The organism is Pseudoalteromonas sp. SG41-2, assembly GCF_014164535.1.
GTDB lineage: Bacteria > Pseudomonadota > Gammaproteobacteria > Enterobacterales > Alteromonadaceae > Pseudoalteromonas > Pseudoalteromonas rhizosphaerae.
Map to the genome: position 1 here is coordinate 1 of NZ_JACJFK010000019.1, position 57,671 is coordinate 57,671.

Genomic DNA, 57,671 nt, shown 5'->3' on the forward strand with positions numbered 1-57,671 from the left:
TGAATTCTGAATTTATTTAATATCTTTCGATATTGAATTGACTGTGCCGAAGCAACTTATAAATAAGTTACTTCTGTTGGTCACTCAGTTTCAATTGAGACTCTAAATTTTTTGCCTTGCTTAGCGAACTAAGCTTGGCTGTTAGAACTCAATCTGTACGAGTGCCCACACAGATGATTGCTTTATATTGTTAAAGAACGTTGCGATTAAAGTTAAACTTTATCTCGCTAGGGCTGCGCATATTACGCTTTCCTATTTTTTTGTCAACACTTAATTTTAAACTTTATTAAAAATCTAAACTTAAGTTTTACTCGACTAACTGATTAACTCTTGCAGCTTAAGCGTTGCTGTCTGCCGTCTCAGTGGGGTCGCATTATAGGGAGATCCAAAAACAGATCAACCTTTTTTTGAAGAAAACTTAAAATAAAACACTGTTCGCTGAGTATTTAAGCTAAACGCTCAAAAACAACACTAAACTAGACTGTTTTTAACTATATAAGTGCAAGTTAAATGAAGAAACCCAGATTCAATCTTTAATCGAAAAAACGATCCACTACTGAAATGATCAATATTTTGATCAAATGACCTAAGTTTATAATCTTTACCTATGTATATTGTTAATAACTTATGAGGGTCAAACACTGACAGTCGCAGTTATCACGCATTTAAATCATAGGTAAAAGTAGACTCTATAGATTTATACAGCTACATATTCAGTAGCAAGATAACTTTCAAAGCTATAAATGTTATTACCGACCATGAAATTTAAATTAACAAGCTAGTTGAATAACAAATGGTTATTAAGGGAAGTAGATTCTAGTGACGCTTAGTGGGCTTACAAAGATGTTGGTTTGATAATGGTATAGTTGAAATGTTGCGCTATATACAGGGATACTGATAGCGATATTATTTTTTGCCAAATTTTAGATATTAAAAAGCCGAGCTTATGCTCGGCTTTTTGGTGTCTTTAAGACTTACTCAGCAGACTGCGCGTCTTCTTGAACTTCTTCGTTCGCAGATGTGCGACCTACTAGTTCAATATAAGCCATTGGTGCATTGTCACCAGCACGGAAGCCACACTTAATAATACGAGTGTAACCACCTGGACGGTCTGTATTGCGAGGACCGATTTCACTGAACAACTTACCAACTACTTCTTTATCACGCGTGCGAGCAAACGCTAAACGGCGATTTGCTACACTGTCAGTCTTAGCCAGTGTGATTAAAGGTTCAATTACACGACGTAACTCTTTCGCTTTTGGCAAAGTAGTTTTGATGATTTCATGTTTCACCAAAGAACCTGCCATATTGCTGAACATCGCTTTACGATGGCTGCTGTTACGGTTTAATTGACGACCACTCTTACGATGGCGCATGACCCTATCCTTCTAACTAAACTAATATAGTGATTTAGATTATTCAGCTAGGCTTGCAGGTGGCCAATTTTCTAGGCGCATACCTAGAGATAGACCACGTGAAGCTAGCACGTCTTTAATTTCAGTCAGAGACTTCTTGCCTAAGTTAGGCGTTTTAAGAAGCTCGACTTCTGTGCGCTGAACTAAATCACCGATATATTGAATTTGCTCGGCTTTCAAACAGTTTGCTGAACGCACTGTTAGTTCAAGATCATCAACTGGACGAAGTAGAATAGGATCGAATTCTGGCTTCTCTTCTTTCTCTTCTGGCTCAGTAACATCACGTAAGTCTACGAATGCTTCTAGCTGCTCAGCTAAGATAGTTGACGCACGGCGGATCGCTTCTTCTGGATCTATAGTGCCGTTTGTTTCCATATCAATGATTAACTTGTCTAAGTCTGTACGTTGTTCAACACGTGCTGATTCAACCGAGTACGCAATACGTTCAACTGGGCTAAATGATGCATCAAGCAACAATCTACCAATTGGACGCTCATCGTCATCAGAGGATAAACGGCTAGATGCCGGCACATACCCACGACCACGTTCAACACGAATTCGCATGCTGATCGCACTATTATCTGCCGTTAAATGACAAATAATATGATCTGGGTTGGCAATGGTTACATCGCCGTCGTGCTGAATATCAGCCGCAGTCACAGGGCCTACACCAGACTTAGTCAGGGTAAGAAAAACTTCATCTTTACCTTCCAAAGTAACTGCTAGACCTTTAAGATTTAACAGAATTTCAATGATGTCTTCTTGTACGCCTTCTTTCGCGCTGTATTCGTGCAACACACCGTCGATTTCAACTTCGGTTACTGCACATCCTGGCATTGACGAAAGAAGTATACGGCGTAAGGCATTCCCAAGAGTATGACCGAAGCCACGCTCTAATGGCTCTAAAACTACTTTAGAACGAGTTGGGTTAATAGCGTCGATATCGACTAACCTTGGTTTTAGAAATTCTGTAACAGAACCCTGCATTTTATCCTCTCTTAACTCTTAACTTTACTTAGAGTAAAGTTCGACGATTAGTTGTTCATTGATGTCCGCAGACAGGTCTGAACGCTCTGGTAGGCGTTTGAAATTACCTTCCATTTTCTTACCGTCAACTTCAACCCAAGTCGGTTTTTCACGTTGCTCGGCTAGTTCTAGAGCAGCGATGATACGAGCTTGTGTCTTAGACTTTTCACGGATAACTACTACATCTTCTGGAGTAATTACGAATGAAGGAATGTTCACTACACGACCATTAACTAAAACCGCTTTGTGGCTTACTAACTGACGTGCTTCAGCACGTGTGCTTGCAAAACCCATGCGGTATACAACATTGTCTAAACGTTGCTCTAAAAGCTGTAACAAGTTTTCACCTGTGTTGCCCTTAAGGCGAGCAGCTTCTTTGTAGTAGTTACGGAATTGCTTTTCTAATACACCGTAGATACGACGTACTTTTTGCTTTTCACGTAATTGTAAACCGTAATCAGATAAGCGACCTTTACGAGCGCCGTGCTGACCAGGTGCAGTCTCAAGTTTACACTTAGAGTCGATAGCTCTTACGCCGCTCTTAAGGAACAGGTCAGTACCTTCACGACGACTCAGCTTGAGCTTAGGGCCCAAATATCTTGCCATGTTATTTCTCCTAACCTATTGTTAAACGCGACGTTTCTTCGGTGGACGACAACCATTGTGTGGTATTGGCGTCACGTCAGTAATGTTGGTGATACGGTAACCAGCAGCATTCAAAGCACGTACAGCAGATTCACGACCTGGACCTGGACCTTTGATGAAAACTTCTAGATTTTTTAAACCGTATTCTTGAGCAGCAGTACCTGCACGCTCTGCAGCAACCTGAGCAGCGAATGGTGTAGATTTACGTGAACCACGGAAACCTGAACCACCGGCAGTAGCCCATGATAGTGCATTACCTTGACGGTCGGTAATTGTAACAATAGTGTTGTTGAAAGAAGCATGAACATGAGCCATACCATCAGCAACTTGCTTTTTAACCTTTTTACGACGAATTGGTGTCTTAGCCATAATACTATCCCCTTATCGCTTAATAGGCTTACGAGGACCCTTACGGGTACGCGCGTTAGTCTTTGTTCTTTGACCACGTAGTGGTAAAGAGCGACGGTGACGTAGGCCACGGTAACAACCAAGGTCCATAAGGCGCTTGATATTCAAAGTAACTTCACGACGAAGATCACCTTCTACAGTGTACTTGCCAACTGCTTCACGCAATACGTCAAGTGTTTCGTCTGAAAGTTCACCGATTTTTGTGGTTTCGGCGATACCAGTCGCTACTAAGATAGCCTTAGAGCGAGTCTTACCTATGCCATAAATAGCTGTTAAACCAATAACTGCATGTTTATGATCAGGGACGTTAATGCCAGCGATACGGGCCACTAACACATCTCCTATATTTGAATTCGGTTATCATCTGTTTGAAGAGCCCGTAAGGATACTCAAACGAAGACCAAATCACAACTGAAAACACAGGCCGAGAAACCTCAGCCTGCACGACTTATAAATTAACCTTGCCTTTGCTTATGCTTAGGCTCACTGCAAATTACACGTACAACACCGGCACGTTTAATAACTTTACAGTTACGGCATATTTTCTTAACGGAAGCACGTACTTTCATTGCTCAACTCCGTAAACTGACCTTATCGACCGTAGCCTTTAAGGTTCGCTTTTTTCAGCACAGAATCATATTGATGAGACATCATATGAGTCTGTACTTGTGCCATAAAGTCCATGATCACAACAACGATAATCAAAATTGATGTACCGCCGAAGTAGAATGGCGTTTGCCATGCCATGGTCATGAATTCGGGCACCAGACAGATAAAGGTTATATACAAAGCACCTGCCAATGTCAGGCGTGTCATCACTTTATCAATGTATTTCGATGTCTGCTCGCCTGGACGAATACCTGGGATAAATGCGCCAGATTTTTTCAGGTTATCTGCTGTTTCACGTGGGTTAAAAACCAACGCTGTGTAGAAAAAGCAGAAGAAGATAATAGCCGCAGCTAAAACTATTGCATACAAAGGCTGACCTGGAGTCAACGTTGTAGCAATCGCTTGTAGCACATCAGCGACAGGACCTTCACCCTGGCCGAACCAGCTGGCAATAGTACCAGGGAACAGAATTATACTGCTAGCAAAGATTGGTGGAATAACACCCGCCATGTTTACTTTTAGTGGTAAATGCGTGCTTTGGGCAGCAAATACTTGACGACCTTGTTGGCGCTTTGCGTAGTTAACGACGATACGACGTTGTCCACGTTCAAAGAACACTACAAGATAAGTAACAGCGAATACGATTACCGCAATCAATAACAGTGCTAAAACATGTAAATCACCTTGGCGCGCCATTTCGGCTGTCGAACCAATAGCAGACGGCAGGTTAGCTACAATACCAACAAATATTAGAACTGAGATACCGTTACCGATACCACGTTCAGTTATTTGCTCGCCCAACCACATCAGGAACATAGTACCAGTTACTAAACTCACCACTGCGGTGAAGTAGAAACCGAGACCTGGGTTAACAACTAACCCGTCCATCATACCCGGTAAGCTTGTGGCAATACCGATCGATTGGATAGTAGCAAGCAAGAGCGTGCCGTAGCGTGTGTACTGGCTAATTTTCTTACGACCTTGTTCACCTTCTTTCTTAAGCTCTATAAACGGAGGATACATATGCGTTAATAGTTGCGTAATAATTGAAGCTGTGATGTAAGGCATTATACCCAGTGCTAACACCGAAGCGCGCTCAAGCGCACCACCGCTGAACATGTTGAACATTTCAACAATGGTGCCCTTTTGTTGCTCGAAGAAATCGGCAAGTACAGCGGCGTCAATCCCAGGGATTGGCACAAATGAACCTAGACGGTAAATAATGATAGCGCCCAATACGAATAGTAATCGACGTTTCAATTCCGAAAGCCCACTTTGTGCACTTTGTGTATCTTGACCTGGTTTAGCCATTAGTACTTCCTTAGTCTTCTACCTTGCCTCCGGCGGCTTCGATAGCTTCGCGAGCACCTTTAGAGGCTTTAAGGCCTTTAACGGTAACAGCGCGTGAAACTTCGCCAGATTTAACAACTTTAACGAACAGAACGTTCTTTTTAACTAGACCAGCTGCCTGTAGCGTACCTAGGTCTACCACATCGCCTTCAACTTTAGCGATCTCGTATAGGTTTATTTCTGCAGATACTAAAGATTTGCGAGAAGTGAAACCAAACTTAGGTAGACGACGTTGCATAGGCATTTGACCGCCTTCAAAACCAACGCGTACTTTACCGCCAGAACGTGACTTTTGACCTTTGTGACCACGGCCACCAGTCTTACCTAGACCAGAACCGATACCACGACCAACACGTTTACCAGCAGATTTAGAACCTGCAGCAGGAGAAAGTGTATTCAAATGCATTCGAATTACCCCTCAACCTTAACCATGTATGAAACTTGGTTGATCATACCACGTACACATGCTGTGTCTTCTAACTCAACAGTGTGATTGATACGACGTAAACCAAGACCGCGTAATGTAGCTTTATGTTTCGGTAAACGACCGATAGAGCTCTTTACTTGTGTTACTTTTACAGTTTTATTAGCCATGGTTTACCCCAGAATCTCGTCTACTCGAAGACCACGTTTTGCAGCGATCGACTGAGGAGAATTCATATTCTCAAGAGCTGAGATCGTTGCACGTACAACGTTGATCGGGTTAGTAGAACCGTAACATTTAGAAAGTACGTTCTGCACACCAGTAACTTCTAGTACTGCACGCATAGCACCACCTGCGATGATACCAGTACCTTCAGATGCTGGTTTCATAAACACAAGAGAGCCAGCATGACGTCCTTTAACAGGATGCTGTAATGTGTTGCCATTTAGGTCTACGTTGATCATGTTACGACGTGCTTTTTCCATTGCTTTTTGAATAGCAGCTGGAACTTCACGTGCTTTACCATAACCGAAACCTACTTTACCTGCGCCGTCACCAACTACAGTTAGTGCAGTGAAGCTAAAGATACGACCACCTTTAACTACTTTAGACACACGGTTCACCGCGATTAGCTTTTCAGCTAGATCAGGCTGTTGTTGCTTTGCTTCTACGTTAGCCATTGTCTACTCCTAGAATTGCAAACCGGCTTCACGCGCAGCATCTGCTAGCGCCTTCACACGGCCGTGATATTTAAAGCCACTGCGATCAAAAGCAATCTTTTCGATGCCTTTGTCAGCCGCACGTTCAGCAACCGCTTTACCAACTGCTTGCGCAGCTGCAACGTTGCCTGTGCCTTTAACTGTTTCGCTAATAGCTTTCTCAACAGTAGAAGCAGCAGCCAGTACATTACCCTCAGCGTTTACAACTTGAGCGTAAATGTGACGTGGCGTGCGGTGGATAACAAGACGCGTTGTGCCTTGTTCAATATAATTTCTACGAGTGCGTTTAGCACGACGTAGACGAGCTGTTTTTTTATCCATCGTCTTACCTTACTTCTTCTTAGCCTCTTTACGGCGTACATTCTCATCTGAATAACGAACACCTTTACCTTTATAAGGCTCAGGTTTACGGTATGCACGAATGTTAGCAGCTGTTTGACCAACTAACTGCTTATCTACGCCCTTAACTAGAACTTCTGTTTGGCTTGGAGTTTCAATCGTAATTCCTTCAGGAACTGCGAAATTAACTGGGTGTGAGAAACCAAGAGTTAAATCTAATGTTTTACCCTTAGCTGCAGCACGGTAACCAACGCCTACTAACTGAAGTTTCTTCTCGTAACCTTCATGCGTACCAACAATCATATTGTTGATTAGAGCGCGAGCAGTACCTGCTTGTGCCCATGCATTGGCTACGCCTTCACGAGGTAAAGTTGTAATAACGTTGTCGTTAAGTTGTACTTCAACTGCAGAGTTGATAGTACGCGTTAATTCGCCGTTTTTGCCTTTAACTGTGATGTCCTGGCCTTTTAATGTAACTTCTACACCGGCAGGAACATTAATTGGTGCCTTTGCTATGCGAGACATAGTTCCCCTCCGATTAAGCTACAAAACCAATGATTTCACCACCAACACCAGCACTACGTGCGGCGCGGTCTGTCATTAGGCCTTTAGAAGTTGATACGATAGCGATACCTAGACCACCCATTACCTTTGGTAATTCGTCACGTCTCTTATAGATACGCAAACCAGGGCGGCTAACACGCTGGATATTTTCAATAACAGCTTTGCCTTCGAAGTATTTCAACTCGATAGAAAGCTCAGGTTTAACATCACCGCTGATTGTGAAATCAACGATATAACCTTCATCTTTTAATACTTTAGCTAATGCTACTTTCAGCTTTGAATTAGGCATCGTTACAGATACTTTTTTCGCTGACTGACCGTTACGAATTCGTGTAAACAAATCCGCGATAGGATCTTGCAAGCTCATAGTCTTACTCCCGTGATTCTATTACCAGCTAGCCTTTTTAAGGCCAGGAATTTCACCGCGCATAGCTGCTTCGCGAACTTTGATACGGCTCATGCCGAATTTGCGAAGGTAACCATGTGGGCGGCCCGTAATGTTACAACGATTACGTTGACGTGCAGGGCTAGAATCACGTGGTAAAGCTTGTAGCTTAAGTACCGCGTCCCAACGATCATCGTCAGATGTTTTCACATCACTGATGATAGCTTTTAGTGCTGCGCGCTTTTCAGCGAACTGAGCAACTAATTTCGTGCGCTTTGCTTCGCGCGCTTTCATAGAATTCTTTGCCATAACCCTACCCTTATTTCTTGAATGGGAAGTTAAACGCTTCTAACAACGCACGGCCTTCCTCATCTGTTTTCGCAGATGTAGTGATTGTGATATCCATACCGCGTACGCGGTCTACTTTATCATAATCAATTTCTGGGAAGATGATTTGTTCACGTACGCCCATGCTGTAGTTACCACGTCCATCAAAAGACTTAGCACTTACACCACGGAAGTCACGGATACGTGGGATAGCGATTGAAACCAAACGCTCAAAAAAGTCCCACATACGCTCGCCGCGTAGGGTTACTTTACAACCAATTGGGTAGCCTTCACGTACTTTAAAGCCAGCAACAGATTTGCGTGCTTTAGTAATGAGTGGCTTCTGACCAGCGATTGCTTCTAGATCCGCAACAGCGTTGTCTAGAATTTTCTTGTCAGCTAGGGCTTCGCCCACGCCCATATTCAATGTGATCTTTTCGATCTGAGGGACTTGCATGACAGAGCTGAAACCAAACTTCTCTTGAAGTTCAGCAACTACTTTGTCTTTATATACTTCATGCAGTTTCGCCATCATTCTACTCCAACTATTAGATAGTTTTACCAGTAGATTTAAAGATACGTAATTTCTTACCATCTTCAATCTTGAAACCTACACGATCTGCTTTACTCGTTTCCGAGTTGAAGATCGCAACGTTTGATACGTCAATAGACGCTTCTTTCTCAACAATACCACCTGGCTGGTTCAATTGTGGAACCGGCTTTTGGTGCTTCTTGATTAAGTTAATGCCTTCGACAAATACTCGACCAGACTCGGTAACAACTGAAAGCACTTTGCCGCGCTTACCTTTGTCTTTACCTGCTAGAACGATTACTTCGTCATCACGACGGATTTTTGCTGCCATGATTGACTCCTTACAGTACTTCTGGGGCTAGTGAAACGATTTTCATGAACTTATCATTACGAAGTTCGCGAGTCACAGGGCCGAAAATACGTGTACCAATTGGCTGCAAGTTATCATTTAAGATAACAGCCGCATTGCTGTCAAAACGGATCAAAGAACCATCTGGACGACGAACGCCTTTCTTAGTACGCACAACTACCGCGTTTTTAACATCACCTTTCTTCACTTTACCGCGAGGAATCGCTTCTTTAACAGAAACTTTAATGATGTCACCAATCGCTGCATAACGACGGTGCGAACCGCCTAAGACTTTAATACACTGCACTTTGCGAGCGCCGCTGTTATCAGCAACTTCCAGCTGAGTTTGCATTTGGATCATGTTAATGACCTCCGGTGTAGTTATTACAACTGTCTTAAATTTGTTTAAAATCAAGACATTTAGGTTAAAAACCACTCAAAAAACAATCTAGTTGTCTCCCAAGGGCGGGCAATTGTATCAGCATTGCGGGGGTAGTGGTAGGTTATTTTTTAATTAATTTAGAATAACGAGGATGGTTGTTTTGTCGATGAAACATATTTTGCTATTTTAGCATTGATTATAAAACAATCAGGGCAATTTTATGCCCTGATTGTTTTATCACCGAATAAAATCGGCATTATTTGCCAAACAAACCTTTTAACTTATCTTTAATTTTATCTTTCGCTTTTTCTTTTACTTCATCTTCTGCCGCTTTGCTTACATCTAAGCTGATGCCAACATCATGAAATGGTCCTTTGATTCGTACTGGAATTTTAAAGCCGGTACTATCATCTTTGGTCCCCTGCCCTTCGAGTGAATCGACTATGCCTGTCACTAAGCGGTAGTTAACTGTCGTTGCGGGTAGATTAACATCCCCTTCACCACTAATACGTACTAATGGACTTAACAAACTCAGATCTGTGTTTTTACCTACGCCATTGGTAAAGTTAAAGCTACCCGTTAGCGCAGAGAAGTCAGTTTGCTGGGAATTATCAAAGCCAGTATCTAGCCCTTGTGATATTGCACCAAAGTTACCCTTAATTAGCTCTTTGCCTTTGCGAACCATTTCAGCAATGTTGGCGCCTTTTACTGCACCATCGGCAAATTCAAATGCTAGTTTACCCTGTAGGGCACTCATAAAGTCTTTTTGGCTCTGACCTGATGTTGCTAAGTCCCAATTGAGTGAGCCTTTGCCCATTAGCTTATCGAAGCCAGCGGCATCTGTCAGCAATGGTTGTGCGTCTATTTTATCTAACGAGAAGTTGGTGCTGATTTTGTAAGGAGCTTGTTTCGCATTAACTGTTACAGTGCCTTTACCATTACCTTCGTAGGCGGCAAACTTATCTAGGCTAATTTTCGCTACGCCTTTGTTAAGGTTTACAGTGAATTGATTAGCGCCAAGTTTGATTTCATTTGCTTTTAAGCCACTTGAACGGATCACCACATTCGCATCTAAGGCATTTAAGCCACTTAAATCCATTTTTGTGTCATCCCATACAATTGGTTTGGCTGGCTCGTCACTTTTAGGTTCTGGTTTCTCTGCTGGCGCTACCACCTCAGGTAAGTAAGGATTTAAGTCCAGCATACCTAAATCGATGTCAGCATTAACGGCTAAACGCTTACCTAAATTAAGCTCGCTTTTTCCTTTGATCTCTAATGCATCAAGAGTGGCGACTAATTCAGCTAGGTTGAACTTATCACCTTGCATACGCATTTTGCCACTAACACTAAATGCATTAAAGGCGCTTTCTTTAGCGTTCAGCTCGACTCCCTGCCATTTAGCAATGTCTTTTACTGAATCACCACTGAGCGCTAATTGACCTTGAATATCTTTACCTTGACCGGCTATTAAGCCTTTAAACTCAACATCAACTAACTTTGAAGTGACATCAGTTGTCACATTAAATGTATCACCTGCTATTGCTTTAGCTGGGTTATCAACTGTTACATCAAGCTCAAAGCGCTCTTGCATATAAGTGATCCCACCTTTGACTTCGAGTGATTTATGCAGTGAAGGCAGTAAGATAGCCAATTCTAAATCGCTAATTTGCTGTTTAGCTCCCGTTTGACCATCTAAATAAGTAAACGACCCACCATATATAGCCACTTCACCTAACTGAATATCAAAGTTTTCAGGTAGTTTGACTGCCTCACCTGCTTGAGTTTGCTGCTCAGGTTTCGCAGCTACTGCATCAAATAACTGCCAGTTAGCTTTACCATTTTTATCTGTTTCAAGCAGAATATTGGGTTCATTGATCACAAACTTTTCTAGTTTAAGTTCACCACCAAATAGCGAAAACCAAGGAATATGAACTGCAAGTTGCTGCATGCTTGCCATATCTGCACGTGAGCCAGTTTTCATATTGGCAAAATGCACATCTTCAAGTTCAAGCTTCAAAGAAGGAAAAACGGATAATGTTTTATCGCCTTTAATAGTTAAAGTACGCCCAGTGGTTTGCTCAACCTGCTCAGAGACTTTATTAAAAATGGCATCGGTTGGAATTAAAAACGGTGCAGCAATAATTAAAGCAACAAGCAATAATAATATGACACCAATAACTTTAAATAAGGTCTTCATGATGGTCCTTTCAAATGTGCAAATAATGTTCTTATCATAGCGGGAGTTAGCATTAAAATCATTGTGCAACGAAGAAAAATGCAATTTCCTGCATTCTACAGTGAATATATGAATTGTTACTGAAACATTTTGATACCTTTAGCTGCAAAACCATATAGCTGAATTTCGCAAAGCCGCGGGGCTTTCACAGCAAGAGCTAGCCGATGCTAGCGCCGTTTCACGCAAAACAATCAGCACGGTCGAAACATCACGCTTTACACCTTCAGTGATCATTGCATTGAAGATAGCTCGGCAGTTTGAAACTACTGTAGAGCAGTTATTTTCACTTGAATAAGCAGATTAAACCCTTTAAATGCAATCTTGTGCAGATTTAACTTATCAAGATTGCATCCCCTGTATTCTTCGGTATGATGCACAGCCCTGTTGTTTTAAGACGTTTTGCGCTAAAATTAAACAACTGAAAAATGTATTTAACCGGAGTACCATCAGGCATGAAAAAATTGCTCATTTCACCTTCACAAATGGCATTAGGCGAACAAGAAGGCCATATTTATCAAAATATTCTAAAGCAGGCTTCTGAAATCAGCTTAAACCTGATGGCGGTGAAAATAGAAAATCATCCTGAAGACTTCTTAGGTTGGTGCTATGAACTACTTAATGCTAGCCGTGACCGTATTAATCATGATTTACTCGAAACCAATCAATTACCAATTTTAAAAAAGCTTAATGACTTATTAGTTTCAGCAATTAGCTTCTTACAATTGAAAACATTACGCGTAGCGCCTTGGCCTGTAGTTAGTGTATTTATAGAGCAGCATAAAGATGTGTTAGCCCTTGATGAACAGTTACGCCTTGCCAACTATATAGCTGGTATTCGCGAGCAATCACTGAAAGAGATGATCCCTGAAGATTTATTAGCATTTAGTGGTAAACATACTTCTGCACTGGATCCAAGTAGTTATAATTTTGATGTCGAATGGTTTAGCTCTACTAAAAGCGCCAAAGCTTTTCATCAAATGCTTGCCGACCTGCCGGCATTATTTGATGAAGCATTAGCACATATACCTTTAGAAGGTGAAGTAACTGAAGCTGATTACCAAGAATTTGTGGTCAAATATTTAAAAGCCTTTACTGATAGCAATGAAAAGCCAACGCTTGCACCGGCAACTCGTCTATTAGCAATGCGCCGCCCAGATGTTTTTACACCAATTAATAACACCCGTTTAGATGCACTTTGTTCAGCATTGGCTATTACTAAATTAAATAATCGTGACTTTGCGCGTTATTGGCAGGATATTGTCCAAGCAGTTCATGGTATGTCTTGGTTTAAAATGGCAAGTGGTGACAGCGAGCTGGATCAACAACTTGTTGCAATCAAAGCATTAATTCCGTGCTTTTTCTATCATGCAGACAAAAACACGCCTGAAAACTCTAACTACATCAAGTTATTGAGCAAGCCAAAGCGTACAACTACCACTGGCACTAGAAAAGTGCGTCGTGGTAAAGAGTCTGCTGAAATACTTGTTGATCGCGCACTTGCTGCTGACGATATGCCTGAGCATATTCGCGCAAAGCGTGATTCAATTATCAGCGAAGTACAAAAAGGCCGTGGCGTGAACGAAACAATCAGCCTAATGCGTACTATTTTTGGTTAAACCACAGTAAAAAATACAAAAACCCGCTGCAACTGAGTTGTGCATGCGGGTTTTTTTACGCACCAATAAAGTGCGCAAGCTTCGTAAAAAACAATCTCCTCCTTTCACTATAAATATTTATACCTTTGTTTATAAAGTAATTTAAATATAAATTATTGCTTTTCATTTAACTTGGCACAAGCAGTGCTATTACCCTAGTAGACAACTAAAAATAGGATCCGCAATTATAGACTGCAATCTAATTAATAATTGCGAGCCAAAAAATCAGCATAACAACAGGATACCAAACATGTTAAAACTAAAATCAGCAATTGCGATCAGCACACTTGTACTCATGGGTGCAACATCTACAGCAGCATATGCAGAAGTAACAGCCAATGCCGCAGCAACTTCAAACTACTTATGGCGTGGTCAAGAACAAACCGGTGGTGATGCTGCAATTTCAGGTGGTATTGATTATGCCAACGAATCAGGTTTTTATGCTGGTACTTGGGCTTCAAATGCAAGCTGGGCCGATGAAATGACCTACGAGCTTGATCTCTATGCTGGTTTTGGTGGCGATATTAATGAAAATATGAGCTATGACGTTGGCTACATCTATTACGCTTACCCTGATGCAGCTTCTGGCGCAGACGCTGATTTTTCTGAAATTTACGGTAGCATCAGTATGGGTGGCTTTAGCTTTGGCGCATCAGTTCTTGCAACTTCAGCCGCAAGCGGTGATGGCACAGACTTTGGTGATTCGTTATACCTGACTGCAGATTACGGTTTCGCAGTTGGTACTAATGGCACTGAAATGGCCTTACACTTAGGCCACTACTCTGGTGATTTTATTGGTGATGACGATATCATCGATTACGGTGTATCTATCTCTAAAGATGGCTTCACTTTTGGTCTATCAGATACCGATATGGATGACAGTGATATTAAGGCTTACGTTGCTTTTTCAATGGACTTTAGCCTATAAAAAGAATGTGTTACTTGCTGCAACACTAAGGGCCGTAAGGCCCTTTCTCGATCTTGGTAAGCGGTAAGCGGCTAAGTTCATATTTTATATCAAGACTTACCCTCAACTCAGACTGCTTATAGCTTAAAACTTACAACTCCTATGGCACACTGTGCCCTGTTGAACCTTGCCAAATACGATACCATTGTTCACGACTGAGTTTTAACTGCTTAGCGGCAACAGCCGATTTAACACGCTCAATGTTGCCAGTACCCAGTACCACTGATGGGGAACTTGGGTGCATTAATAACCACGCGTAAACCACTTGATCAATAGAACTTGCACCAATTTCGCTGCCGACTTGCTCAAGTACTTGACGCAGGCGAATCGCTTTTTCATCATTTTCTGCAAAAATGCGACCGCCAGCCAAAGGTGACCAACACATAGGTTTAATATCAAGTAACTGACATTGGTCTAAACTACCATCATCAAGTGCTTGCATTTCATACGGTGAAAATTCAATTTGATTGGTCACCAATTCAAAATCAAGACGCGACTGCAATAAACTTAGTTGTGATGGCGTAAAGTTTGATACACCAAAATCGAGTACATCACCATTTTGCTTAAGAGTAGTGAATGCCTCAGCTACTTCGTCTGCATTCATCAAATAATCAGGGCGATGAATAAGTAATGCATCTAATCTATCGGTATTAAAATGCTTTAACGATTGCTGTGCTGAGCTAATAATATGTGCGGCACTCGAATCGTAATGATTAGCTTGGCCTGCTAACCCTAAGCTTGCAAAAGCAGGTTTGATACCACACTTAGTAATAATTTTGATCTCATCACGAATACTTGGCTTTAAAGCTAAAGCTTTACCAAACTCTGCCTCACAACCATATCCACCGTAAATGTCAGCGTGATCGGTGTGCCTTACACCGGCTTCAATTGTTTGCTCAAGAAAAGTTAAACACTGTTGTGGAGTAATTTGCCAATCTAATAATCGCCAAAACCCAAGTACTAGTTCGTCAATAGCGCGATCTGAGCTGTTCATAATTCCACCTTTATTTTTGTAAAAAATATTGTCCCGGCAAGTTCAATGCAAGTACCAAAACAGTATCCCTATCAGATAATTAATAAGCCATGATAATTTAATTGACCTTATTGATGTATTATTCTACATAATAAATAAGGTATTAATAGCTGAAAGTTATACCAGCACATGCATTAGCACATCAGTTTTATTCAGAGCTTTACCTTTTTTTGATGGCACAGGTAACGTAATAAACTTTTTGGATTAAATGAGGCTACAGATGAAAGACTTAACCCACACTATATACAGGCTGATGGCTTGCCTTTTACTCACGGTTAGTCAGTTGAGCTTTGCGGCAACCGCTGAACAAGAAGTCACTCATTTGCTCAGCTTTATCGCGCAAAGCAACGCGACTTTCATTCGTAACGGTGATCAACACACCAGCACCGAAGCCGCTGATCATCTTGCTATGAAATACCGCAAAGGCAAACGCTACGCTAAAACCGCTGATGAGTTTATTGAAAATCTTGCCAGTAAAAGCTCATGGAGTGGCAAACCTTATACCGTTATTCTCAAAGATGGTACAAAAATAATCAGTAAAAAATGGCTTACAAACGAGTTAGCTCATTTTAGAACCACAGAAAAGCCGCAATAAGTGCGGCTTGGTTTCACTCTTAGGAGGGGTGATTTAAATTCTGAAATACAAACGATTCTTGAGCTGATATTTGTGAGTTCAAGAAATTGCTTAACTTTCATATTATTCATTTAATGAAGTATCATATGCAAACATAGCTGAACATTTTGTGAACACAACCTTAAAATAATAATCAAATAAAAATAAAATAGCAAAGTTGTAAACTAGATAGTACTTGCACCTGATTTTGCCACGAATGCTAAAACGAAACACAAAAAATAATCACCGATTTTAACTAAAAGTGAAAGCCACACAACAGCACAGTAATCAAATAGTAGCTCTGTAAGTGATACTAGCATTATCACTATAATTTCGTCATGCTGGATAGTAATAACATTTTGGCTTGTCTAATTTCAGCGCGCAAACAGCTGCATAGTTGTTTGATGTTAAAGCGAATAATAAACCCAATTAATACACTCAGCTATGCATATCTGCAGCGCCTTTTCATTAGCACTGAATTATAAGCCTGTAGAGCTATGACACTTTAATTTCGTTCTTTAATTGATAACCAGAAAGGCAAGCGATAGTGGATTTCTATAGGCAATATTTCACTCAAGTGCCGTAGAGTTTTATCTGTATCCTTTGTTGAAAAAGTCCCTGTAACTTTATACTTCGCAAGCTGCGGTTCAACACTGATAACACCCCGTCGGTAACGAGCAAGTTCGGCAATAAAATCGGTTAATTTGCTGCCATTTGCTTGTATTTTATGCTCAAGCCATAACGGCTTAGTTGTGAGTAAATGTTGTATTAGCATAATACTGTTTATATCAAAAACAGCTTGCTGCGTGGCTTTCAATCTAAGTAACTCTACGCCCTGCTTGGGTCGAAGCTCCACAACCCCTTCATAGACTTCAACTAAAGTGCGATACTCTTGTTGCTTGACAGTAAAACGTGTACCAATTGGCACAGCTTTTCCATCTCGCGTGGTCACATATAAAGGGGCTGTATGGCGTGCGCTGGTGACAGATATTTCTCCTTGTAATAAGTGTAATCTTCGTGCTGACTGATCGAAGTCAATATAAACGAGAGTATCTGTATTCAAAGCCATGATCGTACCGTCATTTAGGGTAACGGTTTTAATTTCTCCAACGGCAGTAACATATTCACGCCCACGAGGTTGGCTTGCTCGCCCCGCAAAAATCAAACTCAGATTCGCTAGGCTAAAGAGACCTAATACAAGTAGCTGTCGCCGTGATAATCCCTTTTTCTTACGTGCTAATACTGCACGACTAAGTTCAGATTGCGGAGCTTGATGAAATGTCTCCTGCAGTTGCTCTAACCGCTGCCATACTAAGGCATGTTCGGGCTCAGCCTCATACCAAGTTTTAAAAGCACTTTTATCATCTTGGCTAACATCTTCAGCCCATAATCTAGCCATCCAAACCGCGGCTTGTTGTATTGTCTCAGGCGAGATTTGCGTCATGATTAAAACAACATTTCTAGGTTAACCATTAAACAACTTTGTAATGCTCTGGCTATGTATTTTTCTACCGACGACACAGAAACATTTAATTGCTTTGCTATTTGTTTATAACTCATATTTTCAAGCTGACGCATCAATAATGCTTGGCGGACTTTTTCGGGTAACCGCTGCAAAAGATTATCTATTTCCGTCAGCGCTTCAATCATTAGCAGCTGAGACTCTGCAGATGCCGACAGAGCAATAGGATCATTTGCAATTAACTCTAAATACGCAGCTTCTACATTGCGCTTGCGATACAAATCTATCACCAACCCTTTAGCAATATGCGTTAAATAACGCCGAGAGTCTCGCATGCTTGGTAGTGTTGTTTTTGCTAACATGCGCAAATAAGTATCTTGTACTAAATCTGCTGTGGTTTCAGGACAACCTAAGCGGCGTTGAATATAAATAGACAGCCAGTTACTGTGCTTTTTATACATATCATCAATACACGCTATATTGACAGGATTGCTTATCATTCTGTATCACCCCTAAAAATGAATGCGAATGATAATACTTATTAATTGCAGTTAATTCAAGGCAAACCTCCTTTTGCCTTTACATTAACTTGTGAATAAAGAGAGTTTTTAAAACTTTTTCTCAAACTTTAAACTGACACTGTTTTTATCATAACTATATAGCCAATCTACATTACTGTTAACAGCAGTATGATTTAAGGTAAAAATTGGTGTCATACTAAATACAGCTAGATTTGGCATGCTTACAATCAGTGTGTAATTTTGCTCAAGGTCTTTACGCTTTTGCGCCAATAAAGCACTATACTGTTCATATTTACGCGATCTGAGCGATGCAAAGAAAGTTGTCTCTACCCCATTACTCCAGCGCTTATTGACACCAAATCTACTCGAAAATAATTGGTAAGCATGTACCTGTTCACTGTTATTCTTTTTACTGTAATCTAGACCACCAAACAGTAACCATTGTTCATTAAGCTGATACCAAAGGGTATTGTAATTTGCCAATTGTGTACCGGATTGATAACTATAGTGCTGAGGTTGATAAGACTGCTGTTCAATTTCAAGCTCAAGTTTTACATTTAGTTTTTTCGACAGGTTTGTTAGCCAATCAAGCTTAACACCCGCAGCACTGTAAAGCGTACTATTGCCTAATGCATTGTATTTAAATTGCCCAGATGCTGAAAATTGCTCATAAGCCGTTTGATAGCTATAACCTAAATTAGCAATCACAGTGTGCTCATTATATTCACTGTTACTTAGATAATTACTGCCATACGCAAGACCTCGGAAACTCAATCCGTGGTGACCAGAATAAGCGAATCGTTTACTAATATTTGCATCAAAGTCAACACCGTCTCCCGATACAGCCTGAGGGGTTTCACGCTCAATTAAACACTCTTCGCTCGGCAGCGAAAGCAAACACGTATAACTTTGTGATGACTGATTCAAGTTATCGCTAAAACTTGGCCCTAACGCAAAAGACCCCCGCCAAGCTTGACGATAGTTAAGCGCATCAATAAAACTATTTACAGTGTGGCGTACACCGTCAACCTTAGGGTTGTCATTTGGTAACTGCTCAGCAATATGTTCAAACAATATAAGCGCATCAGTATTTTTATTATTATCAAACAACACCCGCGCCAACTCTAATTGACTAGGTAAAAAGTCTTGTCGCTGAGCTAATACAGCCAAATGTTGCTGTTCAGCTTCGTTTAAACGTCCAGCAGATCGAGCAATCGCACCTTGCGCATAATGAGCTAGCATTACATCGTAATTTTTTAGTGCCACATAGCGAGATAAAAAATCTTGTGCTGCTGGCCATTGTTTATGCTGAACTAACAAATAGACTGCTTGGCCTAATTCATGAACATTGTTATTAACTTGGATTTGCTGACCATTAATTGTAAAAGAGGAAGACTTAGCTGAATCATGCGCCGCATCGGCAACCATTGAATGCTCATTTTGTTTTATATTTTGCTCTATACGTTGCTGTAAATGTAATCGCGTTTCAGTCGATGCAGATAAGAGAGGGGAGTTTAACACTAACATTACTACCCATAATTGCACTGTATTACGGTAATAATGACTTTTATTTTGATGGTTCATAATAATACTCAAAAGCGTCAATTAAAGGGGCCAAATATTAGCCCCAACTAAATAATTGCGATTACTTTTTAGTTCCACCAAACGCAGTATCTAATTGACGATCAGCAAAGGTAGCAATACCTGCAAGTGACGCAGCATCAGCACCAAAGAAATGGCCTGTAGCTACACCCCGAGAAGTACCATTTGCTAACGAGGTACCATTAAATGCAGCTGTGGATGATGTTATGTTTGCATTCACTGTTAATGAAAGAGATGAATTAGCTAGGCTACCTGTTAACTTCTGAGCACCAAAATCAGCCGTAAAATCGCCTGTAAGTTGATTATTACCACTGAACTTATTTACTCCTTTAACTGCATAACTAGCTATACCACTTACTGGTACTGTCGTGTTGGTATTATTACCAACATAATATACTGCGCGGTCGTTGCCATTACCGTTAAAATCTTGTGACCATTCACCAAACCAGACATCGCTAGTACCCACTTTTGCAAAATTAAATGTGCCAGTACCACCATGACCCATGCTTAAAGAGTGAATACCGTTAGTTGGTTGGGCATAAGCTGATAACGCCTGAAAATCAACTTTCTGTTGAGTAGAGCCCATTGCCGCAATGCCAATACCAGCTCGACCTGCTACATGAGGACCACCATTAACCGTAGACTCTCCTACTTCAATATTGGTATTGTCATTTTGAGTACCTACGTAATTTGCATGGGCAGCAAAGCTAAAAGTGGTTGTAAGTACGGCGAGTGTTGTGAATAATTTGTTCATTTTTCAGTTCCTTTTAAATAAAAAATCAATGAAATAAAAAGCACAACTAAGGTGCTTTCATTAACTACACCGAACGAAAAATAAAAACCCACAAAAAATAATAACTATTTAGTTTGTGGGTTTATTTTTTAAGCTAATTCAATAAATTAAAAGTTCATTTGTAGTTTTAACTTCACAGTTCTACCAGGAGCTGGAACGCTCGAACGAACCAGTGGGTCAATATAATAAAGATCAGTCAAGTTAGTGGCTACTAACTCAACGTTAAGGCGCTCACTCCAAATATACTTTGCGTATGCGTCAAAAGTCAGCGCTTTATCTCGCTCAAGATCTTCTTCAGTTTTACTGGCTGATAAATACACACTTCGTAATCCGGTTTCTAAGGAATTTTCGAAATAACGACCACCAAGGCTCAAGTTAACCGAGTCATTAGGAATAGCTTGATCACTTAAGTAACCACCTGCAAAACCAGCATGTACACAATTAGGAACAGAGCCCTCGACAGGGTCCTGAGTAATTGCAAGGCTTTCATCACAGACTTCATTCTTAGTCATGTGAGATAAACTTAAATCAGCAAAAAACGAACCATTGTCATAGCGGCCTTGAAACTCAAATCCTTGCAGCGTTTGCTTATCAATATTATAAAAACGAAGTAAATTACCTGAGCGTTCTATGACATCTTTTGTTTTATGATGAAAGTAGGTTAATTTAATGTCCCCTTGTTCAAAGTTATGTACAAACGCAGTTTCATAATTATAGGTATGCTCTGGTTTAATATCTGTGTAAGGGTTGTTATTAGCCGAGAAGCCTAAAGTACTTTCGAACATACTCGGGAAGCGGATGCCCTCGGTATAACGTATGTACACTCGACTATGTTCATTAAGTAAATAAGTTGCAGCAAATCCTGGAGCCCAGTGGCTGCCCTTTTTTTTACCGCCCTCAATTGGCTTCTCGTACTCATTAACAGGCCCACCCGCTTGGCGACAACTGCCTTCTATATAATTAGCTACGTTATTCAATTCACCGTTAACACATATATTATTTGCTCTGCGGTATTTACCCTCACCATTATGTAACCAAGGCTCTAAATTGACTTTATTTTTCATTTCTCGGACATCTTCAAGGTAGCTTAAAAAGTCTTCAAGGCCTGCAGCATCGCCTAAGAAAAGATCGCTATACTGCTCTCTCTCTTGCTCCCTTATTTCTTGATGTTCCGCTTCTGTGTAAGCTGTTTTATACTCTAAATATACCCCTTCAGCGGCAGAGTGCTCTTTCGTAAAGCGCTCATCCTCAGCCGCAATTCGGCTTGATAAAAAGTCATCAATCGCCCAATAACTTTTATAACTCGCACCAGCTGAAAGTATCAGCGACTCACTAGGCATCCATTTAAAATTAAACTGCCCTTCAAGCTCTTCTCGTCTGCCCTCACGAGGCCAGTGCTTCCAACCATCGACTGTACCGCGATATTCATCTTCTGAGCGAATTTTATGATATTGATAACGCGCTGACATAGTTAGCTCCAACTCATCCGATAACATCATTTGGTTACTTACATCAAAACCAAAACGATTCTCACGGTTATTGGCAACTGCTGTATTACGTATTATTGGGCTTGCATCAGGATCCGCTAACTCCCAAATAGCATTAGCGTAATTTGGGAACCCCCCAGCAGAGTTAGTATTGCTAATGGTATGAGTGCTCCAGAGGTTTGAAGTGACGTTAATAAACTTACTTTTCGGGTTCCACTGATATTTTATGTTATAGGCTTGTGCTTCAACTTTACTAAGAGGCCATTGTGCCATTTCACCATTTTCACCTATGTCACCAGCTCGACTTGCCATAATTTCACCGTATTGCGCATTAGTGATACGTGCACCGAGGTTTAATTGCTGGTTTTCACTAATATTAAATTCACCTTTGAGTAAAAAAGATTCCAACTCGCTGGATGTATTTGGCACTTCATAACCTGGTCGTTGACGGTGCGCTAAAGAACGCGGATTCATTTTAGTAATATTAAACTCTTGGTCATTAGGCTGATTGTAAAACTCTGATTTTTTGGTGCCACTAAAATAGTTGCCCTTATTACGATATGCATAGGCGGCGAGTAATTCATAGTTATCTTGGCGCGTAGCTAGCGCTAAACGATAAGCATAGTCTTCACCAGACAAGGGGTTATTTTCTTTATCACCACTCATCTCTTTCCATAAAGAAGGGTCGCCGTAAGCAAAATTAGGTGTCATTTGCGGGAAACCTTCCACCTCCCTGTAATCCTGCCCAGTCAATAAAGTCGGCAGCTTAGGAGCAACGGCATTATTACTACTTTCCATTACAAGACCCCCACCGCTGGTTTCCCCTTCAAGCAGTACGTCGCTAGCACTAATAGTGCTAACTTGTACCCCCCCACCAACTGAAGTATGTGCATTTGGAGTTAGTGAAGGGCCTTTTATTGCTTTAATACTGCCAATTAAATTTGAATCAACATAATTACGATTTGAAACGCCGCGATAGCCGCGCCACACTGTAATTGCTTGCTCAGTACCGTCTATTGATAATGGCACTCGCCCTGGTCCTTGTACCCCGCGAATACTCGGGTCAACACCCCCACCATTTCGTGCATCACCGCTGTAAATATTGAGCATACCTTTAAACAAATCAGCAGCATCTTTACCCTTATATCGCTCTATTTCATCTATTGATGTATATACCGTTGATATATCATCATCATAAATTGCATGCTTACCAGCTTCATCACGAGTGACACCATAATTATCTCCAGTAGCCACATTGATGGTATCTAATATCATTCTATTTTCGCTAGCTTTAGCTAAAATTCGATACGAGCCATCTGTTTGAGCCACACTATAAAGCCCACTATTAGAGAGTAGAATATTCATAGCCTGCTCAGGACTATAACGACCTTGTAATGAAGGGCTTTGGGTTTTTTGCGACAAACTAGCATCTAAATGAAACTCTATACCTGCGGTGATCGCCAGCTGATTTAAACTATCATCAAGCTTACCTGCGGGAATATTAAAGGTATGAATCTGCGGTGTAGCCGCATATGACACCCCGGGCGCTGCTAAACTAGCCATTCCAAGATGGGCACTGAGCAATAAGGTGAGTAATTTAGGTTTAGGTAAAAATTTCATGTCGACTTCCTTTCTTGTAGTTAGGTATTAACTAAGCAATACACCGAATGAAAGTGACTATTCCTCAAAAAATAATTTAATTTTTAATCTTTCACTATCTTGTTTACCCAAAAATGAATCATCTTAATGAAGACCGACAAAGTAATTTTGTTATCTAATTACAGGAAAATGTAAGTGAAATATTACTTGCACCTAATCTCGCTACTGGGTATAAAAATAGTTATCAACATTTAATAAGAAGCGAAAAGCCATGCAGCAACATGACCACCAACCACTTACAGACTTTATTGAATATCCACATGAACAGATGCTTGAACGCGCTAATGAGTTTTTAACGACAAGCCAGCGTCGTCATACAATTCGTAGTTTTAGCGACCGACCGGTGCCAAAAGATATTATTCAAACCTGCATTAAAGCCGCAGCTACAGCACCAAGTGGTGCAAACCACCAACCGTGGCATTTTGTAGCAATTAATAGTAGTGATGTGAAAAAGCAAATTCGTGAAGCAGCCGAGAAATTAGAACGCTCATTTTATGAAGGCCGCGCTGGTGAAGAGTGGTTAGATGCTCTAAAGCCATTAGGCACTGATGCCAGCAAACCTTATTTAGAGCATGCACCTTGGCTAATTGCCGTATTCAGCCAAAAGAAAGGCGGCTTAAATACTGATGATAAAAACACCAACTACTATGTGCATGAGTCAGTCGGTATTGCCACCGGCTTTTTAATTCAAGCATTACATCGCGCAGGGCTTGCAACACTAACTCACACACCTAAACCAATGAGCTTTTTAACCGACATTTGTGGCCGCGACAAAGACAACGAACGCCCCTATATGCTGCTCATTGCCGGTTACCCAAGTGATGATGCTACTGTGCCTAATCATGCCTTGGTGAAAAAATCACTCGACGAAGTTGCGACCTTTATTTAGGTTTAAAATCCACCGCTAATGTGTCGCCGGCGTTAAGCCCGGCGATAATATGCTGTTTAGCATTAATCACCTCCCCTAAACGAACAAAGCGGCGCTCAATCTTTTGCTCGTTAATAACATATACCATGGCTAATTGACCGTACTCATGCACCCAACTTGGCTCAATTAAAATTCCTTGCTCGGTATCCAGTGGCAAGTGAAGCTGTGCATATAAACCAGGCATCAAGTTTGATTGTGTTGGCAACTCTAAACGAATTAACATACTACGTGCAGCACTATCGGCAATCGGAACAATTTCACTCACCACCGCAACAGCGGTTATATTAAGTGAAGGCAAACTGACCGTTAAGCTTTGACCCAGTGTGAGGCTAATTGCCTGACGTTCTCGCACATTAAATTCAAGCTGTAATTGTTGTGGATTATAAAGTGCCAATAAAGGTGAACCAGGCACTGCGGTATCACCTGGTTCAACTAACCGCTCTACAACAACTCCAGAAATGGGCGCTTTTATACGGGTAAATTCAAGTGCGACTTGTGCTTGGGTTTGCTGTTGCTTGGCAACAGCTAAGCTTGCGGTTAAGTTATCAAATTTCGCTTTTGCTTCATCATTATCACTAACCGATACCAACCCTTGTGAATATAAGTCAGTTACGCGCTTAAGCTGTTTATCAGCTTGTGTAAGTGACGCTTGAATGGCTTTTATTTGCGCATCACTTTGTGCCAATTGCGCTTTAAAATCGTCTTGCTGCAAAGTAATGAGAACATCGCCTTGCACAACACTATCACCAGCACGTACATTTAAACGTTCCACTTGTGCCATCACTCGTGACGAAATTTGCGTGTTTTGTTTTGCAATCACAGTACCGGGAACATCTTCACTGCGCTTGATCGCCGTCCGCTCAACGGTAGCGACTTTTCCCTCATATGTCGTTGCTAATACGGGTTTATTTCCTGCGGCTTGTTTATTTGAAAAGCTGCCTGCCATATAAAGCACGGCAACAATAATCACTAACAACGCAATGATTGAGCCGAACAGTTTTGATTTACCTTGCATGAGCTTCATCCTCGGTTGTTTGTGTGTTCGCAAACACTAAATAATAAACTAGCGGCACCACAAACAACGAAAACAATGTTGATGCCACAATGCCAAAAATAATAGCGATAGCAAGACCACTAAATACGGGGTCTAACGTAATCACTAAGTTGCCTAATAAAGTTGTGCCAGCAGTCAGTAATACTGGCCGCATCCGCGTTGTGCCTGCGGCAATCAATGCCGCTTTTATTGCCATCCCTTGCTCGCGAGCTTGATTAATAAACTCAACTAAAATAAGCGAGTTACGCACCACAATACCAGCAAGTGCTATCATGCCGATCATCGCTGTTGCGGTGAATAGCACAGGCTCTGGAGCACCGGCTATGGAGCGCTCACCAAACTGATTTAATAACCAAAAACCCGGCATAATACCAATCACAGTAAGTGGAATAGCCGACATAATAATCAGTGATAAACTGGCAGATTGCGTTTGTATTCGTAAAATAATAAAAATGGCGGTTAACGCAAAAGCAAACGCAATTCCCATATCTCTAAACACATCAATTGTGATCCGCCATTCACCTTCACCACTAAACGTTACATGCGTGCCTTGTGGTAATTGCCAAGCCTGAGTTCCACCGTTATTAAAAAAGCTGCGGGCTAACCAATTTGTTTGCTCAAAATCATCGCTACTTACATTTAAATCAGCGTTTACGTCCGCAATGATTTCTGCAGGAGTACGGCCATTAAGCTCTGCCATCACGTATACAACCTCGCGTTGGTCTTTACGCATAATCGGTTTTGCGACATTTAGGTTATGAAATTCACCCAGCTCAGATAAAGCCACCAACGGTCGTGGCGCACTAGTTAAACCAAACTCATTAGTTGATTTTGCCAGCTCTCTATCACCTCTGATTTGTATAGCAAGCAGTTGCGCTAATTGGTTTCGCTGCTGATATGGTAATTGCATTTTGATCTCAACGGGCTGCGTTTCACCACTGACATACATTACGCCCACATTTTTACCCGCAGATGCAATCGTTAATGTATTGGCAATATCTTGTGTTGATACCGCCGACAAAGCCGCCTTGGCTTTATCGGTAATAAAGCGCTGCATCGGAGCCGTGGCTGCAATACTTGTATCAACTTCAACTACATGGGGCTCTTGCTTCAGTCGTAGTGCAACTTGTTGAGCCGCTTGATGGTGGGTTTGCGTATCAACAAACGGATCACGATACACTTCAGCCACTAAGGTGCTAAATACTGGCGGCCCGGGTGGAACTTCAACCACTTTTATCACAATGCCATTAACGGCCAATGGCTCAAGCTGTTTACGTAAACGCATCACGACACCATGAGACTGTTGCTCGCGCTGCGCTTTGTCTAATAGTAATACTCTAAGCTCAGCTAAATTAGCGGCCTCACGGCGATAATAACCGCGCACCATACCATTAAAATCCATGCTTGATGGTTGCCCAACATACGCAGCTATTTCACTTACTTCACTAAGCTGCCATGTTATAGCTTGTACTTTACGAGCGGTCAGTGTTGTTTGCTCCAGATTCGTCCCCTCGGGCATATCTATCAGTACTTGTAGTTCATTTTTATTATCAAACGGCAATAACTTCAGCGGCACCATTCGCATCACGGGCAGCAATGCACTGATAATAAATAATCCTAAGGTTGCCCATAAAATCAGTTTTGCGCGCCCTTTACTGGCCAGTAAAGGCGTTAATAAGCGTTCATAAATAGCTACTTTAGGGGAAGTTAAATCATTGTGCTCAACAACCGGTTCTTTTAATAACTTCATGGCAAGCCAAGGAGTTACAAAGAATGCCACAATGGTTGAGACCATCACGCTTACAGGCACATTAAATGCCATTGGTGCCATATATGGGCCCATCATGCCAGTGATATAAGCCAAAGGAATAAAAGCCACCATGATGGTCAGTGTCGACATTAATAATGCACCACGTATTTCGCTCATTGCAGCGACAATCTGTTGTTTTTTATTGCCTTTGTTTTGTAAAAAACGGCTAATATTATCAATGCCCGTTATCGGATCATCCACCAGCAAGCCCAGTGATAATATCAATGCAAATAACGTTACTCGGTTGATGGTGTAACCAAACGCAAAATCGAGGCTTAAGGTTATGCCATAACAAATTGGCACAGCTAAACCAACAACGATAGCGGGTCGCCAGCCTAAGAACACGCCAACAAAAATCACTACGGTAAATACCGCAAACACTAAGCTTGAGGTTAAGTTATTCACTTTTTCGTTAGCGGTTTGCCCGTAATCTCTAAGTATTGTGTAATCTATTTGCGAAGGTAAAAAATTAGTTTTTAAATCAGCCATCATTGCGTGTACATCATTTGCGACCGCGACTGCATTTGTGCCCGCTTTTTTAGCAACACTTAAGGTGACTAAAGGATGCTCTTGTGTGGTATCAGATTGCGCTAGCCACTGATAATTTTCAGGCTCACTTGGTCCATCGAGTACTTTTGCAATATCTTTTAAATAAACACTTTTGCCGTTAATAACATTTACAACAAGCTGCTCAATCGCGGCTTTTGTTCGTAACACATCACCAGCTTGTAGCATGATTTGTTGCTCTGCATTAACAACACTGCCAACCTGAGATAATTGATTAGATACACTCAGTGCATAATAAACATCGCTGAGCGTAGTTTGATGAGCTGCTAGGGCCGTCGCATCTAAATTGACCGTTAAAGTGCGTTTGCGCCCAGCAATCACTTTAACTTCACTGGTGTTTTCTATGCGCTGTAAACTATTCGCAATTTCGTTAGCAAAACGGGTTAACTCATAGTCGTTATATAATTTAGGATCTTTACTAAATAAGCCTAGCATCACAATCGGCACGTCATTTACTTCGACCGGGCGCACCTGCCATGAGCTAATAACTGACGCCATGGTATGTTGATAACTATATAGTTTGGCGTAAGTATCGAGGATTGCTTGTTCACGATCATGACCCACAGTAAAGCGCAATGTCACCACTGTGCCATTACTTTGTGTGGTTGAATAAATATGCTCAACACCGCGTAATTGCGCCAATAACTTCTCGAGTGGTTGCGTGACCAGCCTTGCCACTTCGGGAGCTTCAATGTTAGGAGCTGAGACATAAATATCCAGCATCGGCACCACTATTTGCGGTTCTTCTTCACGGGGAGTTTGCTGCAGCGCCATAATGCCAAGCAACACAGCCATTACAAAAATAATGATAGGAATACGCCCGTTAAGACTATTTTTTACTGCACTGTCGAGCTTATCCATTTGGTTATTCCTTACAAAATAAACCATAGAGCGTGGCTAACATAGCCTGTGCGTTGTCGTTAATCACCCGATAATAGATGGTCTGGCTTTCGCGACGAGTACTAACAATATTTGCTTTTCGTAGTGCAGCCAAATGCTGCGATAAAGCAGACTGTGCAAGTGGTACAGCCGCATTTAATTCAGAAACACTCATTTCACGCCCCTGCAAAGAGCACAAAATCATTAAACGGTTTTTATTTGCTAAAATTTTTAATAGCTGCTCAGCATGCTCTACGTTATTAGCCATAGCTGCAAAGTCGATAGTCATAGTTCCACTCTTATATTCAAAGTACAGCAGATTATAGTTAGCTATATTAGAAAAGTCTAATATTATAATTTACTAATGTAGCTTTATCTAATATATTAAATAGTAACAGTCACTATTACTAAGGTTAACCGTGAAACTAAACGATGCTCTTCGCTTGATAGCAGGTGTAATGATTTGCATATCATTGTTACTACAGCAATTTCATGATCCATTGTGGATTTGGTTTACAGTGTTTATTGCTCTAAACTTAATTCAATCAGCATTTAGTAAATGGTGCCCGATGATCACTCTTTTAAAAAAACTAGGTTTCGAGGAATAACATGCTTACTTCAATCCCAGATCTAATGAAAATAATTACGCCAAATCAACGCCGCATTGAGGCTACACAGGCCAAGCAAGAAATTGCTGGCAACAAAGGGCTATTAATTGACGTACGTGAACCCGCCGAACATGCGGCAAAAGCAGCTATCGGCGCAATTAATATTCCCCGAGGTTTACTAGAAATGAAGTTAATGGAAATCGAAAAAGACCCAGCTCGGCCAATTTACTTACACTGCGCCAGTGGCGCACGCGCAACATTAAGCGCTGAAGCACTTACCCGCGTTGGTTATGAAAACGTCACCGTTATTACCTGTCATGCAGAACAGGTTTGCCAAGTATTTTAATGCAATTGGCATAACAGCTTCACATAAAAGTCATACTGGTCGGATAAGCTCTTACTTTTAAATTTAGCGGTACAGAGCAATGACGTTTACACGAAGAAATTTTTTAAAAGCCTCGGCGGCAGGATTTGGTGTCGCCGTTTTATCATTAGGATTAACAGCTTGTCGGTTTGATGATGAAGATGACGACATTCTTGACGTGAGCTTTGCTCATGGTGTTGCCAGTGGTGATCCATTAGCTGACAGCCTAATTCTGTGGACTCGTGTAACCCCTCTAGATCCAACAACCACCAGCATTAAAGTACAATGGCAAGCAGCAACCGACCCTAACTTTGCTAATATCAGCCACAATGGTGAAACACATATAAGTGCAGCTACAGACTTCACCCTAAAAGTCGACTTACAAGGCTTAAACGCCAACACCACTTACTATTATCGCTTTAAATCGAATGGCAAAACCTCACCTATTGGTGCAGGTAAAACACTACCAACAGGCAGCATTGATAAAGTGAAATTTGCTGTTATATCGTGTGCCAACTACCCCGCAGGCTTTTTCCATGTGTATGGTGAAATAGCCAAGCAAACAGACATAGACGCTGTATTGCATTTAGGTGATTACATCTATGAATACGGCAATGATGGCTACGCTACTGAAGATGCTGGTATTTTAGGCCGTTTACTGCCAGAAGATAACAGTGACGAAATAATTAGCTTAGCTGATTACCGTAACCGCTACGCTCACTATCGTACTGATTCAAACTTACAAGCTGCGCATAGTAACTGTGCATTTATTACTGTGTGGGATGACCACGAAATTACCAATGACACATGGCGAAATGGCGCAGAAAACCATAATGAAGGCGAAGGTGAATTTAGCGAACGTAAGCTACATGCCCTACAGGCCTATTTTGAATGGATGCCAATTCGTAATGTAGCTGATAAAGAAAGAATTTACCGTCGCTTTGAGTTTGGTAATTTAGTCTCTTTATACATGCTAGACACGCGTGTACTCGCCCGTGATGAACAGCTAAACTATGCTGATTTTGACCTAACCAGTGCACAAGGACAAAGTGATTTTGCAAACGCACTAAGCTCACCATCGCGCGCATTACTTGGCAATGAGCAGCTAACATGGCTCACTGATGGCATGACAACATCAAACTCAAAATGGCAGGTACTTGGCCAACAAGTACTGATGACCAAAATGCATTTGCCGTTTGAAGTACTGCAACTACTAGTGAGCTTACAAATAAGTCAAGCAAATGGCGGCGACACAAATGCATTATTAGCACAAGCATCGGCATTATTTGCTGAACTTGCACAAATCAAAGGCCGCGTGCTTGCAGGCGATCCAAGTGTTACTGATGCCGAACGCGCTCGAGTTGATACTACTGCACCATACAATTTAGATGCATGGGATGGTTACGCCTACGAACGTGAAGTGCTGCTTGGTACTGCCATTGCCGCACAAAAGAACTTAGTGGTTTTAGCGGGTGATACTCATAACGGTTGGGCTGGGCAATTAGTTACTGATGCTGCAAACCCAATTGCAGCGTCACAAAATGCCGGTGTAGAATTTGCTACCTCTTCTGTGTCTTCGCCTGGTCTTGAAGAATATCTAGCACTGAATACGCAAGGGCCAGAAGCAACCGCACAAATGGAGCAAGTAATCCCATTATTGGTTAATGATTTAATCTATAACAACCTCGTAGATCGTGGCTACTTAACCGTTACTTTTACCCCAGAGCAAGCCACCGCTAAGTGGAATTACGTGAGCAGCATTAAAACCGCTTCATACGAAATGCAAACCGAGCGCAGTAAAGAACTACGTATGCTAGCAGGTCAGCCAGTAATACAAGGGTAAAGATTCTAGGTGCTAGGAAAAAGCTTTAGATGAAAGATTAAAACAGCCCGGCGATCACTTGATCGCCGGAATTTTTGCGTTAAGACTTTAATCATTGGTAATTCCTTTCATATTCTTAGTGTCGCTATTCCTCTCAAAGTGCATGAATAAAACATGAGCGATACTTGATAGCACGATCAATACAATGCCTGCGATACCCAATAAAGTTTGAGTTTGTTGAAGAAAAATGTAGCCCAAAATACTAGAAAATAGAATTTGCGCATATTCAAGCGGCATTAGCTTAGATAAGTCACTTTTATTAAAAGCGAAAAAACGTGCTGCAAGTTTAGTAATAAGGAGCCCACCATATAGCATAATTAGTAGAGCACTATTTGTACCTAAAGGTTTCCACACAAAAATAGCGACGGGTAATAAGATAATCGCCGAATAGAGGGGAGCAAAAACCATTTGAGGCACAACTTTCTCTGCATTGCCTATTTTCTTTAAATTAATATTATAAATGACTAAAATAGCTACCGCTGACAGTGCAAAGATCAATCCTAGATAGAGGTTTTGCTGCGTTACTTGGCTCGCCATTAGTTTTGGAGAAAGCAGCATCATCACTCCAGCTAAATTCAAAATAATAGCGATATAGACATAGGCTTTTGGTTTTTCTCTAAAGATAAACACCGACAAAATGGACGTTATAAGTGGCACAAAAAAGTTAATCGCGGTTACTTCCGCTAAACTTAGATATTGCAGAGCATAAAACAAACATATTGTTGAACTAACACCAAGCAGTCCTCTGAAAATATGTAGCTTCATTTTTTGGGGTTTGATATTTTCCCATTTGCCTTTCGAGAATAATATAATGGCCGCAAAAGCTGCAATTACATTAACCAAAAAGACAACTTGGAATGGGCTGATAGCTTTACCTAAAAAACCACCGATTAGTAACATCACACTTAAGATAAATGAATCTGACAACATCCAAATCACTGCGGTTGACTCTTTACTAGCCATTTAACTTCTCTCCATGTGTTTGTGTAGCACAAATATATGCTACAAAATTAGAGTCCTATTAGAAATCAACTACTTTGACCCCTAATAAAGCTGCATCCTTTTCAGATAAAACCGCTTTAAATTACACCCGTAAAAGGTACAAGGCAAGAGGTTTAGAGATAATTTGAGCTAATAGCATAAGACACTTTGGGAGGGTTAAAACAAAAGAAGACCCTTGCTGTTAATGAAAAAGTTCAGATATTGGCCTTACGTTATCACACCCAAAAAATAATGACTTATTTGCTTAATAGTCACGGTTTTTGTACAAAAAATCTTTACGTGATTTATTCACAAAGAGGTTAAGAGGCACTGTAATGTGGGGGGAGAACAACCTAAACAACACAGTATAATATAAAGCTGTTCTCACTTTTTATCATCCAGCATTGTCACTAACATTTGTTCAATATTTTTCACACTGTAAGTAAGTGCGCGTATTAGCTCAACTTGGCTTTGTGGTTCATGATCAGCCGATTTTGTAGTTGACTGCTGTGCGGTTAGATTATCTTTTTGAGTTAAGATTGCCTCGCGAAACTCACTGGCATCAACTACCCCAAGTAACGATACTAATGCGCCATGACCAGACTGACCTGCGGTTTCAAAACTCAAGCGGTACAAACCAAACAAGCGCATCAGTGGACCTTGGCTTAACCCGACGTCAGTTATTTTTTCAAGTGGGATGGATTTTTCTTCTTTGAAAAATACACCGCGCTTAACAACTAGCTTTCGCTCTAATAAGTTAGCTGACATAGCTGCCAATATTCGCCCTGCCACCAGCCAGATAATGAAAGCGACGAATGGGATAAATGGAATTCCCACCAAACACAATACACAAGTGATAACTCCAAGCACTACCCAGTATGATTTTACTTTAGAGTCGAATTTAGCACTTTTTAAAATAGGGGTACTCATAGCTTACTCTTAATTTGATTAAACATTTAAATTACGTGATCACTGAGTTGAATGCAATTTAGCTAAATTGTTACCCTATTACGAAGTATTGCCAATAAACCTAAAAGATTAACACAAAGGGTTGTTTAAACAGGTCGTGTGTTCTATATTCTCGCAATCGGATTTATAGACGTCTAAACATCCACAACAAGATTATCTCATACAGAGGAAGCGCAATGACAACTCACACCTTAACTTTACTTGATGGCGGCATGAGCCGAGAGCTCACCCGCATTGGCGCTCCCTTTCAACAGCCTGAGTGGTCTGCGCTTGCCATAATAGAGGCGCCTGAAAAAGTAACCCAAGCACACAGTAACTTTATTCAAAGTGGTGCCAATATTATTACCACAAATAGCTATGCGTTAGTACCTTTTCACATTGGCGAAGAGCGCTTTGCACAATCAGCCAAATCACTTGCTGCAACAGCTGGCCAAGCCGCAAAAGACGCTGTAATACAAAATAATATAGGAACTAAAATCGCAGCCAGTTTACCACCTATGTTTGGCTCTTATCGTCCAGATTTATACCAAGCTGATCAACTTAGTCGTATCGCAACGCCTTTAATCGAAGGTTTAGCGCCTTATGCTGATTTATGGCTAATAGAAACGCAAAGCCTTATTCAAGAAGCGCTAGATATAAACACGTTAATTAACCAGATCTGCAACAACCAAAAACCGGTATGGGTTGCTTTTACCCTTGAAGATGAACAACCAAGTAATCAAGCAACTCTGCGCTCAGGAGAATCTGTAAAAGATGCAGTAACTGCCATGCTAAATGCAAAGGTAACGGGCATTTTATTTAACTGCTGCCAACCAGAGGTTATTGAGCATGCTTTAACCGTAACCTTAGATGTTTTAAAAGACCTGCAGGCAGAGCACGTACAAATAGGTGCGTATGCGAATGCATTTGCACCACAAACTAAAGAAGCTACGGCTAACGAAGGTTTAGATGAAGTACGAGAAGATCTAACCCCTCTTTCATATCTAGAGTGGGCTAAAAAGTGGCATCAACAAGGCGCCACCCTAATTGGAGGTTGCTGTGGTATTGGACCTGAGCATATAGCCCAATTAAACCATCACTTTGCGCCTTTAAAAGGTTAGTAATTAACACAGTATAAGCAGTCAAATGAAAGAAAATAAAATTGGATTAGTAGCGCTAACCGCGCTGGTATTTAGCGCCATGGTGGGTGCGGGTATATTTAGTTTGCCACAAAATATGGCTGAAGTTGCGGGCGTAAATGCAGTGTTAGTTGGCTGGCTTATTACTGGTGTTGGTATTTTGCTACTTGCTGGATGTTTTTTGCAACTCTCTCGCGCTAAACCTGAACTTGATGGCGGTATTTATATTTATGCCCGAGAAGGTTTTGGCGAGCTTGCTGGATTTTTATCTGCATGGGGCTATTGGCTGTGTGCCACCATTGGTGTTGTTGGTTATTTAGTTGTGGCGTTTGCTGCTTTAGGTGCATTTATTGATACCCCAGAACGCACCCTATTTGGCGATGGTAATACTTTTGCAGCCTTTATCGGTGAATCTATTATTTTATGGGCTGTGCATTTCATTATTGTTAGAGGCATTAAGCAAGCCTCTTTTGTAAACCTACTTGGCACCATAGCTAAAGTGATACCCTTATTATTATTTATAGGCTTTGCTTACGCGTACTTTGACCCTGCAATATTTAAAGCAAATCAAAGTAATGTCAGCGTGAAAACTGATTTTATTGAACAAGTAAAAAACACTATGCTAATTACTTTATGGGTGTTTACTGGCATTGAAGGTGCGGCAGTTCTTTCGGCTCGAGCTAAAAACCGTAAAGACATAGGCCTTGCCACATTTATAGGCGTGATTGCTGCGCTAATTTTATATATAGCCATCACTATGTTGGCATTTGGGTTAATGAGTCAGGCCAATATTACAGAGCTTAGTAACCCTTCAATGGCAGGTATTATGGCAATGATAACAGGGACCAGTGGTAAAGTTATTATTAGCGCGGGACTTATTGTGTCTGTATTAGCCTCTTATTTAAGTTGGATTATTTATGCTGCAGAAGTACCTAACAGCGCAGCCAAATATGGCGCATTTCCTAACATATTTAAGCAACAAAATAGCAATGGGACATCTATTGCATCACTGACCTTAACCAGCCTAACTGTGCAACTTTGCTTAGTGCTTATTTTATTTACCGGTAAAAGCTATAACACTTTAGTTCTTGTTTCTACGTCCATGATATTAGTGCCTTACTTTTTAGTGGCCGCTTACATGGTAAAAGTAGCCTTTGCAAAAAAGCTTTCTGTTGCTATTAAGCTGATGGGCTTTGGTGCCAGTATTTATGGACTATGGTTAGTATATGCTGCGGGGCTAAACACGCTGCTGCTATCTCTTATTTTATACATTCCTGGCATCATGCTATTTATGTATAGCCGTAAACAATTTAAGTTAAATAAAAATGCTTAAAATCAGTGCATTAAAAACATTCACCCGAGTTCAGGTTAAGCCTTTTAATGAAATTTTAAATAAGTAGGCACTAAAAAAGCCGAGCATACAGGGTTATGCTCAGCTTAAGCCTAGGAAAATATAATCACTACTGTTTAGTAATAAGTAGGTTCATATTGTCCTTATCTGGGCCAATCACTTTAAACGTGTAATTACCTGATTCGGTAATACTCAGCGCTATATTGCCACCTATCACTTCAAGCAACATTATCTCGTTAATATTAACTATTGGTGCATCGCCTACCCCGCCGTAGTCCACAGTGTTCCAATCTTCAGAGGCTATTTTAAACTCATAATCACCGGCATCTAAATCAAGTGATGTACTATAAATAGCATTCCCTTGATAGATTAGGGGGTTGTCGGTACCCCAGCCATTTAAGCTGCCACGTAAGTAAACTTGAGTGTCTGCAAACATTTGCGCATTAAATACACTCAGCGTGGGTGCATTCAAATCACTGGCATCAAAAATGAACTGATATTCGCCCTCGGTTGCAACATCCATCGTCATATTAGCGCCTTTAACAGCTAATAACTTATCTTCGGCAACGGTTACGATTGCATCCGCTTCACCGGAACCATAATCAACGGTATCCCAATCTTCAGAAGCAATTTTAAATTCATAACTGCCTACACTGAGTATTTTAGTAAAGGTATAAACGCCTTTACCTTGATAGATTAACTCATCACTGGTGCCCCATTCATTTAAGCTGCCACGAACAAATACAGGCGTGCCAACGAATCGTTCTTCGTTATAAATTCTCAGCGTTGGATTGTCTTTATCGCTGGCATCAAACGAGAATACATAAGTTGCATCAATTGCGGCATTAAAGGTCATATTCGCGCCACTGCGCATTAAAGGCTCGGTTTGATTTTCCAACACTGCTTTATCAGCATCAGACAGCGCGCCAAAATCCACACTCGACCAATCTTCAGAGGCAATTTTAAATTCATAATCTCCCGCAGTTAAAGTAATAGCGATACGGTATTCACCATTGCCCATATACTCAAAGCTGTCAGCTGTGCCCCAATCATTTAAACTACCTCGCACATATACTGTGGTGCTGCCAAAAGGCACTACGTCTGGCGCGCCCACTGTTGCATTCGCACTTAAGCCTACACCTTGGTTCTCGCCTTGTGGTTTTACAAATACCGCGATTGTATAAGCTGGGACTGTAAATGTACCGTCGGTTTCACTGGCAGTAAAACTCACTCCAAACATACTGCTATCGGTGCTGTTTTTAAGTATTGGATGTAATTCAAACCCAGCAGCGGTTGGTACTGTATGTGAAAGCGCTTGCTCAGTTGCATTAATTACTACTACGAGCGCGTCAACTTGGTTATCTAAATCTGCAAAACCTTGACCGTCATCAATGCTCATTACAATCAAACCATGTTGCTGGTTTTTACCAACATTGTGAAAACCTACACGGTCAATAACATCTTGCTCTGTGGTTAATCTAAATAATGGGCTGCTACTACGAATAGCTAAAAACTCTTGGAACACATCCCCTGCGTAAGCTATATCTTGCGGCTGTGCAGCAGCTTGTGGATTACCTGAGAGCTTAATGATTTCAGGCCATTTCTGTTGGTTTTTCTCAGCATTAGGTAAACCAATATTCCAATTATTATTTTCTTTCGTTAAATCTACCGCATTAAACCAATCCCCTGCATTGTAGCTATCACGATCCATTGATTTTGAGCGTAGTAAATCAGCCCCAAGTTGCATAAACGGGATACCTTGGCTTACTAACGGAATTGCTAATGCCATATTATGCGCACGCACTCGTTGCTCAATACTCATACTTGTTGCATGTTTATATTGCAGTTGATCCCATAAGGTTTCGTTATCGTGCTTTGATACGTAGTTAATGCTGTCAGCAGGGTCTAAAGCATAAGCCGTCGGCTGCGTATTCCAGCTAAAGCTATTACCTTTTGCCGAATTACCTTTAAAGTCTTTCAGGATATAGTTTTGTAAATTACCCGCCAGTGATAAACGCAGAGTATCTTGGTCTGCTAAATTACCATCGGTCGGGTTATTGCTAAACATAGCCCCACCGCGCACAGCTTCACGGATGCGGTCATTGAATGTGCCAACTTCAGAGCCTGCCATATCAGCTTGCTTAGCTTGAGTGAACAATCGGTTATTAGCGACTTCACCAAAATCCCAGCCTTCGCCATAAAAGTAGTTGTCAGGGTCAACAGCTTGCACCGCTTCACGCGCTGCTAAAATTGATGATTTAGGCATGTGCCCCATAACATCAAAGCGAAAGCTATCGTAGCCAAAGTCGCGAGCAAGTATGACTAGTGAATCGCTAACAAATTTATCCATCATTACATGTTCAGTCGCGGTGTTTTCACAACAGGTTGAACGCTCGATATCGCCCGTTACTTCGCTGTATCTGTGGTAATAACCCGGTACGAGTTTATCAAACACTGATTTTTCCCAAATGCCTGATGACGTTGTATGGTTGTATACCACATCAAGAACCACGCGAAGGCCGATCTCTTGAAGTGACTGTACCATGGCGCGTGTCTCTTTAACCCGGGCAACCCCTTCACTGCTTGATGCATACGAACCTTCTGGGGCAATAAAGTGATGCGGGTCGTAACCCCAGTTAAAACCGTCTAAATCACGCATCGCGCTGGCAAGTGCTTGAGCATCATCAGAACCCGGAAAGTAGCTTTGCATTAAATCAGCAATGATACTGTTTTTATTTTCGATTTTACAAGCATCGGCGGCATCGTCTATTCGCTCACATAACTTACCAAGGGTGTCAATGATTTCAACGCGCTTATCCGCATCTTCTTCAATGGTGCCAATGTCTGTTACAGGGAGTAAGTGAAAATGCGTTAAACCTTTGTCAGCTAGTTGCTTAAGGTGCTGCATAGGGATGCTTTCAAGCTCAGTAAATGCTAAATATTTACCTTGGTTTGCTGCGCTTACTGACGTATCGCGAATACTAAAATCACGTACATGACCTTCATAGATAATGGCATCTTCCGGGTTGGTAATTGTTGGTACACTGCGCTCATCCCAGCCTTGTGGTTTGGTATCGTCATCATTTAAGTTGATCAACTGCGAATACAGGCCATTGCTTGATACATTCAGTGAGTAAGGATCGGTACTCCATAAACTTTCAATCGCTTGAGTAGTAGGGTGGTAAACATCAAACGCATAGCGGTAATAATGACGGTCGTATTTGCTGTCTAAACTCACTGACCAAATACCTGTATTGCTGTCTAACGTCATGGCAGTGCTATGTACTTGTGCTTTATCGGCGTCAAATACATTAAGCATCATATTGCTAGCGGTTGGTGCCCATACTGAAACATCAATTGCATTGTTATTATAATGCACGCCTAGCATGGCTTCATTTGCGTCGTTTTCACCTTGGGTGTAAAGTGCATCAAGGGCTTTGGCGGTTTGCACAAAACTTGCTTCAAGTAGCTTGCCTTCTGCATCGTAGCCCGCTACAACGAGCTGTTGTTTTATAAGTTGTTTTGCAGTAGCGGCATCCCAATTACCTTGATAGGCAGTCCAATCTGTTAAGTGCGGTACTTTCGCTGCTTGTGCATCGGTTAAACTCGTTGCCATTAATTCAACGGTTTCACCATTTAAGCCAGTATCAACATCAACAACCAAATCGGCAGCAGCTGATGAATGCAGCTTAATAATCTGCGTAAGCTCATTGCTTGGCTTATACAGCACAGTATTTAAATCAATCCAGTGTGCTGATGCACCGTCAATTGCAACCGGGCGTTCGCCAAGCGCTTCTACTGGGTATTCAAATACTGTTGGCTCACCATCAAAGGTAAAGTTCATACGTACAAAACGCTCGTCGTCCTGCATCAGTGGCATTGTTAAATCCACATCACCATGGGCTTTACCTGAACCTTCTGTGCCAATATGAATAATAAAATTAGCGCACTCGGTATAACCGTCTTTTAGCGCGACAATCCAATAAGCTCCATAGTTTGGATCGACACCATTATATTCATGGCCATTAGCCCAATCGGTGGCATCAAACGGCGGCGCGTAAGCATCACAGCCGTCGGTATTCCAAGAGTGTAAACGATAGCCTTCGTACCCTTCATTCTTATCACGTTTATAAAATAATACGGCTTCATTTTCCCCGGCGAATACCACTGGGTCTGGTAAGTCGGGGTTATAGCCACTGGTACAGCTTTCATTATTTGCATCTGGAAACAGCGGTGCGTCACAAGAGATAGGCTCAGGAGCAACACATTGAGTGCCTGCTGCATTAGGGACTTGCGGTACATCACAAGTCAATAAGGCTTGGCCTGCTTTTACATCGCTACTGCCTGAGCCTCCACAGCCAAACAGTAGTGTTAAGCTCACTGCTAATAGCAAATGAGTCAATTTAGTTATTTTATTCATTATTTATGCTCCAATTTGCTATTAGTGGCTATAGGTAAAACCTAAATAAACCTGACGACCAAAGTACTGGGTAGTACCGGTGATGTTTTCATTGCCAAAGTAACTTTGGGTTGGTTCATCAGTAAGATTATTAACCTGTAGCAACATGCCAAATGAGTCTGTAAATTGATAAGAGGTTTGAAAATCGACCACGGTCTCGGCATCAAAATTAACCACTTGCTCATTGATCGCCACTTGCTCTGAAACAAAGTCTGAGCGGTAACGCACATTAAGGCGGGTTTCAAAATTATCTAAGCTGTAAAATAAAGTGCCGTTTAACACGTTTTTAGACAAACCAGGTAAACCTTGTGTAACCGTTTCACCACCTAAGCTGGTGATAGATTCAACTTCGCTCTCGGTGTATGAATAGCTACCGTTAAACCCAAGGCCATCAAACGGCGCGGGTAAAAACGAAAATACTTGCGTGTAGGCAAGTTCAATACCGCGAATATAACCGCCATTGGCGTTATTTACCGCCGTTGTGTAAGTGCCGTTAGTTGTGGCAACTTGCTCACCACTGACTGGATTTTCTATATACTCAGGGACGTTAAAACCATTACCTTTAAAGTCAAACCCTTCAATGGCGATGGTATCGATAAACGAATCGATGTTTTTATAAAAACCTGCGATCACTAGCGCACCATCTGACTCATCAAAATAATGCTCGTAAGAGATATCGTATTGGTCGGCATAAAATGGTTTTAAGAATGGATTATTGGTACTTGAGCCGTTAATTTTGCCGCTGGTTTTATCAGCCTGCGCACTGGCGTCCCCAGCTAGGCGATTGATCGGTGGACGCGACATTACTTTAGCCGCCGCAAAGCGTAATTGCGTGTTATCCGTTAGCTGAAAGTTTAAATTAAGGGATGGCAGATAATCGGTATAAGTTGTGCCAAGTACATTAGGTAAATAATTTTGATTTATGATGCCGATACTGTCGGTAATGTTTTGTGCACCGAGTGATAAATCACCATTAACATTTTCTAAAATAGTGGCCGATTGGTCGGTATCAACACGGCGAATACCAATATTACCCAGTACCGGCATAGTACCAATTTCAGTATTAATATTAAGCATGGCGTACGCTGAAAGCACTTCCTCATATACTGAGCCACTTTGTAACATGGTCCATGAGTAGTTAGTGGTATAGCCTTGTGTATCAGGTATTTCATCACCATCAAGATCGACAACGCCATCGGCGTTACCCCAGGTTTTAACTGGCTCCGGTGCGCCTTCAGGAAACCAAGCATTAAGCGCTTTGTCTAAATCAATCGCCAAATATGATGGGAAATAACTAAAGTCACCTTCCCAGTCAACAACATTTACCATGTCATTGGTTAAACGCAGTGGCGGCTCACTCACTGAAAAATCACCATCATTACCGTATTCAAACACTGAGCGGTTATTGCTGTATTCGCGATCTGAATAACGCGCGCCAAATTCAACAGAGCTAAACCAGCTGTTATTCAGCTCGTATTTAAAATCAAGGCGATAAGCGCTTACTTCATCTTCATTTTGATAAGGGTAAATACCGTATTTACTAACCATTACTCGGTCGATATCGCTAAATGCAGCCGCTTGATTAAAGCCTACATCAGGTAAATTTAAACCATTAAGTTGGTAGTTTATTGATACGTTTTTATCTAACACAGGTTCTTCGGCTGAGGCGTCTTCGGCAACCAACGCCCACAATAAGCCATTGCGAAAGTTACTTTTAGCCCGTGACAGCGACACATCAACATTAACGTTTAAACGTTCTGTCACTTGCCAATCGGCGTTAACACCGTAGCTATCTACTTCATCAAAGTCTTGGTTATCATCATTCACAATTTCAACGCGAGTGTAGCCTTTTGAAGTACGATTAACAGAGGCACCAACTACTGAATTTCCCTCTAGCTGAGCGTTTGTATAAGTGGCCGTTGGGCCACCTAATTTCACTCGTAACCCACGGGCAAATGACTCAGTATCAAAGCGTGATAAAAACACGTCCCCTTTTAATTTAAAATTATCCAGCGGTGCCCATTCAATCGCCGCCATATAACCGTTACGGGTTTCTTCTCCACCTAAATGCTGAAGCTCAAAACCTTCGCTGATATACTCATTTTCAGGTTTAAGTTCGGGGCCATTAGTATCATTTGCAACACCATCAACGTCTTTATTATCGTTATAGGCAAGGCCAATAAACTGTGTTGCTACGCTGGGTTGAAATAACCGTGCATAACCAAGTGCGACACCTAAAGTATCGTCAAGATATTTACCTTGATAGGAAAAACTAATGCGGTCGCCAAACTCAGTGGCATCGTTCACCTCTGACGCTCGGTCGTTGTACATACCTCTGGCGTTAACCACAAACTTATGTTGCTGATCATTATCAAGCGGGCTAGCTGTTTGCAGTTCTACCGTACCTGCAACACCACCTTCGATAAGCGATGCTTTTGGTGATTTATACACGGCTGCTGAGCTGATCAATTCAGACGGATATTGGTCAAACTCAATACTACGGCTGCCACTAGTTGATACCTGTTCACGGCCATTTAAAGTTGAAAATACAAATCCACCGGACATACCGCGAATGTTGATTTCTGCCGCCTGCCCGCCGGTTCGTACCGCTGAGATCCCCGGTAACCGAGTGAGCGCATCAGCCATAGATACATCAGGCAAAGCACCTAAGTCATCCGCCGATAACTGCTCAGATACCGTATCAGTAAAGCGTTTTTGATTAAGTGATTGGATTAAACTACGACTAAAGCCACGCACTTCAATGACTTCAAGATCTTCTTCTAGTTGTGGTTTTTTTACGGTACTTTGCGCGTCACTTTCAACCGCAGCTAATACACTGCTGGCTGCAAACATTGCGAGCATTAACGCACTTAGTTTGAATTTCCCCATGAGCTTTCTACCCTATTGATTTTATAATTGTGTGCTGTTTGTTTTGAAATTGTGGATAAAATAAAACCAATAAAGTGTAACTAAAAAGTAAAATAAGTGTGATGAATACGTATGCAGCAGTAAGGGCAATAGCTAGCAAGGTGAGGAACTTAGTTTAGAAGTGCTGCGATCATGTAGATAACGTAAAATAAATCGACTGACTAACGGAATAACTCAGTCATAAGCCACTATTACACAGGTGAATTAGAAATTGCTAAGAGCAACTTTAAGATAAATAGTAAGGATTGGTAAAATTTAATAAACTACACCATTAGCACCACCCTTATTGCTAGACCAATAAAAATCACCGCTAATATTTTATCAAACCATGGGGATGATTTAGTAAAAGCAAAGCGCTTCTTTGAAAGCTCTGTCAATGCTGCAACAATCAGATACCAGCCAGTATCAATAGTAAAAACCGTTAAGCACATAATCAAACCGATCTTAAAACTGAGATTGGCAGGATCTATAAACTGTGAAAACAGGGCTAAAAAGAATACCGCTAATTTAGGATTTAGAAACGCAATAGCAAAGCCGTCTTGCAAGGCTTGTTTTGCGCTGCCACTTTGCTGAGCCACTTTTAACTCACTATTACTTGGTTTGGCTAATAAGATTTTAACCCCTAAATATGCCAAGTACGCTGCACCTAAGTAAACTAACACTTGATACACAGTAGGAAATTGCAACATTAGTGCACCGAGGCCAAGTAACGATGCTGCAGCATAAAAACCGACGCCAACACCATGGCTCAGCGCTGCCAACATGCCGTTCTTCATACTGCCATGAATGCTATGTTTTAACACCACAGCCAAACTTGGCCCAGGAGACATTGCACCCATCATACAAATGGCGACTAAGCTTAGCCACAGTGATAACGTCATTTATATTCCTTATAGTTCTTCATTTTCAATAAGTAAGATGTATGAATAAACTTGGCCGTATAATCCTGTAGAGGCGCTAACATTTATTACTTTCCAGCCATCTTGGTTTAATTGATAAATTCGCTCATTAAGTGCGTCAATATCAATACCGCCTCTAAAAAAGCCACGCTGCTTTTTAAACTCAATTATTTTCTGCATGGCTGTATCGCTTATAATTGATACTCAAAATCATAAATGTGTATACCGGCTTCGATGCGAATTGCCATTTTTCCGCTAAGGCCTGCAAGTTCATTACTACCAGAATCTGGCACCACGTTTAAAATTAATGAATCTTGGCCTTTATCCATAGTGCCAAAATGTTGCAGCACAAAGCTGTCTTTAAGACCTGCAAGTGTGCCAACTACTTGTTCAATTGCCACATAACCGGCACTGCCTTGAGTTGCGGTCATGGCACTGAGCATTTCGCCAGTGCTGGTTGCATCAAGCCCACCTGTAAACGTTTTATCAATTGACATACGACCCAAGTTTACGCCATCAATGCCCTTTGCATAACCTTCAATAGGATTGAGTTTAACGTTAAATTCGCCCGTTACTTTTTCAGTTGTCATGGTTAGTCCCTTAGTTAGTTATTGAAATTATGATTTAAGTAACCATATCTATACCCTATTCATCTAAAAGAATCCACTATGAGCAATAGTAAAACCGAGCAAAAAGACAAAGCTGCTTTTAGTAGTTTAATTCCTATTTTTCAGTTTATTAAGCCGTATAAATGGGTGGTTTTTGCAGCTCTTGCAGCATTACTTGTTACTGCCGGGGTTAATTTATCATTGGGCCAAGGAGTTAAATTTGTTATTGATCACGGCTTTATTGCGGGCTCTCAAGAACAATTAAAACAAGCCATAATCGTGCTAATTGGCTTGATCAGCTTATTAGCCATAGGAACATTCAGCCGTTTTTATTTAATGTCATGGATTGGTGAGCGCGTCAGTAATGATATTCGTAAAGCGGTATTTGATCGCATAGTCACCCTGCACCCGAGTTACTTTGAAGAAAACCGCAGTGGCGAATTAATGTCGCGCTTAACAACCGACACCACTTTGTTGCAATCAATCATTGGCTCGTCATTTTCAATGGCACTGCGCAGCGCTCTGATGCTAGTCGGTGGTTTAGCCATGTTGTTATTTACTAACTTAAAACTCACTTTAGTTGTAGTTGCCTGTGTGCCGCTGGTGTTAGTACCCATGATGATTTTTGGTAAAAAAGTACGCAAACTTGCCAGCTCCAGCCAAGATGCGATTGCCGATATCAGCACTTATGCGGGAGAAATAATTCAAAATATTAAAGTAGTGCAAAGCTATAGCCACGAACAACGCGAACAACACGCTTTTGCACTAGAGACCGAAAAAGCCTTTAACGTTGCGAAAAGCCGTATTAAACAGCGCTCATTTTTAATTGCTGCAGTAATATTTTTGACCTTTAGCGCAATTAGCGTGATGCTGTGGATAGGTGGTAGTGATGTACTGGCAGGCACAATGACTGGCGGTGAGTTAGGTGCATTTGTGTTTTACGCCATTATGGTAGCGATGTCGGTAGCAACCGTTGCTGAAGTATATGGCGAGCTACAACGTGCAGCGGGCGCTGCCGCGCGGTTACTTGAACTGCTCGCGGTTAAAAGTGAGATCACGAACCCTACAGCACCACAAGATCAGTTATTACATAACAACTCTAACGCTCCAGCCATAAGTCTTGATAAAGTAACCTTTAATTATCCATCTCGTCCTGATGTGAGCGCCTTAAAAACTATTTCATTAACGATTGAACAAGGCCAAACAGTAGCAATCGTTGGTCCGTCAGGTGCTGGTAAAACCACGTTATTTGAATTACTACAACGCTTTTATGACCCTGCCGGTGGCGACATTAAGTTTCATAATATTAATATCAAAGATCTATCCCTTAATACGCTCAGAAACAGCATGGGCATGGTGGCACAAAACCCGATTTTATTTAGCTCTGATGTGATGCATAACATTCGTTATGGCAACCCAGATGCAAGCGACGAACAAGTATATGCTGCCGCTAAGCATGCTCACGCGGATGAATTTATTGCACAATTACCTAACGGCTACGAGAGCTTTTTAGGCGAGCAAGGGGTGCGCTTATCAGGCGGCCAAAAACAACGAATTGTATTAGCAAGAGCGATATTAAAAGACCCAGAAATACTGTTACTTGATGAAGCAACCAGCGCTTTAGATGCGCAAAGTGAGCATCATGTACAAGCTGCGCTTGAACATTTAATGCAAAACCGTACTACGCTTATCATTGCCCACCGCTTAGCCACAGTAAAACATGCAGATGTTATTGTGGTAATGGAACAAGGTGAAATTATAGCAACCGGTACTCACCAGCAGCTATTAGCGACAAATCCGTTATATCAGAAATTATGTGAGCTGCAGTTTAATAGGGATTGAAGCGGTAAATAATCTCAATCATTTGCTTAGGTAGCAAATGATTAAGATAAAACATTAACCTTTAGTATTTGGTACAATTTGAACTTCCACGCGGCGGTTTTGCGCGCGGCCGTTGGCGCTGTCATTGCTGGCAATTGGGCGAGTTTCGCCGTAACCACGTGTACTAATACGCCCAGCTAGAATTTGCTGATTCACTAAGTAACCTTTCACACTCTGCGCACGCTGTTGCGATAACGTCATGTTGTAGCTATCTTTACCTGTGCTATCGGTATGGCCTTCAATACTTAAATAAGTTTTTTCGTACTTATTCATCACTTTAGCAATAGCATCAAGGGTGTTATGAAAGCCAGATGAAATATACGATTGGTCGGTGGCAAAAGTTATATTAGCTGGCATCACTAAACGTAAGTTATCGCCTTCACGCACAACTTCAACACCGGAGCCGGCTAACTCATCACGAAAAGCCGCTTCTTGTTTATCCATATAGTCACCAACCGCAGCGCCGGCTAGTGCGCCAATAGCGGCACCAATGAAGATACGTTTATCATCATGATCTCCGGTTGCCTTACCAAGTACTGCGCCTGTAGCTGCACCAATACCAGCTCCCATTCCTGTGTTGGTGGTCTCACAACCCGTTAATAATAATCCAACAATAGTCGCTGTTAGTAATGGTTTGGTTAAAGTCATGGTATTTCCTTGGTTATTAATTCTTTCATTAACAGCTAGTATGCAAACATTGTAATGAACGAAATATGAAGAAGATGTTAAAAGCTCAGCGCTTGCTCGTTAAGAGGAGGAAGTTCATAGGGAGCAATTAATGTATTTAGCTGACCAGTGGCAGCCATTGTTTTCATTAGCGCATCAACCTGCTGCGCTAATGGGGTTACTGAAAACTGTTTACTTAAAGCGAGATAACCATAGATTATGTCATTAAAACGATACCGCATTTTAACTAGTTTATTGGCTGGCTGATTCAGCACACTCATAGCATGATCCGCGGTATCTTCAACGGCAATAACTAAATCTGCACGCCCTTTCAATAATAGGTTAATAGCTGTGCTTTCTGTTAAAACAGCTATTTTAGTCAGTTCATCGTCTTCATCAAAACGTTTAAAATGTACGGCACCTCGCATAATCGCAATTTTTTTACCATATAAATTGTCATAGTTGTTGATTTGTAATTGGCTATCTTCGCGTGCATAAAATACAAATGACGAGGTTAAAACCATATAAGGTGGGGTTACAAATTGCATTACTTGCTGACGCATAGGTGTGAGGATCAAACCTCCCATCGCATTAACTTCGCCTTGCTCTAACATTCTTACACAGCGTGAAAATGGGCAACCAACCAGCTCTAACTTAAAAGGAAGTTGCTTTTTCATCTCCCGAAAAATATCAACAATCGCGCCTGATACTTCACCATTTTGATTAATTTGGCTATACGGTGGTGCATGATCCACGGCTAACGATATTTTTTGCACAGCCGCATTAGGTTCATTTGCAGCATAGGCATAGTTTATAAAGGCAAAAATTATAAAAATATAAACAATAAATCGCATAACTACTTAACTTTAACAAAGCCTTTTTTACATTGTAGACAGGTACAAAGATTAAAAACCATAAAATTGTCACGAAATTTTGTCATACTAAGCTGTTACGGCAATAAGAAACGAGAGAATTCATGTTACTAGCTATTTTTAAGCAGTTTTTTTTACTTGGTTGCATGAGCTTTGGCGGGCCAGCTGCACATTTAGGTTATTTTAAACGTCATTTTGTTGATAACTTGCAATGGCTCAATGCTCAACGTTATGCACAACTAATCAGTCTTAGTCAGGCTCTGCCTGGACCTGGGTCTAGCCAAGTGGGTTTTGCTATTGGTGTGGAGCGAGCAGGCGTATTAGGCGGTATTGCTGCTTTTGTTGGCTTTACCTTACCTTCCTTTTTGATCATGGCTTTATTAGCGATTAGCGCCCACCAATTTGATGCTATTTACTTTGCAATAGTTGCCGGTTTAAAACTATTTGCCGTAGTAATTGTGGCCGATGCTACGCTGAGTATGGCAAAAAGCTTTTGCACTAGCTGGGTACTCAAAGCGCTTGCTGTGTTAAGTACCTTAGTGCTGATCTTATTACCGAGCCTGAGCAGTCAAATATTGGCTCTATTAGCAGCCGCTGCTATTGGCGCAATATGGCCATTGCTTAATCTAGCTCAAAGTAATCAAACAGCAACTAAGCAGCGCACAGTTAACTGGCCTGCACTCATTCTATTTGCACTATTATTGCTAGTGAGCTTTGTCCCACTAGGTTCTCAATTTGCAGGTTTTGCACCCTTTTATCAAGCTGGGGCTATGGTTTTTGGCGGCGGTCATGTGGTATTGCCGATACTTCAAGCTGGCTTACCAAGTTTAAACACTGAGCAATTTTTATCAGCTTACGCCAGCGCACAAGCGGTGCCTGGGCCAATGTTCACCATTGCTAGTTATTTAGGCGCAGAGCTTAATAGCGAGCAGCCGCTTGTTGGTGCGGTGATTGCAACCTTACTGATTTTTACTCCTGGTTTTTTGTTAATGTTAGCATTTCAAAAAAGCTGGCTGCAATTATCTGAACGCCCCCGCTTTGCCAGCTGTATTGCCGCGCTTAATGCCGCTGTGGTAGGTTTTTTAGCGGCTGCATTGTATTCACCAATTTGGACATCCGCAGTTCACAACATTTGGCATATTGTGATTGTTGTTGCAGCTTTTGCATGGCTAAGGTTAGCAAAGCCTCCTATTTGGTGGCTATTAATCGTATTTGTTAGCCTTGGCCTGCTTCAGTATTATTTGCCACTTTAATGGTAGGTTTAATAGCGGTTGGGGTGATTGCTGCAGGACTAAATTGCCCCGAGACACTTTGATAAGCGCGTAGGTCAAAAATAGGTAATACCGCAAGTAGATGATCCATGATCTCTGCTTGCAGATGCTCGTACGATATCCAGCGCTTATCTTCACTAAAACAATAAAACTCTATCGGTAAGCCATGATTTAACGGTTGTAACTCCCGCACCATTAATGTCAGTGACGTGTTTATTTTACTGTGCTGCTTTAAATATCCTTCAGCATAACGACGAAATAACCCTAAATTTGATACCGGATCAGGTAAGGTATTCATCTTAATATATTCTTTTAACGCGATAGTTTGAGAAATCGTTTTAGTCAGCTCGTCATCAGCTAAACGAATGCTATTCATATCTATATTGAGTGAGCGCTTGATCCGACGACCTCCAGATTCTTGCATACCACGCCAGTTTTTAAATGAGCCGGCCACCAGCATATAAGTGGGGATAGTGGTGATAGTGTTATCCCAGTTTCGTACTTTTACGGTATTTAACCCAAGGTCAATTACTTCGCCGTCAGCACCATAGTTATCTACTTGGATCCAATCACCATAGGTTACTAAACGATTTGCTGCAATTTGAATGCTGGCTACAAAACCTAATATAGTGTCTTTGAATACTAACAAGGTCACCGCAGCAATTGCCCCGAAGCCTGAAAGAATATAGGTTGGCGATTTTTCCAGTACGATACTGACAATCAAAATCACACAAATCATAAAGGTAATAAGTTTTACTACTTGGATCAGCCCTTGAATCGGCACTTCGCGAGCAAACTCTAGTTGGTTATAAATGCCACCTGCAATACTTACTATGCTGCTGATGATAAAGCCAACATGAATAATTAATAAAGTTTGACCAATCGTCTTCAGCACTTCAGCAGCAAATTCAGTAACTGGATAAACACTATCAAATGTTGCTAAGAATAATACACAGCACAACATCCCGGCAAAACGACGGTTAAGTTTTGTCAGCATAGGCGCCAACAGCCCAATTCGCTCAGGAGAAAGTTTAGTCACCACCTTTTGAATACCTGGTAGCATTAAACGGCGGGTAAATAAATACACCACTAACAGCGAGAACACACCAATTGCAGTGGCTGTAAGAGAACTGAATAATACTGTGTCAGGCATACCCTGAAACCAAGGCTGCACAAATTGCTGTAAATGAGTTGGAGTCGTCATGATAATTCTAATTCCTTGCTGCGGGAGGCTCAATAACAGTCATTTTAGCTATATTGATTGTTGCTTAACACTGTAACAAACCCAAAACCAATACAAGCTTAACAGTACTGATTTGGGCCGTTACCTATTAGCATTTGCGACTATGACTTAAGTTTTTGCTCAAACTCGCTAAGCTGTTGTTCTTTCTCTTGCCATAAGCGATTTAATTCTGATTGAAAACGTACTCTAAATTCAGAATCTCCCGTGTAATCACCTATCAACTCTTGGCTTACCGGCATCACTTCTACATGAATATTAATTTGTTTTACTCGTCCACTGGCAAAATCCATAAAGGTAGGAATGCCCTCAGGATACTGAATAGTGACATTTACCACTTTAGAGATTTGCTCACCCATAGCTTGCATCACAAACGCCACCCCACCCGCTTTAGGTTTGAGTAAATGAGGAAACGGGCTATTTTGACGCGAATGTTTTTGCGCTGTAAAGCGAGTACCTTCAACGAAGTTAACCACACTCACCGGCATTTCTTTGAACTTTTCACAGGCTTTACGGGTTGTTTCTAAATCTTTACCACGTAATTTAGGATTCTTTTTTAATTGGCTTTTGCTGGTACGAGTCATAAAAGGGAAGTCAAGCGCCCACCAACATAGCCCCAAAACAGGAACGTATATCAATTCTTTTTTCAAAAAGAAGTTTAAAAATGGAATTTTACGATTAAACACACGCTGTAAAACTAAAATGTCCACCCAGCTCTGATGATTGGCAATCACTAAGTACCAGTCTTTTAGTTTGAGCTCTTCAAGGCCGGTAACACTTAGCTTGGTTGGTGTTAATAACTTTTGATTTAACGTATTAAACGTAACCCAAATAGAGGCGCACTGCTTAGCTGTCCAACTCATTAACTTTTGTAACGGTTTGATAGGGATAAGTTTAATTAGGCCACAAATAAAAATGGGAACAAACCAAATTAGTGTATTTATGGTGTAAAAGAAAATACTAAAAACACAACGGATCCAAGACATTACTACTTAATTCCTTTCATTAAAACTGTTCGGCAATTTAGAATGCAATACAAGAGTATCGCAATTAATCTTCAAAATATGTATACCCTTCAAGGCCCGCATTTAGCTCAGCTAAATACTGCTGCTTAATAGAGTCACTAATGTCGAGTTGCTGTACTGTGGTAGCAAAGTTATCCGAGAAAATATCGCTATCATAATCAACAAACTTTAATACATCCTTAACGCTATCACCCTTGATCGCATTGGTTAGTTGATAACCTTGTTCGGTGAGCTCTACATGGACTGAATCAGTATCACCAAATAAGTTATGTAGATCACCTAAAATCTCCTGGTAAGCTCCCACCATAAACATGGCAATGTGGTATTGTTGCCCAGGTACATATTGTGGAATAGGTAAGCTTGTTTCGATCCCTGCTCCCTCAACATATTCACGAATTTGCCCATCTGAGTCACAGGTAATATCTTGAATGATAGCGCGTTGCGTTAACGGCTTATCAAGGTTTTCAATCGGCATTACCGGGAATAATTGCTGGATCCCCCAGACATCTGGCAATGACTGAAACAATGAAAAATTCACAAATAATTTGTCGGCTAATTTTTCGTTTAAATCATCCAGTACTTCACGGTGAGCACGCGCATTGCTTAATGACGCTCGCACGCGATGCAAAATAGTAAAATACAGCTGCTCTATTTTCGCCCACTCCAACATGCTTACTAAACCATGTACGTATTGGTCATGCGCTTCGCTAAATAAGTGCATTGCATCATGGTAAATTTCTAGCGCCATACGTGGGTTTAAGCGTTGTAAACACTGCCACATTTCATCTAACACTAACGCACTATTTGGCTCAGGTGCACTAGGGTTGCTGTGATTTGGTGCTTGCTCAACATCAATCACATCAGTGATCAGCACTGCGTGGTGAGCAGTTAACGCACGGCCTGATTCAGTAATAATAGCCGGATGCGCTAAGTCATGCTGTTCGCACACTTCAGCAAACGCATTCACCACATTACGAGCATATTCTTCGACTGTGTAGTTCATGGAACAGGCACTGCGCGAGCCAGAACCTTCGTAATCAACGCCTAAACCACCACCTACATCAACGGTATTTAATGGCACACCTAGCTGGCTTAATTCTGCAAAGTGGCGTGAACATTCACGTAAAGCACGATGAATATCGCGAATATTGGCAATTTGTGAGCCTATATGAAAATGTACCATTTGCATTAAATGCAACTTATTGTGTTTTTTGAGTACTTCGACGGCCGTTAATACTTGCCCAGCTGTTAAGCCAAATTTACCTTTTTCGCCACCGGTATTTTGCCACTTCCCTTTACCCACTGAGTTTAAACGGATGCGAATACCAATGGCAGGCTCGATGCCTAGATCTTCAATCTCGGCTAATAACGTTGTTAACTCAGATAGCTTTTCAACGACGATTTTAACTTTATGGCCCATAGCTTGGCCAATACATGCTAAACGTAAAAACTCACTGTCTTTGTATCCATTACAAACAATAGTGATCGGTTGTTTTGCCACACCTAAAATCGCCATTAACTCAGGTTTTGAACCGGCTTCTAAACCGACTAAGCCGCTCGGGTGCGCCAATAACTTACTTACTACTGAACGCTGCTGATTTACTTTGATCGGATATACGCAAGTATATTGACCTTGGTAGGCACGGGCATTGCGCGCGCTACTAAATGCGCTGGTCATAGTATCTACACGATTTTGCAAGATATCGGTAAAGCGTACTAATACTGGTAACGTTAAACCCTGCTTTTTAAATTGTTCCGTTAACTCGGTTAATGAAATAGCGGCTTTCGTTTGATCGCCATCTGGGAAAGCAACCAGCTCACCTTGGCTATTAATATCAAAGTAACCATCGCTCCAATGAGCAACGTTATATGTAGAGCGTGCTGTATCTAAACCCCAAGTCATGGCAAATTCTTCTATAGTTAACAAGTTTCGCGGAATCACGCATTTTAGTACGTCATAACCCTCTACGCTAACAAAAAATGACCTTTAAGCCAAAGCTAAGATAAAATATATTCGCTATACTGATAAAATTTCATTGAGCAAAACGCCAAGCACTGGCAGAATTGCCCCTTTTTCATACTCAACTCAAAAGTGTAACTAGCGACATGGCAAATTTAGATCAAAGTAAATGGTTTACAGAAATCAGTGAACGTGACGGCAGTGCGTTTTCTATGCGCATCAACAAAAAGCTAGAAGAACAGCAATCGCCTTTTCAAAAAGTCGAAATGTACGAGACAACAGACTTCGGTAATCTAATGATTATTGACGGTTGTACTATGGTAACTAGCCGTGAAAACTTTTTTTACCATGAAATGATCAGCCACCCTGCACTACTTGCACACCCAAACCCAAAAAATGTAGTTATTATTGGTGGTGGTGACTGCGGCACTTTACGTGAGGTACTCAAGCACCCGGGCGTTGAGTCTGTTACACAAATCGATATCGATGAAGTAGTGACGCAAATGTCACTTAAATACTTCCCTGAGTTATGTGAAGCAAACCAAGATCCTCGCGCTACAGTAATGTTTGACGACGGTATTAAATACATGCGTGAAGCTGCAGCAGAATCAATCGATATCGTGATTGTTGATGGCACTGATCCAGTCGGTCCAGGTGAAGGTTTGTTTAACCATGCCTTTTACACGAGCTGTTTAAATGCACTACGCCCTGGCGGCATTATGGTACAACAAAGTGAATCACCGCTTATGCATATGCCATTACTGGTTGAAATGCGCGATGCGATGACTGATGTAGGCTTTAACGACTTACAAACACTGCCATTCCCACAACCTATTTACCCAAGTGGCTTATGGTCAGTAACACTTGCTCGTAAAGATGAAGCATTCGCTGGTTTTAGAGAAGACGCAGCAGCAGAGCTTGCGCAAACTACAGAGTATTACAATAATGGTATTCACCATGGCGCATTAGCAACACCAAACTTTATGAAGCGCGCTTTCGAAAAAAAGTAAACGTTATACCAATCGTTTTAAGTTACTGACCATTTATAGCGACAGAAAAATACAGTGGTAACAAGGCAGAGATTTTGACATGTAGTTGTTCTCGGCAATTGCTCCTGCATTGCTCTACCTCTTGCATCCATGCAGTCGTACATGAAAAATTACTAACGCAGTTAGCGCTTTATTTAGCGCGCTAGAATGGTTAAATATTTAAGTCGATTGGTATTAGATACTAACAACGCAAAAAAGGGTTCTATCGAACCCTTTTTTATTGCCTACAGCAAACAATTAAACTTTAAAGCGCTGCAATAGGCGGTTTAATTCATCGGTTAATTGATTCATTCTTACCGCGACTTCTTCGGTTGAACGTGCCAGCTCGCCACCTTGCATGGTTTGCTCGTTCAATGACGATAAATTATGACTTATTTCTTCCGCTACTGCGGTTTGCTCATCGGTAGCTTGGGCTGTTTGCATAGCCATATCATTCACTTTTACTGATGACTCTTGCATCGCATTAAGCACATCATTGGTTTGCGTAAACGAGGCTACGGCTTCATCTGCAAAGCGTTTGCCACCATTAATTGCCGTTAAAGACTGCTCGACACTATTGGCAAACTGCTCAACCATTTTTTGAATATCGTTGGTACTTTCTTGAGTGCGCGTTGCCAAGGTGCGTACTTCATCGGCGACCACCGCAAACCCCCGCCCTTGTTCGCCAGCACGCGCCGCTTCGATAGCAGCATTTAACGCAAGTAGATTAGTTTGCTCTGCAATCGCGCGGATCACTTCCAGCACTTTAGCTATATTATCAGAGCTTTGTTGCAGTTCGGTTGATTTGTTACTGGCATGTTCCATATTTTCAGATAGCGCGACTATTTTATCACTCGAATTAGCCACAGCCGTTAAACCTTGCTTAGCCAGGTGCTGTGAGTTATCGGCTTCTTTTGATGACTGCTGCGCCACATTAGCTACTTCGCGACTAGCAACACTCATTTGATGAACCGCACTGACAATTGATTCAGATGCTTGGCTGAGTTTTTGAGTGATCTGATTATTTTGATTTGCGAACTGGCTTAAATCAGTTCCTAAATGGTTAAGCTCATTAGATTGGCCTAAAATATCACGGATCAATTGCTGCAAATTATCTAAAAAGCGATTAAATGCCGTTGCCAGCTCGGCAAATTCATCTTGGCTTTTTACCACAATACGCTCTGTTAAATTACCATCACCAGAGGCAATATCATTAATTCTCGCAGTCACGTAATGCATTTGCTTCGTTAACTGACGTGGGATCATATAACTGAACCAAGCTGAAATGGCTAACAGCACCACCACCATAGTCAGTAAAAACAGTTTCGTTGTGGTTATCTTCTCTAGCAGCTTTTGTTTTTCTTGTTTAGACGTCAATTCAGCTTGTTCACCTGCTTTATCTAAAATATCGCGCAGCGCTGCAAACTCAGTATTAGCCTGCTGATTTTTTTGCTTGTTTTGTGGGTCATTGATATACGCGTTTGATGCTGATAACCATTTTTCAAAGGCACTATCAAAGCCAGTAAACTGCGCCGTTACTTGCGGGTAGGCTGATAAAAAATGTAAATATTGATTAAAACGATCGGTCACTTGCTGTGCGTTTTCTTGATGATCTTGCAGTTCTTCGGCATTACCTATCTTATTGGTTACTAGGTGTAGTTCAGCTACTTTGGCTTGGTAAAGATCACGGTCACCATTAACCACTACTGAAATAGCATTTAAAAATCGCTCAGATTGTGCTTCTAACGCATCTTTTTGTAAGTTAATTAAGTGAGTATAGCCTGCTATCAGTACTATTATCGCAATCCCAAGTAACACAATTGGCAGCGAGCTCTTGATTCGAATACTCTGTAAGTTCATTTTTCACCTTTGCATAAAATACAACATCAGCCACAACTTAATATAGTTCAAACTATCTGAATTACCATTAAAAGCGCCACTGAACATTTAAGCTAATTTGTTGCTGTGATAGGTTTTTGGGATTATTCATCGCCATGCGATTATCTGCTTGGCTATGTAATGCTGAGCCCTCAATCCCTAGTTGCCACTGCGGCGTTAATTGATAGCGCCAGGTCGCGGTTATACCTTCACCTTCACTGGCATTAGGATCAAATTGCCAGTCGTCATGATCGGTTACCTCAAAATAATCATAACGCATTGAAATACGATGCTTGGCCATTTTATGACTTACTAATATAAAGTGACTATAGAAGCTATTATTTACACCGCGTTTAGCACCCATAGCGGTAGTGCCCGACATCATTTGCGCAATTAAGCGCGTATTCGCAGTAAATTTATATAGCCACGCGACGCTGCTAAAACGAGTATCCCATGCATATTGCCCAGTACTTCTATTTAGTGCTGCAGGGTCGCCATTATTATCGTAATAATAAAAACGAAATTGTGATTTTTTTAAATAATCCCAGTGAATTCCTGCATAATAACCAAAGCGCCCATCAACCTCCTCAAAGGGCAAGACCTGATTTGCCTGATACTGAAGTTCGGTGCTATTAAATGAAGCGATTGGCGCAAACGCAATACTTTCATTAAAGGTCGTTTGGCGGTCATGCATTGCAAAGCCACGCCAAGCTAATAATGTGCCTGCAGGATCATTACCTTTAAATGTGGCGCCAACCAATGCAAAGCTATGGGTACTGTTAAAGCTGCGCCCAGGCCGCTTGATAGTGGCCTCAACCCCAACGGTACGTACCTCTTCACCTATCCATGAGTTTATTGCTGAGTTAGTGTAATTATATGGTGAAAGCCAGCCCATATCTGGATTTTCTAATGATAATAACGGGTAAAAACCACCTACCCGCAG

General features: G+C 41.3%; 54 protein-coding genes (1 of these 54 running past the window's edge). 13 read left to right on the forward strand and 41 right to left on the reverse strand.

Annotated elements, in window-relative coordinates:
- Nucleotides 1-974 precede the first annotated feature (974 nt).
- From rplQ to H5186_RS15280, 18 genes are all read right to left on the reverse strand, one after another.
- On the reverse strand, nt 975-1,376 hold the full coding sequence (rplQ, locus tag H5186_RS15195) for a 50S ribosomal protein L17 (RefSeq protein ID WP_016710207.1): 402 nt from the start codon (nt 1,374-1,376) through the stop codon (nt 975-977).
- Nucleotides 1,377-1,415: 39 nt separating this feature from the next.
- Nucleotides 1,416-2,402 (reverse strand): DNA-directed RNA polymerase subunit alpha, encoded by a 987-nt coding sequence (locus H5186_RS15200; RefSeq protein ID WP_145241913.1) that lies wholly within the window; start codon nt 2,400-2,402, stop codon nt 1,416-1,418.
- A 24-nt stretch (nt 2,403-2,426) separates the two neighbouring features.
- Entirely contained in the window at nt 2,427-3,047 is a 621-nt protein-coding gene (gene rpsD / locus H5186_RS15205) for a 30S ribosomal protein S4 (RefSeq protein WP_016710205.1), read from the reverse strand.
- Nucleotides 3,048-3,068: 21 nt separating this feature from the next.
- Nucleotides 3,069-3,455, reverse strand: a complete 387-nt coding sequence (gene rpsK / locus H5186_RS15210; protein WP_002959471.1) for a 30S ribosomal protein S11 — start codon at nt 3,453-3,455, stop codon at nt 3,069-3,071.
- 12 nt (nt 3,456-3,467) lie between these two features.
- Nucleotides 3,468-3,824 (reverse strand): 30S ribosomal protein S13, encoded by a 357-nt coding sequence (gene rpsM / locus H5186_RS15215; protein WP_145241916.1) that lies wholly within the window; start codon nt 3,822-3,824, stop codon nt 3,468-3,470.
- A gap of 125 nt (nt 3,825-3,949) precedes the next feature.
- On the reverse strand, nt 3,950-4,063 hold the full coding sequence (gene rpmJ, locus H5186_RS15220; protein WP_002959476.1) for a 50S ribosomal protein L36: 114 nt from the start codon (nt 4,061-4,063) through the stop codon (nt 3,950-3,952).
- A 22-nt stretch (nt 4,064-4,085) separates the two neighbouring features.
- A complete protein-coding gene (secY, locus tag H5186_RS15225) occupies nt 4,086-5,414 on the reverse strand; it encodes a preprotein translocase subunit SecY (protein WP_145241918.1) in 1,329 nt (442 codons plus the stop codon).
- Nucleotides 5,415-5,424: 10 nt separating this feature from the next.
- Entirely contained in the window at nt 5,425-5,859 is a 435-nt protein-coding gene (gene rplO, locus H5186_RS15230) for a 50S ribosomal protein L15 (RefSeq protein ID WP_064668467.1), read from the reverse strand.
- A 5-nt stretch (nt 5,860-5,864) separates the two neighbouring features.
- Entirely contained in the window at nt 5,865-6,047 is a 183-nt protein-coding gene (rpmD, locus tag H5186_RS15235; protein ID WP_016710201.1) for a 50S ribosomal protein L30, read from the reverse strand.
- A gap of 3 nt (nt 6,048-6,050) precedes the next feature.
- Nucleotides 6,051-6,557: a 30S ribosomal protein S5 gene (rpsE, locus tag H5186_RS15240; protein WP_002959485.1), complete on the reverse strand. Its 507-nt coding sequence runs from the start codon at nt 6,555-6,557 to the stop codon at nt 6,051-6,053.
- Nucleotides 6,558-6,566: 9 nt separating this feature from the next.
- Entirely contained in the window at nt 6,567-6,917 is a 351-nt protein-coding gene (gene rplR / locus H5186_RS15245; protein WP_008115388.1) for a 50S ribosomal protein L18, read from the reverse strand.
- A 9-nt stretch (nt 6,918-6,926) separates the two neighbouring features.
- Nucleotides 6,927-7,460: a 50S ribosomal protein L6 gene (rplF, locus tag H5186_RS15250; protein ID WP_145241920.1), complete on the reverse strand. Its 534-nt coding sequence runs from the start codon at nt 7,458-7,460 to the stop codon at nt 6,927-6,929.
- A gap of 13 nt (nt 7,461-7,473) precedes the next feature.
- On the reverse strand, nt 7,474-7,866 hold the full coding sequence (gene rpsH, locus H5186_RS15255; protein WP_145241923.1) for a 30S ribosomal protein S8: 393 nt from the start codon (nt 7,864-7,866) through the stop codon (nt 7,474-7,476).
- A 21-nt stretch (nt 7,867-7,887) separates the two neighbouring features.
- Nucleotides 7,888-8,193, reverse strand: a complete 306-nt coding sequence (gene rpsN, locus H5186_RS15260) for a 30S ribosomal protein S14 (protein WP_058562128.1) — start codon at nt 8,191-8,193, stop codon at nt 7,888-7,890.
- A gap of 10 nt (nt 8,194-8,203) precedes the next feature.
- Nucleotides 8,204-8,743 carry a 50S ribosomal protein L5 gene (gene rplE / locus H5186_RS15265; protein ID WP_016710195.1) on the reverse strand — a complete coding sequence of 180 codons (540 nt, stop codon included), beginning with the start codon at nt 8,741-8,743 and terminating at the stop codon, nt 8,204-8,206.
- Nucleotides 8,744-8,759: 16 nt separating this feature from the next.
- Entirely contained in the window at nt 8,760-9,074 is a 315-nt protein-coding gene (gene rplX, locus H5186_RS15270; RefSeq protein WP_016710194.1) for a 50S ribosomal protein L24, read from the reverse strand.
- Nucleotides 9,075-9,084: 10 nt separating this feature from the next.
- Nucleotides 9,085-9,453 carry a 50S ribosomal protein L14 gene (rplN, locus tag H5186_RS15275; protein WP_011329449.1) on the reverse strand — a complete coding sequence of 123 codons (369 nt, stop codon included), beginning with the start codon at nt 9,451-9,453 and terminating at the stop codon, nt 9,085-9,087.
- A gap of 277 nt (nt 9,454-9,730) precedes the next feature.
- Nucleotides 9,731-11,671, reverse strand: coding sequence for an AsmA family protein (locus H5186_RS15280; RefSeq protein WP_182794638.1), 1,941 nt, complete (start codon nt 11,669-11,671; stop codon nt 9,731-9,733).
- 142 nt (nt 11,672-11,813) lie between these two features.
- Here H5186_RS15280 and H5186_RS15285 point away from each other — a divergent pair, with 142 nt between their 5' ends.
- The 3 genes from H5186_RS15285 to H5186_RS15295 all read left to right on the forward strand — a co-directional run bounded on the left by H5186_RS15285 (nt 11,814) and on the right by H5186_RS15295 (nt 14,293).
- On the forward strand, nt 11,814-12,005 hold the full coding sequence (locus H5186_RS15285) for a helix-turn-helix transcriptional regulator (protein ID WP_182719227.1): 192 nt from the start codon (nt 11,814-11,816) through the stop codon (nt 12,003-12,005).
- Between the two features lie 157 nt (nt 12,006-12,162).
- Nucleotides 12,163-13,326 carry a hypothetical protein gene (locus H5186_RS15290; RefSeq protein ID WP_145241931.1) on the forward strand — a complete coding sequence of 388 codons (1,164 nt, stop codon included), beginning with the start codon at nt 12,163-12,165 and terminating at the stop codon, nt 13,324-13,326.
- A 289-nt stretch (nt 13,327-13,615) separates the two neighbouring features.
- Nucleotides 13,616-14,293, forward strand: a complete 678-nt coding sequence (locus H5186_RS15295) for a TorF family putative porin (protein WP_145241933.1) — start codon at nt 13,616-13,618, stop codon at nt 14,291-14,293.
- Nucleotides 14,294-14,432: 139 nt separating this feature from the next.
- Here the strand turns inward: H5186_RS15295 and H5186_RS15300 are convergent, their stop codons facing one another.
- Nucleotides 14,433-15,326 (reverse strand): aldo/keto reductase family oxidoreductase, encoded by an 894-nt coding sequence (locus H5186_RS15300; RefSeq protein WP_182719225.1) that lies wholly within the window; start codon nt 15,324-15,326, stop codon nt 14,433-14,435.
- A 259-nt stretch (nt 15,327-15,585) separates the two neighbouring features.
- On the opposite strand from H5186_RS15300, the gene H5186_RS15305 reads away from it, so the two are divergent.
- Nucleotides 15,586-15,960 (forward strand): DUF5329 domain-containing protein, encoded by a 375-nt coding sequence (locus tag H5186_RS15305; protein WP_182794639.1) that lies wholly within the window; start codon nt 15,586-15,588, stop codon nt 15,958-15,960.
- A 523-nt stretch (nt 15,961-16,483) separates the two neighbouring features.
- On the opposite strand, the gene H5186_RS15310 is transcribed toward H5186_RS15305, so the two are convergent.
- The 5 genes from H5186_RS15310 to H5186_RS15330 form a co-directional block, all read right to left on the reverse strand.
- On the reverse strand, nt 16,484-17,422 hold the full coding sequence (locus H5186_RS15310; RefSeq protein WP_149983094.1) for a FecR domain-containing protein: 939 nt from the start codon (nt 17,420-17,422) through the stop codon (nt 16,484-16,486).
- A 2-nt stretch (nt 17,423-17,424) separates the two neighbouring features.
- Nucleotides 17,425-17,940 carry a sigma-70 family RNA polymerase sigma factor gene (locus tag H5186_RS15315; protein ID WP_149983093.1) on the reverse strand — a complete coding sequence of 172 codons (516 nt, stop codon included), beginning with the start codon at nt 17,938-17,940 and terminating at the stop codon, nt 17,425-17,427.
- Nucleotides 17,941-18,048: 108 nt separating this feature from the next.
- A complete protein-coding gene (locus tag H5186_RS15320; RefSeq protein ID WP_149983092.1) occupies nt 18,049-19,545 on the reverse strand; it encodes a surface lipoprotein assembly modifier in 1,497 nt (498 codons plus the stop codon).
- A 61-nt stretch (nt 19,546-19,606) separates the two neighbouring features.
- A complete protein-coding gene (locus H5186_RS15325) occupies nt 19,607-20,317 on the reverse strand; it encodes a Slam-dependent surface lipoprotein (protein WP_182785090.1) in 711 nt (236 codons plus the stop codon).
- A gap of 146 nt (nt 20,318-20,463) precedes the next feature.
- Complete coding sequence (locus H5186_RS15330) at nt 20,464-23,463, reverse strand: TonB-dependent receptor (RefSeq protein ID WP_182740419.1); 3,000 nt, start codon at nt 23,461-23,463, stop codon at nt 20,464-20,466.
- 250 nt (nt 23,464-23,713) lie between these two features.
- Here H5186_RS15330 and H5186_RS15335 point away from each other — a divergent pair, with 250 nt between their 5' ends.
- Nucleotides 23,714-24,391 carry a nitroreductase family protein gene (locus H5186_RS15335; RefSeq protein ID WP_145241949.1) on the forward strand — a complete coding sequence of 226 codons (678 nt, stop codon included), beginning with the start codon at nt 23,714-23,716 and terminating at the stop codon, nt 24,389-24,391.
- On the opposite strand, the gene H5186_RS15340 is transcribed toward H5186_RS15335, so the two are convergent.
- Genes H5186_RS15340 through H5186_RS15350 form a run of 3 tightly spaced genes read right to left on the reverse strand, consistent with a single transcriptional unit; the run spans nt 24,384 to nt 29,029 of the window.
- A complete protein-coding gene (locus H5186_RS15340; protein ID WP_182762001.1) occupies nt 24,384-25,445 on the reverse strand; it encodes an efflux RND transporter periplasmic adaptor subunit in 1,062 nt (353 codons plus the stop codon). The two genes, H5186_RS15335 and H5186_RS15340, sit on opposite strands and share 8 nt — an antisense overlap.
- Entirely contained in the window at nt 25,435-28,722 is a 3,288-nt protein-coding gene (locus H5186_RS15345) for an efflux RND transporter permease subunit (protein ID WP_182794640.1), read from the reverse strand. Before H5186_RS15345 ends, H5186_RS15340 begins: the two co-directional genes overlap by 11 nt.
- A gap of 4 nt (nt 28,723-28,726) precedes the next feature.
- Nucleotides 28,727-29,029, reverse strand: coding sequence for a metalloregulator ArsR/SmtB family transcription factor (locus H5186_RS15350; protein ID WP_149983086.1), 303 nt, complete (start codon nt 29,027-29,029; stop codon nt 28,727-28,729).
- Nucleotides 29,030-29,159: 130 nt separating this feature from the next.
- Here H5186_RS15350 and H5186_RS15355 point away from each other — a divergent pair, with 130 nt between their 5' ends.
- From H5186_RS15355 to H5186_RS15365, 3 genes are all read left to right on the forward strand, one after another.
- Entirely contained in the window at nt 29,160-29,348 is a 189-nt protein-coding gene (locus H5186_RS15355; protein WP_149983085.1) for a DUF2892 domain-containing protein, read from the forward strand.
- A gap of 1 nt (nt 29,349) precedes the next feature.
- Nucleotides 29,350-29,694: a rhodanese-like domain-containing protein gene (locus tag H5186_RS15360; RefSeq protein ID WP_182762006.1), complete on the forward strand. Its 345-nt coding sequence runs from the start codon at nt 29,350-29,352 to the stop codon at nt 29,692-29,694.
- A gap of 79 nt (nt 29,695-29,773) precedes the next feature.
- A complete protein-coding gene (locus H5186_RS15365; RefSeq protein WP_182794641.1) occupies nt 29,774-31,555 on the forward strand; it encodes an alkaline phosphatase in 1,782 nt (593 codons plus the stop codon).
- 87 nt (nt 31,556-31,642) lie between these two features.
- Here the strand turns inward: H5186_RS15365 and H5186_RS15370 are convergent, their stop codons facing one another.
- Nucleotides 31,643-32,557 (reverse strand): DMT family transporter, encoded by a 915-nt coding sequence (locus H5186_RS15370; protein ID WP_182762010.1) that lies wholly within the window; start codon nt 32,555-32,557, stop codon nt 31,643-31,645.
- A gap of 402 nt (nt 32,558-32,959) precedes the next feature.
- A complete protein-coding gene (locus tag H5186_RS15375) occupies nt 32,960-33,505 on the reverse strand; it encodes a PH domain-containing protein (protein ID WP_182719217.1) in 546 nt (181 codons plus the stop codon).
- A 215-nt stretch (nt 33,506-33,720) separates the two neighbouring features.
- On the opposite strand from H5186_RS15375, the gene H5186_RS15380 reads away from it, so the two are divergent.
- Entirely contained in the window at nt 33,721-34,644 is a 924-nt protein-coding gene (locus H5186_RS15380; RefSeq protein ID WP_182719216.1) for a homocysteine S-methyltransferase family protein, read from the forward strand.
- 25 nt (nt 34,645-34,669) lie between these two features.
- The gene (locus H5186_RS15385) at nt 34,670-35,995 is read left to right on the forward strand and encodes a basic amino acid/polyamine antiporter (protein ID WP_182719215.1); all 1,326 of its coding nucleotides are present in this window, start codon (nt 34,670-34,672) and stop codon (nt 35,993-35,995) included.
- 127 nt (nt 35,996-36,122) lie between these two features.
- Here H5186_RS15385 and H5186_RS15390 read toward each other — a convergent pair whose 3' ends face one another.
- The 5 genes from H5186_RS15390 to H5186_RS15410 all read right to left on the reverse strand — a co-directional run bounded on the left by H5186_RS15390 (nt 36,123) and on the right by H5186_RS15410 (nt 44,889).
- The gene (locus tag H5186_RS15390; protein ID WP_182794642.1) at nt 36,123-40,433 is read right to left on the reverse strand and encodes an alpha-1,6-glucosidase domain-containing protein; all 4,311 of its coding nucleotides are present in this window, start codon (nt 40,431-40,433) and stop codon (nt 36,123-36,125) included.
- Between the two features lie 21 nt (nt 40,434-40,454).
- A complete protein-coding gene (locus H5186_RS15395) occupies nt 40,455-43,361 on the reverse strand; it encodes a TonB-dependent receptor (RefSeq protein ID WP_182794643.1) in 2,907 nt (968 codons plus the stop codon).
- Between the two features lie 302 nt (nt 43,362-43,663).
- Entirely contained in the window at nt 43,664-44,281 is a 618-nt protein-coding gene (locus tag H5186_RS15400; RefSeq protein ID WP_182768041.1) for a LysE family translocator, read from the reverse strand.
- Between the two features lie 9 nt (nt 44,282-44,290).
- Nucleotides 44,291-44,479: a hypothetical protein gene (locus H5186_RS15405; RefSeq protein ID WP_182768042.1), complete on the reverse strand. Its 189-nt coding sequence runs from the start codon at nt 44,477-44,479 to the stop codon at nt 44,291-44,293.
- 11 nt (nt 44,480-44,490) lie between these two features.
- A complete protein-coding gene (locus H5186_RS15410) occupies nt 44,491-44,889 on the reverse strand; it encodes a DUF3224 domain-containing protein (protein ID WP_182794644.1) in 399 nt (132 codons plus the stop codon).
- A gap of 78 nt (nt 44,890-44,967) precedes the next feature.
- Here H5186_RS15410 and H5186_RS15415 point away from each other — a divergent pair, with 78 nt between their 5' ends.
- Nucleotides 44,968-46,749, forward strand: coding sequence for an ABC transporter transmembrane domain-containing protein (locus H5186_RS15415; protein WP_182794645.1), 1,782 nt, complete (start codon nt 44,968-44,970; stop codon nt 46,747-46,749).
- A gap of 54 nt (nt 46,750-46,803) precedes the next feature.
- Here the strand turns inward: H5186_RS15415 and H5186_RS15420 are convergent, their stop codons facing one another.
- Nucleotides 46,804-47,436 (reverse strand): OmpA family protein, encoded by a 633-nt coding sequence (locus H5186_RS15420; protein WP_149983073.1) that lies wholly within the window; start codon nt 47,434-47,436, stop codon nt 46,804-46,806.
- 77 nt (nt 47,437-47,513) lie between these two features.
- Nucleotides 47,514-48,308, reverse strand: coding sequence for an ABC transporter substrate-binding protein (locus tag H5186_RS15425; RefSeq protein ID WP_182794646.1), 795 nt, complete (start codon nt 48,306-48,308; stop codon nt 47,514-47,516).
- 122 nt (nt 48,309-48,430) lie between these two features.
- On the opposite strand from H5186_RS15425, the gene chrA reads away from it, so the two are divergent.
- The gene (gene chrA / locus H5186_RS15430; protein WP_182762685.1) at nt 48,431-49,579 is read left to right on the forward strand and encodes a chromate efflux transporter; all 1,149 of its coding nucleotides are present in this window, start codon (nt 48,431-48,433) and stop codon (nt 49,577-49,579) included.
- On the opposite strand, the gene H5186_RS15435 is transcribed toward chrA, so the two are convergent.
- The 3 genes from H5186_RS15435 to speA form a co-directional block, all read right to left on the reverse strand.
- Nucleotides 49,542-50,801, reverse strand: a complete 1,260-nt coding sequence (locus H5186_RS15435) for a mechanosensitive ion channel family protein (protein ID WP_182762683.1) — start codon at nt 50,799-50,801, stop codon at nt 49,542-49,544. The two genes, chrA and H5186_RS15435, sit on opposite strands and share 38 nt — an antisense overlap.
- A 140-nt stretch (nt 50,802-50,941) precedes the next feature.
- Nucleotides 50,942-51,823: an acyltransferase gene (locus H5186_RS15440; RefSeq protein ID WP_182719103.1), complete on the reverse strand. Its 882-nt coding sequence runs from the start codon at nt 51,821-51,823 to the stop codon at nt 50,942-50,944.
- A 64-nt stretch (nt 51,824-51,887) separates the two neighbouring features.
- Entirely contained in the window at nt 51,888-53,765 is a 1,878-nt protein-coding gene (gene speA / locus H5186_RS15445; RefSeq protein WP_145241988.1) for a biosynthetic arginine decarboxylase, read from the reverse strand.
- Nucleotides 53,766-53,968: 203 nt separating this feature from the next.
- Here speA and speE point away from each other — a divergent pair, with 203 nt between their 5' ends.
- Nucleotides 53,969-54,832, forward strand: coding sequence for a polyamine aminopropyltransferase (speE, locus tag H5186_RS15450; RefSeq protein ID WP_145241990.1), 864 nt, complete (start codon nt 53,969-53,971; stop codon nt 54,830-54,832).
- Between the two features lie 276 nt (nt 54,833-55,108).
- Here the strand turns inward: speE and H5186_RS15455 are convergent, their stop codons facing one another.
- Entirely contained in the window at nt 55,109-56,710 is a 1,602-nt protein-coding gene (locus H5186_RS15455; protein WP_182768060.1) for a methyl-accepting chemotaxis protein, read from the reverse strand.
- Nucleotides 56,711-56,777: 67 nt separating this feature from the next.
- On the reverse strand, nt 56,778-57,671 hold the 3' portion of the coding sequence (locus H5186_RS15460; RefSeq protein WP_179959233.1) for a hypothetical protein. Its footprint extends 330 nt past the window's final position; the window shows 894 of its 1,224 coding nt (coding positions 331-1,224); its start codon lies beyond the right edge, outside the window; the stop codon is at nt 56,778-56,780.

Bases quoted from the DNA above. Each gene is read 5' to 3' on its own strand.
- rpsE (WP_002959485.1), bottom strand. From the start codon at position 6,557: ATGGCTAACGTAGAAGCAAAGCAACAACAGCCTGATCTAGCTGAAAAG.
- H5186_RS15345 (WP_182794640.1), bottom strand. From the start codon at position 28,722: ATGGATAAGCTCGACAGTGCAGTAAAAAATAGTCTTAACGGGCGTATT.
- H5186_RS15335 (WP_145241949.1), top strand. From the start codon at position 23,714: ATGCAGCAACATGACCACCAACCACTTACAGACTTTATTGAATATCCA.
- rplN (WP_011329449.1), bottom strand. From the start codon at position 9,453: ATGATCCAAATGCAAACTCAGCTGGAAGTTGCTGATAACAGCGGCGCT.
- H5186_RS15325 (WP_182785090.1), bottom strand. From the start codon at position 20,317: ATGAACAAATTATTCACAACACTCGCCGTACTTACAACCACTTTTAGC.
- H5186_RS15390 (WP_182794642.1), bottom strand. From the start codon at position 40,433: ATGAATAAAATAACTAAATTGACTCATTTGCTATTAGCAGTGAGCTTA.
- H5186_RS15385 (WP_182719215.1), top strand. From the start codon at position 34,670: ATGAAAGAAAATAAAATTGGATTAGTAGCGCTAACCGCGCTGGTATTT.
- speE (WP_145241990.1), top strand. From the start codon at position 53,969: ATGGCAAATTTAGATCAAAGTAAATGGTTTACAGAAATCAGTGAACGT.
- H5186_RS15300 (WP_182719225.1), bottom strand. From the start codon at position 15,326: ATGAACAGCTCAGATCGCGCTATTGACGAACTAGTACTTGGGTTTTGG.
- H5186_RS15350 (WP_149983086.1), bottom strand. From the start codon at position 29,029: ATGACTATCGACTTTGCAGCTATGGCTAATAACGTAGAGCATGCTGAG.
- H5186_RS15310 (WP_149983094.1), bottom strand. From the start codon at position 17,422: ATGACGCAAATCTCGCCTGAGACAATACAACAAGCCGCGGTTTGGATG.
- H5186_RS15365 (WP_182794641.1), top strand. From the start codon at position 29,774: ATGACGTTTACACGAAGAAATTTTTTAAAAGCCTCGGCGGCAGGATTT.
- H5186_RS15360 (WP_182762006.1), top strand. From the start codon at position 29,350: ATGCTTACTTCAATCCCAGATCTAATGAAAATAATTACGCCAAATCAA.
- H5186_RS15395 (WP_182794643.1), bottom strand. From the start codon at position 43,361: ATGGGGAAATTCAAACTAAGTGCGTTAATGCTCGCAATGTTTGCAGCC.
- H5186_RS15375 (WP_182719217.1), bottom strand. From the start codon at position 33,505: ATGAGTACCCCTATTTTAAAAAGTGCTAAATTCGACTCTAAAGTAAAA.
- H5186_RS15200 (WP_145241913.1), bottom strand. From the start codon at position 2,402: ATGCAGGGTTCTGTTACAGAATTTCTAAAACCAAGGTTAGTCGATATC.
- H5186_RS15370 (WP_182762010.1), bottom strand. From the start codon at position 32,557: ATGGCTAGTAAAGAGTCAACCGCAGTGATTTGGATGTTGTCAGATTCA.
- H5186_RS15315 (WP_149983093.1), bottom strand. From the start codon at position 17,940: ATGATAAGCAATCCTGTCAATATAGCGTGTATTGATGATATGTATAAA.
- secY (WP_145241918.1), bottom strand. From the start codon at position 5,414: ATGGCTAAACCAGGTCAAGATACACAAAGTGCACAAAGTGGGCTTTCG.
- H5186_RS15290 (WP_145241931.1), top strand. From the start codon at position 12,163: ATGAAAAAATTGCTCATTTCACCTTCACAAATGGCATTAGGCGAACAA.
- H5186_RS15400 (WP_182768041.1), bottom strand. From the start codon at position 44,281: ATGACGTTATCACTGTGGCTAAGCTTAGTCGCCATTTGTATGATGGGT.
- H5186_RS15280 (WP_182794638.1), bottom strand. From the start codon at position 11,671: ATGAAGACCTTATTTAAAGTTATTGGTGTCATATTATTATTGCTTGTT.
- rpsK (WP_002959471.1), bottom strand. From the start codon at position 3,455: ATGGCTAAGACACCAATTCGTCGTAAAAAGGTTAAAAAGCAAGTTGCT.
- rplO (WP_064668467.1), bottom strand. From the start codon at position 5,859: ATGCATTTGAATACACTTTCTCCTGCTGCAGGTTCTAAATCTGCTGGT.
- rpmD (WP_016710201.1), bottom strand. From the start codon at position 6,047: ATGGCTAATAAAACTGTAAAAGTAACACAAGTAAAGAGCTCTATCGGT.
- chrA (WP_182762685.1), top strand. From the start codon at position 48,431: ATGTTACTAGCTATTTTTAAGCAGTTTTTTTTACTTGGTTGCATGAGC.
- H5186_RS15330 (WP_182740419.1), bottom strand. From the start codon at position 23,463: ATGAAATTTTTACCTAAACCTAAATTACTCACCTTATTGCTCAGTGCC.
- H5186_RS15305 (WP_182794639.1), top strand. From the start codon at position 15,586: ATGAAAGACTTAACCCACACTATATACAGGCTGATGGCTTGCCTTTTA.
- rpmJ (WP_002959476.1), bottom strand. From the start codon at position 4,063: ATGAAAGTACGTGCTTCCGTTAAGAAAATATGCCGTAACTGTAAAGTT.
- H5186_RS15295 (WP_145241933.1), top strand. From the start codon at position 13,616: ATGTTAAAACTAAAATCAGCAATTGCGATCAGCACACTTGTACTCATG.
- H5186_RS15420 (WP_149983073.1), bottom strand. From the start codon at position 47,436: ATGACTTTAACCAAACCATTACTAACAGCGACTATTGTTGGATTATTA.
- H5186_RS15435 (WP_182762683.1), bottom strand. From the start codon at position 50,801: ATGACGACTCCAACTCATTTACAGCAATTTGTGCAGCCTTGGTTTCAG.
- rplQ (WP_016710207.1), bottom strand. From the start codon at position 1,376: ATGCGCCATCGTAAGAGTGGTCGTCAATTAAACCGTAACAGCAGCCAT.
- H5186_RS15320 (WP_149983092.1), bottom strand. From the start codon at position 19,545: ATGAACCATCAAAATAAAAGTCATTATTACCGTAATACAGTGCAATTA.
- speA (WP_145241988.1), bottom strand. From the start codon at position 53,765: ATGACTTGGGGTTTAGATACAGCACGCTCTACATATAACGTTGCTCAT.
- H5186_RS15405 (WP_182768042.1), bottom strand. From the start codon at position 44,479: ATGCAGAAAATAATTGAGTTTAAAAAGCAGCGTGGCTTTTTTAGAGGC.
- rpsH (WP_145241923.1), bottom strand. From the start codon at position 7,866: ATGAGCTTGCAAGATCCTATCGCGGATTTGTTTACACGAATTCGTAAC.
- H5186_RS15440 (WP_182719103.1), bottom strand. From the start codon at position 51,823: ATGTCTTGGATCCGTTGTGTTTTTAGTATTTTCTTTTACACCATAAAT.
- H5186_RS15415 (WP_182794645.1), top strand. From the start codon at position 44,968: ATGAGCAATAGTAAAACCGAGCAAAAAGACAAAGCTGCTTTTAGTAGT.
- H5186_RS15380 (WP_182719216.1), top strand. From the start codon at position 33,721: ATGACAACTCACACCTTAACTTTACTTGATGGCGGCATGAGCCGAGAG.
- H5186_RS15340 (WP_182762001.1), bottom strand. From the start codon at position 25,445: ATGCAAGGTAAATCAAAACTGTTCGGCTCAATCATTGCGTTGTTAGTG.
- rplX (WP_016710194.1), bottom strand. From the start codon at position 9,074: ATGGCAGCAAAAATCCGTCGTGATGACGAAGTAATCGTTCTAGCAGGT.
- rpsN (WP_058562128.1), bottom strand. From the start codon at position 8,193: ATGGCAAAGAATTCTATGAAAGCGCGCGAAGCAAAGCGCACGAAATTA.
- H5186_RS15425 (WP_182794646.1), bottom strand. From the start codon at position 48,308: ATGCGATTTATTGTTTATATTTTTATAATTTTTGCCTTTATAAACTAT.
- rplR (WP_008115388.1), bottom strand. From the start codon at position 6,917: ATGGATAAAAAAACAGCTCGTCTACGTCGTGCTAAACGCACTCGTAGA.
- rplE (WP_016710195.1), bottom strand. From the start codon at position 8,743: ATGGCGAAACTGCATGAAGTATATAAAGACAAAGTAGTTGCTGAACTT.
- rpsD (WP_016710205.1), bottom strand. From the start codon at position 3,047: ATGGCAAGATATTTGGGCCCTAAGCTCAAGCTGAGTCGTCGTGAAGGT.
- H5186_RS15455 (WP_182768060.1), bottom strand. From the start codon at position 56,710: ATGAACTTACAGAGTATTCGAATCAAGAGCTCGCTGCCAATTGTGTTA.
- H5186_RS15410 (WP_182794644.1), bottom strand. From the start codon at position 44,889: ATGACAACTGAAAAAGTAACGGGCGAATTTAACGTTAAACTCAATCCT.
- rplF (WP_145241920.1), bottom strand. From the start codon at position 7,460: ATGTCTCGCATAGCAAAGGCACCAATTAATGTTCCTGCCGGTGTAGAA.